Below are 57,303 nucleotides of genomic sequence, written 5' to 3'. Positions count from 1 at the left end.
CTCCGCCGAGGGTGCGGCCCTGTGCTACCGCACGATCTGCGCGGAAGGGGCTGCCCTGCTGGGGCCACACGCGCACCCCGAGGTCTCGATGCACACACCTTCGCTGGCGGAGTATGTGGATTGCCTGAACCGTGAGGACCTAGCCGGTGTGGGCGAGTTGATGCTGCACTCGGCGCGCAAGCTGGCCAGCGCGGGAGCGGACTTCCTGATCTGCCCTGACAACACCATCCACCAGGCTTTCGCTTATGTGCAGCCGCGCAGTCCCTTGCCTTGGCTGCACATCGCTGAAGTGGTGGCCGCCGAGGCGCAGGCGCGTCAGTTCCAGCGCGTGGGTCTGACCGGCACCGCCTGGCTGGTGCGCAGCGAGGTTTACCCGGAAAAATTGGCCGCCTTGGGCATTGACTGTGTGCGGCCCACCGACGCCGAGCGCGATACATTGGGCCGCATCATCATGGACGAGCTGGTGGCTGGCGTGGTCAAGCCCGGCAGCGTGGCGGTTTTCCAGCAGGTGATTGCAAACTTCAAGCAGCAGGGCTGCGAGGCGGTGGTCCTGGGCTGCACCGAAATCCCGCTGATCATCAACGACGTCAACTCGCCACTGCCCACGCTGGACTCCACCCGGCTGCTCGCGCAGGCGGCACTACGGGAAGCGGTTGCCTGACGTGCTTTGCGAGGCTGCTGCTACACGCGCGGCTCAACCCTACATCTTCCGCAGCACTGTTCGAAACAGATCCGACTGCGGCGGTTCAACATTGCCGCTGTGATGGCGAACGGGTGTGATGTGCTCCAGCCGCTCCAGCGCGCGTTCATGGAAAGTGCCGGTGTGCTCGTAGACGATAGGCGATGGTGAGCCATAGAAAAAGCCCCGCCAGTCTTTCGACGGCGGGGCTTTCTATTTGCTACTGAATCAATAGCGTCTCATGCATATTACACGAGGGCTGCGACTCGATTTGACAAATATGACTTACGCCAACAGCGCATTCACCCGCTTCACATAGGCCGCCGGATCGGCCGGCATGCCGCCTTCGGCCAGCAGCGCCTGGTCAAACAGGATGTGGGCCAGGTCGTGGAAGTGCACGCTGCCGTCCAGCTTCTTGACCAACGCGTGTTCGGCATTCACTTCCAGCACCGGCTTCACTTCGGGTGCGGCCTGGCCGGCTTGCTTGAGCATGCGGGCCAGTTGGGTGCTCATGCCGTCATCCTTGACGACCAAACATGCGGGGCTGTCCACCAGGCGGGTGGTCACGCGCACGTCTTCGGCCTTGTCCTTCAGCGCTTCCTTCAGCTTGGCCAGCAGGGGCTTGAAGGTCTCGGCGGCTTCCTCAGCGGCCTTCTTTTCGGCTTCGTCCTGCAGGCTGCCCAGATCGACCGCGCCCTTGGCCACGCTTTGCAGCGGGGTGCCATCGAACTCTTGCACAAAATTCAGCGCCCACTCGTCGACGCGGTCGGTCATGACCAGCACTTCGATGCCCTTCTTCTTGAACACTTCCAGTTGCGGACTGTTCTTGCCGGCGGCCAGGGTGTCGGCGGTGATGTAGTAGATGGCCTCTTGGCCTTCCTTCATGCGGGCCTTGTAGTCGGCAAAGCCCACGCTCATCGAATCGCTGGTGGTGGATGCGAAGCGCAGCAGCTTGCACAGGCGCTCCTTGTTGGCGAAGTCTTCGCCCAGGCCTTCCTTCAGCACCGCGCCAAATTCGCCGTAGAACTTGGTGTATTTGCCGATGTTGGCCTTGTCTTCCTCGCTGACCACGTCGGTCACGCCATCGGCCGAGCTTTCAGGCAACTTGTCATGGTTGGCCAGGTCTTCCAGCATGGACAGCACGCGCTTGGTGCAGCCCTCACGGATGGCCTTGACGTCGCGGCTCTCTTGCAGCAGTTCACGGCTGACGTTCAGCGGCAGGTCGGCGGAATCGACCACGCCCTTGACGAAGCGCAGGTAGGTGGGCAGCAGGGCTTCGGCGTCGTCCATGATGAACACGCGCTTGACGTAGAGCTTCAGGCCGCCCTTTTTCTCGCGGTTCCACAAATCCATCGGCGCCTTGCCGGGGATGTAGAGCAACTGCGTGTATTCGGTGCTGCCTTCCACGCGGTTGTGTGTGTGGGCCAGCGGGGCTTCGAAGTCGTGGCTGATCTGTTTGTAGAACTCGTCGTATTGCTCGGACGTGATGTCCTTCTTGGGGCGCGTCCAGATGGCGCTGGCCTTGTTGACGGTTTCCCATTCGCCAGTCTTGACCATGCCGCCGGGCTGGCGGCCACCGTTTTCGTCGCTGGGGTTGATCAGTTCGCCGTCTTTCCACTCTTCCTTTTCCATCTGGATGGGCAGGCTGATGTGGTCCGAATACTTGTTGATGATGTTCTTGACCTTCCAGGTCTGGGTGTAGTCCTGGGCATCGTCGCGCAGGTGCAGGATGACGCTGGTGCCGCGGGCTTCGCGGGTGATGGTCTCTACCTCGAACGCACCGCCGCCGCTGGCGCCACCGTCGCTGACCCAGCGCACGGCCTCGTCGGCCTTCAGGCCCGCGCGGCGGGATTCGACGGTGATCTTGTCGGCAACGATGAAGCCGGAGTAAAAGCCCACGCCGAACTGGCCGATGAGGTTGGAGTCCGCCTTCTGGTCGCCGGTCAGCTTGCTGACAAAGTCCTTGGTACCGCTTTTGGCAATCGTTCCCAGGTTGTCGATAGCCTCTTGCTGTGAAAGGCCGATACCGTTGTCGGTGATGGTGAGCGTCTTGGCGTCCTTGTCGAAGGTGACCTTGACCTTGAGCTCGGAGTCGTTCTCGTACAGGCCGCTGTTGTTGATGGCCTCAAAACGCAGCTTGTCGCAGGCGTCGGACGCGTTGGAGATCAGCTCGCGCAGGAAAATTTCCTTGTTGGAGTACAGCGAGTGGGTGACCAGGTGCAACAACTGGGCAACTTCGGCCTGGAAGGAAAGGGTTTGCTTGCTCATGGGGAATGGAACCTTCGGTAAAGCTAAATCAAAAACGGGTGCTGGCGGACGCCCACTGCGTGCCGCGCGAAACCCTCAATTATGGGCGATGGGGTGGGTTTTCAAGAGCCGGCCAGCCACAGTGTGACTTGGCGTGCCACCTCGGGGCTGTGCAGCAGCGCCATGTGGTTGGTGCGGTAGACGATGGTTTGGTTGGCTTTGGCGAAGGCCAGTTGGTGCCGCGGGTCGGCGTGCTGGCCCAGGGCGCTGGGCAGGGGGACCAGGCCGTCACCGATGATGCGCTCGGCCAGCGGGCTGCGCTTGCCCGCTGTAGTGGCGGCCACGGTGTAGCAGGCCACGCCATCCGGCAGGGGCAGGGGCTGGCGCGTATCGGGCGTGCGCTGGAAGCGGTCGCGGCCCATCCAGTCGGCGTCTTGCACATGGCCGTAGCGCAGGTCGGTGATGCCACTGCTGCGCAGCTGCCCCAGCTTGGCAAAGGGTTTGCTGAACGGCGTGGTGCCCAGCAGGATGTCGATCCAGTTGCCGGCGCGCTCCAACGGGGCGCCATGGTGGGGTGTGCCCAGGAAAATGATGTTTTTCAACTGCTGCGGCCAGCGCCGTGATTCCTGTTGTGCGGCGTGCACTGCACTGCGTATCACCAGGCCGCCCATACTGTGCACGACCACCGTTAACTCCTTCACCGGCGCCGGCCAATGCGCCAGCAGTTGCTCCAGCATAGTGGCCAGCTCACGCCCGTTTTGTGACGTGTGCCGGCCAGTGTTGTAGCGCAGGTAGATGGGGGTGTAGCCCAACTCGGCAGCCAGCGTGGCGGCGATATCGGCCACGGGTTTTGCATCGGCAGCAGCAGGTTCACCCGGCGTCCACTGCAAATCGTTCATGCACAGGCCGTGGATCAGCAACAGGACTTTGCCGGTGGCGTCTGGCATCGTGGGCAAGGCGTTCGGGTTTAGCGCCCGGCCCTGATAGCGCAGTGTCATTGGCGTGGCCAGCGGGTTGTGGTTTTGTTCCAGCTGGTCGCCCAGTACACCATTCAGCGCCGCCAGAACGGCTTCGCGCTCGGGTGTGTCGGGCGGCGCATCCACCAGCGTGGCCAGCAGCGGCTCTAGTTTGGTAAAGCTTGCCTGCAAAGCTTTGCCCACCAGTTCGGTCACGCCACGCACGGTGCGGTAGACAAAACCGGTGATGCCGCTGGTTTGCTGCCCCGCCTTGCCCCCGGCCAGGCCCATGGTGTCCAGCACCGCGTGGTGCACGCCCTCGGCCATGGACGCCGCGCCACTAGTCGCTTGGGTGACCAGTTGCGCCACGCCGCGCAGGTCGGAGGGGCGCAGGTGCTTCAGCGCTGAGGTTTTGGCCGGTTTTGCGGGTGATTTGGGCATGGGCGCTTCCGGCGTGGGTTGTGTTGTGGGGTTTAGAAGGATTCGTGCGGCGCCAGGTAACGCCACTGCCCCACCGGCAAGTTCCCCAGCATGACCTTGCCGACGCGCACGCGTTTCAGGCCCACCACCTTGAGCCCGACCAGCTCGCACATGCGGCGGATCTGGCGCTTCTTGCCTTCGGTGAGCACAAAGCGCAGTTGCTCGGGGTTTTGCCATTCCACTTTGGCGGGCTTCAGCGCCTGGTCATCCAGGCGCAGGCCGTGGCGCAGCAGGCGCAACTTTTCGATGGGGAACACGGACTGCACATCGGTGCTGACCGGGTCGTCATCGTCAATGCGGCTCAGTTGGGTGGGGGCAGCGGGTTGGGTTGCGGGTCGGGCCGCTGTAGCCCGGGCGTTGTAAGTGGCGGCGGGCGAGTTGGCCGCAGCCGGGTTGGCCACGCCGGTGTAGACCACGCGGACCAGGTATTCCTTCTCCATGCCCGAGTCCTCGCCGATCAGCTGGCGAGCCACGCGGCCGTCCTGCGTCAGCACCAAGAGGCCTGTGGAATCGATGTCCAGCCGGCCGGCCGGCACCAGGCTCTTGAGCTGGCTGCCATGGAAGAAGAAGCGGGCGTTGTCGTCTGCCCAGCGGTTTTGCGGCTGGATCAGCGTGATGGCGGGCTCGTGCCCGTCTTCGGCCTGGCCGCTGACGATGCCGATCGGCTTGTTCAGCAAAATCGTCACCTGGTTGGCTTGCGCCCCTTTGGCCTGCTGGGTCACCTCGATGCGTGCATCCGGCGCCACCTGCATACCCATCTCGGCCACCTTGCCATTGACCTTGACCCAGCCCTTGGCGATCCAGTCGTCGGCCTCGCGGCGCGAGGCCATGCCCAGCTCGGCCATGCGCTTGTTCAGCCGCACCGTGCCGTTGGCGCCATGGGCGGCGGTGTTGGTCTGTCCCGCGGGAATGGGCGCACGGTTGGCAGGGGCTTTGCCCGCCGGCGGCGCGGCGCGGCGGAAGGCGGGAGCGGGGGGCTTGGAATCTGTCATTTGCTATCTCTTTTGTAGCTAAATGTGCATATTTTACGAGGGCTAGGGGCTGGAATGCTATACGCGACTCGGCTGGGGAACGTATCCCTCGGTCTGTGGTGGTTCACAGGGTCGCCCGCACACCCTGCGCAGGGCGGAAAAAGTGAGGAGAATGATTGCTCGCTCAGTCAACTGCTCAACCAGAGACTACCACCGATGATGAAGGCGCCGCACCCGGTCTTCCTGTTGTCTTGCTGCTGGCGCAAGGCTGGCGTGCTGGTGTTGCTATGTGCAGGCTTGGGGGTGTTCACCGCACCGGCTGTTGCCGCAGAGCCCGAGTGGAGCCTGGGCGCCTACGCTGGCAAGTACTACGACTCTGAACCCGCCGGGCTGACGCAGGGCCGTGCCAATTTTCTGAACCAGCACATGCTGGCCCTGACCGGCACCAAGACGCTGTGGCGCTCACAGTCCTGGCCTCTGGCATTGGAAGTCGACGCCATGGTCGGCCAGCAGTTTGGCATCGAATCCCTGACAGAAATTGCTATCGCCCCGGTGTTGCGTTGGAGCAGTTTCCCCTGGAATGACACGCTGCAAACCGATCTGCGTTTGGGGCCTTTGGGCCTGTCCTACACGTCCAAGGTCAGTTCGCTCGAGCGGGGGCCGCAGGGCAATGGCAGCCAGACGCTCAACTTCTTGACGATCGAGCTGGCATTCTCACGGCCCCAGCAGAAGGCCAACGAATTCTTTGTGCGCCTGCACCACCGCTGCGCGGTGTACGACCTGCTGAACGACTATGGCGCCAACGGAGAGGATTTTTTGTCGTTTGGCTACCGGGTGCGGTTTTGATTGGAGTAACCGCAGCCAGGCTGTCGGTGCGAGCGGGCAGTTGCGGCCGAGTGTGCGCAATATTGCTTCCAAATAAATAGCAAACTATCTATATTTCACGAGGGCTATAGGCCTAAATTGTTTGACAGGCTTATAAATAAACCTAAATTGGGTATTTTAATCACCCTGCCTGAAACTCACCCGGCTCCTCAGGGCCTGCAAATCCACCACCCGTAGCCCCCCGTACTCCACCTTGATCGCCCCCTGCGCCGCCAGCGCCGTCAGCGCCTCGTTGACGCGCTGGCGTGACAGGCCGACCAGATACGCCAGCTCCTGCTGCGTGATGCGCAGCACCTCGCCCACGCCGGGGTAGAGCACGGGGTTGAAGAGGGATGCCAAGCTGCGTGCGACGCGGATGTCGGGGTTGGTCATGCGGTCGATTTCGCGGGCGGCGATGAACTGGCCCAGTCGTTCGTTCAACTGGTTCATCACAAAGCGGTTGAAGCCGATGGAGTGGTCCAGCAGCCAGTGAAAAGTGTCGACATGTAAACCCGCCACGCGGCTCTTGCGCAGGGGCTGGATGTTGTAGCGGTAGGTCTCGCGCTTCATGGCCGTGCCCTCGCCAAACCAGCCACCGGGCGGCACGCCGGTGAAGGTCATGGTCTGGCCTTCGGCGTTGTCGCTGCTCATCTTTAACAAGCCATCCACGACACCAAACCAGTAGGTCACCGGGCGGCCTATGCGGCAGATGTATTCGCCGGGGTCGGCGTCGGCAATCTTCAGGTCTTCGGTAGCGCGTTCGCGCTCCTGCGGCGACAGGATGTGGATCCACGGAATGGCCTCCAACTCGGCGGCGGTGAGTGCGCGGCGGCGCTGGAAAAGGGCGGAGTCGGTGGGCATGCAGGGCTTTGTAAGTTAGCGATAAGTGAAGGGAAAACACCTAGCCAGAAACATTTAAATTGTCGTCCAAACGACAACTCGGCGTCAAATGCACGACTAATATTCGCCCCATACGCAGACCTGTTGTTGCACGGCATCGGGTGTGAGCAAAGGTGACTGACAAGGATTTGGCAATGCAAACGACTTTTCCGCGGCTACTCCAAAAACACGCCAGTGAGCGCCCCAACGCGCCCGCCATGCGTGAGAAGGAATACGGCATCTGGCAGGCGCTGACTTGGCTGGATTTGTTGACCATGGTGCAGCAACTGGCTGCCGGCTTGCACCAGGCCGGACTGCGCCGGGGCGAGCACATGGTGGTGGTGGGTGCCAACCGGCCGCGCCTGTATGCCACCATGCTGGCCGTGCAATCGCTGGGCGCCATACCCGTGCCGCTGTACCAGGATGCCGCGGCTGCCGAGTGCGTGTTCCCCATCAACAACGCCGAGGTGCGCTTCGCCTTTGCCGAAGACCAGGAGCAGGTCGACAAGCTGCTGGAGATTCGCGAGAGCTGCCCGCGGCTGGAACGCATCTACTACGACGACCCCCGCGGCCTGCGCAACTACGCCGAGACCTGCCTGGCATCGTTGGACGAACTGCAAGCGGCGGGCAAGGTGTTCAATGACTTGCACCCCCAGTTCTATCCGGCCGAGGCCAACCAGGCCACCCCCAACGACGTGGGCGCGATGTTCTTCACCTCCGGCACCACCGGCAACCCCAAGGGCGTGGTGCATACCCACAACTCACTGCTGAACCGTGCCCATGTAGGTGCGCAGTTCGACAAGCTGACCGGTGACGAAGAGGTGCTGGCCTACCTGCCACCGGCCTGGATCGGGCAGAACATTTTTTCGTACGCGCAGTGGCTGGCCTGCGGCTATGTGGTCAATTGCCCGGAGTCATCCGCCACGGTGACCATTGACCTGAAAGAGATTGGTCCCACCTACTACTTCGCGCCGCCCCGCATTTTTGAAGGCCTGCTGACCAGCGTCATGATCCGCATGGAAGACGCCGGTGCCATCAAGCGCAACATGTTTCACTACTTCATGGGTGTGGCCAAACGCGTGGGTCCGCAGCTGATGGATGGCAAGACGGTAGGCCTGGCAGATCGCCTGCTGTATGCGCTGGGCAGCGTGCTGGTCTACGGCCCGCTGCGCAATACGCTGGGCCTCTCCCGCGTGCGGGTGGCCTACACGGCGGGTGAGGCCATCGGGCCAGATTTGTTTTCGTTCTTCCGCTCCATCGGCATCAACCTCAAGCAGTTGTATGGCTCCACCGAGACGGCCGTGTTTGTGTGCCTGCAGCCAGACAACCAGGCCCGTGCCGACACCGTGGGCGTGCCCTGCGACGGTGTGGAGATCAAGGTGCAGGAGAACGGCGAGATCCTCGTCAAATCCCCCGGCCTGTTCACCGAGTACTACAAGAACCCCGCCGCCACCGCCGAGGTGCGCACGGCCGATGGCTGGTACCACACCAGCGATGCCGGCTTCATCGACGCCAATGGTCACCTGAAGATCATCGACCGCGTCAAGGATGTGGGCCGGATCAAGGGCGGTGCCAACGACGGTGCCATGTTTGCGCCCAAGTATGTGGAGAACAAGCTCAAGTTCTTCCAGCACATCAAGGAAGCCGTGGCCTATGGCGATGGCCGTGAGAAGGTGTGCGTGATGATCAACATCGACTTTGACGCCGTGGGCAACTGGGCCGAGCGGCGCAACCTGCCCTATGCCGGCTACACCGACCTGGCGCAAAAGCCCGAGGTCTACGCGCTGATCAAGGAGTGCGTGGAAAAGGTCAACGCTGATTTGAGCGTGGACGCACTCTTGGCCGGCAGTCAGGTCAGCCGTTTCCTGATCCTGCACAAGGAGTTGGACGCCGACGACGGCGAGCTGACCCGCACCAACAAGGTCCGCCGCGGCTTTATCGCCGAGCGCTACGACGTGCTGATCGACGCACTGTATGGCGGCAAGGCCTCGCAATTCATAGAAACCCAGGTCAAGTTCGAAGACGGTCGCACCGGCAAGGTCAGCGCCACGCTGCGGATTGACGACACCAAGACCTTTGCACCCGTCAAGGCGGCAGCATGAAAATCGAGACACAAATCGCGACACCACAAATCGCAACACATACGGCAGTAGAACCGGTTGCTGCAAAGGCCAAAAAAATTGGCGACGTCATCCTGGATGTCAAGAACATCTCCTTGAGCTTTGGCGGCGTCAAGGCGTTGACCGACATTTCGTTCAATGTGCGCGAGCACGAGATACGCGCCATCATCGGCCCGAACGGTGCGGGCAAGAGCTCCATGCTGAACTGCATCAACGGCGTCTACACGCCGCAGCAGGGCACCATCACCTTCCGCGGCCAGTCTTTCAAGCATATGGACAGCCACCAGGTGGCGGTGATGGGCATTGGCCGCACCTTCCAGAACCTGGCGCTGTTCAAGGGCATGAGCGTGCTGGACAACATCATGTCCGGCCGCAATCTCAAGATCAAAAGCAATATCCTGCTGCAGGCACTGCGCTGGGGGCCGGCCGAGCGCGAGGAAATCATGCACCGCGAATACGTGGAGCACATCATCGATTTTCTGGAGATCCAGGCTTACCGCAAGACGCCCGTGGGCCAGCTGCCCTACGGTTTGCAAAAGCGGGTCGACCTGGGTCGTGCGCTGGCGATGGAGCCACAGGTGCTGCTGCTGGACGAACCCATGGCCGGCATGAACGTTGAAGAAAAGCAGGACATGTGCCGCTTTGTGCTGGATGTGAATGACGAGTTCGGCACCACCGTGGTCTTGATCGAGCACGACATGGGCGTGGTCATGGACATCAGCGATCGCGTCGTGGTGTTGGACTACGGCAAGAAGATTGGTGACGGCACGCCGGACGAGGTGCGCAACAACCCCGACGTCATCAGCGCCTACCTCGGCACCTCGCACTAAGGAACAAGAACATGGCTTTTTTCCTTGAAACCCTGCTCGGTGGCCTGATGGCCGGCATGCTGTATTCGCTGGTGGCGCTGGGCTTTGTGCTGATCTACAAGGCATCGGGCGTCTTCAACTTCGCCCAGGGCGCGATGGTGCTGTTCGCGGCGCTGGCCATGGCGCGTTTTGCGGAATGGATTCCCCAAGTCACCGGCCTGCAGGGCTTCTTCATCGTCAACCTGCTGGCCTTTGTGCTGGCCGGGGTGGTGATGTTTGCTGTGGCCTGGGTCATTGAGCGCCTGGTGCTGCGCCACCTGGTCAACCAAGAGGGCACGACGCTCTTGATGGCCACGCTGGGCATCACCTACCTGCTGGAGGGCATGGGGCAGACCCTCTTTGGCAACAGCATCTACAAGATCGACATCGGCATGCCCAAGGACCCGGTTCTGATCCTGGAAAGCGCCTTTGAAGGCGGCATCCTGATCAATAAGGAAGACCTGTACGCCGCACTGATTGCAGCGGTGCTGGTCGCTGCGCTGAGCGTGTTCTTCCAGAAGACCGCGACCGGCCGTGCCTTGCGTGCCGTGGCCGATGACCACCAGGCAGCCCAATCCATCGGCATTCCGCTGAACCGCATCTGGGTCATCGTGTGGTGCGTGGCCGGTGTCGTCGCTTTGGTGGCCGGCATGATCTGGGGCAGCAAGCTGGGTGTGCAGTTCTCACTGACAACCGTTGCGCTGCGGGCCCTGCCGGTCGTGATTCTGGGCGGGTTGACATCGGTACCCGGCGCCATTGTGGGCGGGCTGATCATTGGTGTGGGCGAAAAACTGTCCGAGGTTTACCTCGGGCCCTATGTAGGCGGCGGCATCGAAATCTGGTTTGCCTACGTGCTCGCGCTGGGCTTCCTGCTGATCCGTCCCCAGGGCTTGTTCGGCGAAAAAATCATTGACCGCGTCTGAGAGAAGCATATGTTCTATAGAGAAAACGGCCAATTCAAAACCAACTACCGGGCAGACCAGCAGATCTTCCCGATCGCGCAGGATCGCATCGCGCTGTACGCGCTGCTGGCGGTAGCGTTTGTCGCGCTGCCCTCAGTGGCCAGCGACTACTGGTTCACCAACATCCTGATCCCTTTCCTGATCTTCTCGCTGGCGGCCATCGGCGTGAATATCCTGGTCGGCTACTGTGGCCAGATATCCCTGGGTTCGGGCGCCTTCATGGCGGTGGGCGCCTATGCGGCCTACAACTTCTTCGTGCGCATCGAGGGCATGCCACTGGTGCTCGCCCTGGTGTTGGGTGGTGTCTGCGCCATGCTGTTCGGCATCCTGTTCGGTCTGCCCAGCCTGCGGGTCAAGGGCCTGTACCTGGCGGTGGCCACGCTGGCTGCGCAGTTCTTTGCGGACTGGATGTTTTTGCGCATCCAGTGGTTCACCAACTACTCACCCTCGGGCTCGGTGTCAGTCAACAACCTGCAGGTGTTCGGCCTGTCGCTGGCCAGCCCGGTGTCCAAATACCTGTTCTGCCTGACGCTGCTGTCGGTGATTGCGCTCTTGGCCAAGAACCTGGTGCGCGGCGCCGTGGGCCGAGAGTGGATGGCGATTCGCGACATGGACGTGGCCGCCGCTGTCATCGGCATCCGTCCCATGTTTGCCAAGCTCAGCGCCTTTGCCGTCAGCTCCTTCATCGTCGGCATGGCGGGTGCGCTGTGGGCCTTCATCTACCTCGGCGCCTGGGAGCCGGCGGCCTTCTCGGTGGACCAGTCGTTCAAGCTTTTGTTCATGGTCATCATCGGCGGCATGGGTTCCATCATGGGCAGTTTTTTCGGTGCCGGGTTTATCGTGCTGCTGCCGATCTTCCTGAACCAGTTCCTGCCGGCGCTGGCCGCGCTGTTCGGTGTGCAGATATCCACGGCCGGCGTCTCCCATGCCGAGCTGATGATCTTTGGCGGCCTGATCGTGTGGTTCCTGATCGTGGAGCCCCATGGCCTGGCCAAGCTGTGGTCCATCGCCAAACAGAAATTGCGCCTGTGGCCCTTCCCGCATTGATATTGTGGGTTTATAAAACGTGTTCCCCTGTGCTTCTTCAACAACCATCAATTACTACTAGGAGAGAGACAATGAAGCTTCGCAAACTCGCACTGGCCACCACCCTGCTGGCCGTGGCAGGCGGCACCTTTGTGGCGGGCAATGCCTTCGCCCAGGCCAAGGAACAATTCATTCCCGTGCTGTCCTACCGCACAGGGCCCTACGCACCCAACGGCGTGCCATGGGCCAATGGTTATGTGGACTACCTCAAGCTGGTCAATGCCCGCGGTGGCATCAACGGCGTCAAGCTGTCCTTTGAAGAATGCGAGACCGGCTATGACACGGCCCGCAGCGTGGAGTGCTATGAGCGCCTGAAGAGCAAGGGAGCCTCGTTTGTGCAACCCCTGTCCACCGGCGCCACCTTTGCCATCACCGAGAAGGCCCCGGCCGACAAGATATCGGTGGTGACTGTGGGCTATGGCCGCAGCGAGAGCGCGGATGGTTCCGTCTTCAAATGGAACTTCCCCATCGCGGGAACCTATTGGGTAGCTGCCGATGCCATCATGCAAGCCATCGCCAAGAAGGAAGGCGGCTTCGGTAGCCTGAAGGGTAAGAAGCTGGCCCTGGTCTACCACGACAGCCCGTTTGGCAAAGAGCCCATTCCGCTGTTGCAAGAGCGCGCAGCCATGCACGGCTTCACGCTGCAACTGCTGCCCGTGACCGCGCCCGGCGTGGAGCAAAAAGCCACCTGGCTGCAGGTGCGCCAGAACAAGCCTGACTACGTGGTGCTGTGGGGCTGGGGCGTGATGAACTCCACCGCCATCAAGGAAGCCCAGGCCACCGGCTACCCCCGCGAGAAGATGTATGGCGTGTGGTGGGCCGGTGCTGAGCCCGATGTGAAAGACGTGGCTGAGGGCGCCAAGGGCTACAACGCCGTGACCATGCAGCACGGCGCCGAACCGCAATCCAAGCTGGTCAAGGATGTGACCACCATGGTGCACGACAAGGGCCAGGGCACGGGTCCCAAGGAAGAGCTGGGCCAGGTGCTGTACATGCGCGGTGCCATGAGCGCGATGCTGGGCGTGGAAGGCATACGCGCCGCGCAAGAGCGCTACGGCAAGGGCAAGGTCATGACCGGCGAGCAAGTGCGCTGGGGTCTGGAAAACCTGAACCTGACCCAACCCAAGCTGGACGCACTGGGCTTTGCCGGCGTGATGCGCCCCATCAGCACCTCGTGTGTGGACCACATGGGCGCCTCCTGGGCCCGCATCCACACCTGGGATGGCAAGGCCTGGAAGTTCACGTCCGACTGGCTGCAGGGTGATGAGCAGATCATCAAGCCCCTGGTCAAGACCACGGCAGCCAAGTACGCCGCAGATAAAAAGCTGACACCCCGCACCCCTGCGGATTGTCAGTCCTGATGACAACGGTGGCCCCGCGGGGCCACCAAATCAAAGGCTCGCCCAGCGGGTCTTTCATTTGGTTTGAACGGAACTACCACCATGAGTGATGCAAAGAATATTGTTCTCAACGTCAACGGCATCGAGGTCATCTACAACCACGTCATCCTGGTCCTCAAGGGCGTGTCGCTGCAGGTGCCCGAGGGCGGCATCGTGGCCATCCTGGGCGGCAACGGCGCGGGCAAGACGACCACGCTGCGGGCGGTATCCAACCTGTTGGCCGGTGAACGCGGCGCGGTGACCAAGGGCAGCATCGAACTGCGCGGTGAGCGCATCGAGAACCTGAGCCCGGCCGACCTGGTGCAGCGTGGTGTGGTGCAGGTCATGGAAGGCCGCCACTGCTTTGCCCACTTGACGATTGAAGAGAATTTGTTGACCGGTGGCTACACCCGCAAGAGCAAGGCCGAGGTGGCGGCGAATCTGGAAAAGGTCTACACCTACTTCCCACGGCTCAAGACCCGGCGCACCAGCCAGGCGGCGTACACCTCGGGTGGCGAGCAGCAGATGTGCGCCATCGGCCGCGCCATCATGGCCAACCCCAGCATGGTGCTGCTGGACGAGCCCTCCATGGGCCTGGCGCCGCAGATCGTCGAAGAGGTGTTCGAGATCGTCAAAGACCTCAACGCCAAGGAAAAGGTCACCTTTTTGCTGGCCGAGCAGAACACCAATATGGCACTGAAGTACGCCGACTACGGCTACATCATGGAATCCGGCCGCGTGGTCATGGACGGCGCGGCCGACTACCTGCGCACCAACGAAGACGTCAAGGAGTTCTACCTGGGCATGGGCGGCGGCGAGCGCAAGAGCTTCAAGGATGTCAAGAGCTACAAGCGCCGCAAGCGCTGGTTGGCCTGATGGTGTTTTGGCAAATCGGGCTCTAGCCCTCGTGAAATCTGCATGTACTGCTACGTAATATATAGCGTCCTATCGAGCCAGGGGAGATACGCATGAGTTCAGTCTATGACGCTTTGGAAACCCGTCCTCCGGCGGAGCGCGAGGCTGCGCTGATGGCTGCGTTGCCGGGGCAACTGGCCCACGCCAAGCGCGCTTCGCTGGCGTTTGCCGATCTGCTGCAGGATGTGGATACCACGACGGTGGTCGACCGCGCCGCACTGGCCAAGCTGCCGGTGATCCGCAAGAGCGAATTGCAGGAGCGCCAACTGGCAGCCCGCGCACATGCCGCAGGCGCGGTGGCGCCCGGCGACGTGTTTGGCGGCTTCAGCACGCTGGGTTACGGCGCCAACATGACGCGGGTGTATGCCAGCCCTGGCCCCATGTACGAACCCGAGGGCACGGCGCGCGACTACTGGCGCATGGCACGGGCCATCTACGCGGCGGGCTTCCGGCCCGGCGAGCTAATCCATAACAGCTTTAGCTACCACTTCGTACCGGCCGGCTCCATGATGGAGACCGGCGCCCACGCCATGGGCTGCACCGTGTTCCCCGGTGGCACGGGCCAGACTGAGCAGCAGGTGCAGGCCATGCGCGACCTGCAACCGGCGGGCTATATCGGCACCCCCAGCTTTCTGAAAATCATTGTCGAAAAGGCCGCCGAGATGGGAGTGGCCCTGCCCAGCGTGAAGAAGGCCATGTTCGGTGGCGAGGCCTTCCCGCCCAGCCTGCGGGATTGGTTTCTGGCCCACAGCATTGACGGCTACCAATGCTATGCGACGGCCGATCTGGGCTTGATTGCCTATGAGACGGCAGCCCGTGAAGGCCTGGTGCTGGACGAAGGTGTGATCGTTGAGATCGTGCGCCCCGGCACCGGCGACCCGGTGCCGGACGGCGAGGTGGGCGAGGTGGTCGTCACCACGCTGAACCCCGGCTACCCCTTGATCCGTTTTGGCACCGGCGACCTGTCAGCGCTGCTGCCCGGAACCTGTCCGACCGGACGCACCAATGCGCGCATCAAGGGCTGGATGGGCCGCGCCGACCAGACCACCAAGGTGCGCGGCATGTTCGTGCACCCCAAGCAGGTCAACGATGTGGTCAAGCGCTTTGCCGAGATCGGCCGCGCCCGCCTGGTGGTCAGCGGCGAGATGGCCAACGACGCGATGACGCTGCAGGTCGAGGTGGCCGGCACGCCCGATGCGGGGCTGGCCACACGCATTGGCGATGCCATCCGCGAGGTGACCAAGCTGCGCGGCCAGGTGGACATGGTGGCCGTGGGCAGCCTGCCCAACGACGGCAAGATCATTGAGGATGCGCGCAGCTACAAATGAGTAGTGTGAACAACAGGCCCTAGTGTTTACACCGTGGCAATTTCTGCTGCCATGGCTAAGCTGGTTGGTACCTTGATCGGGATACCCACCCATGAAACAGAAGAAATTGCTGGCCCTTGCCACCGCTGTGCTGGCCGTATGCGCGCAGGCCCAAACCTACCCCAGCCGTCCCATCACCTTGATCGTTCCTTTTGCGGCAGGCGGCCCTACCGACAAGACGGCGCGTGACTTGGCCGAGGCCCTGCGCAAGCCCTTGGGTGGGGCTACGGTGGTGGTGGACAACGCGGCAGGCGCCGGCGGGTCCATCGGCGCCAACAAGGTGGCCAAGGCCGCGCCCGACGGCTACACGCTGCTGTTCCACCACATCAGCATGGCCACGATGCCCACGCTGGTGCGCAATATCCCGTTCAAGGTGGAGAGTGATTTTGAATACCTGGGCATGGTCAGCGATGTGCCCATGACGCTGTTGGGCCGCCCCAGCTTGCCCGCCAAAAACTTCAAGGAGTTGCTGGGCTGGATCAACCAGAACAAGGCCAAGATCAACCTGGGCAATGCGGGTGTGGGCTCGGCCTCGCACCTGTGCGGTCTGCTGTTCCAGAGCGCGGTGCAGGTAGACATGACCACGGTGCCCTACAAGGGCACGGCGCCGGCCATGACGGACCTGATAGGCGGGCAGATTGATCTGATGTGTGACCAAACCACCAATACCTCAGCCCAGATCGAGGCCAAGAAGGTCATTGGATACGCGGTCACCACGGCCAAGCCCCTGACGACACCGGCCTTGCGGGATTTGCCCACGCTGCAGGACATGGGTCTCAAGGGTTTTGACGTGTCGGTGTGGCAGGGGCTTTATGCGCCCAAGGGTACGCCGGCCGATGTGCTGGCCAAGATCAACGCAGCGTTGAAGGTGGCCTTGAAGGACCCGGACTTCGTCAAAAAACAGGAAACCCTGGGGGCGGTTGTCGTAGCCGACAAGCGGGTGGAGCCGGCCGAGCACAAGCGCTTCGTGCTGGCCGAGATCGCCAAGTGGAGCCCGGTGATCAAGGCCGCTGGGGTCTACGCGGACTGACGGCTGGAGTCTAGACTCCCCAAACGATCTCTTTGTCGGCCCGGTGGCAGCGCTTCAGCATATCGATGAAGGGCAGGGCGCGCTGGCGCAGCGACACGGTGTCGGCGCGGGGCAGCTTCTCACCGGCGGCCTGGGCCTCTTGCAACCGCTGCTTCTGGTCTGCCTCGTCTTTGGCAATGGCCTGTTCCAAAGCGGCGATGGCCCCGGGCATGTCGGCAGGCAGCAGAATGCCTTTGACCAGGGAGGCGCCATCGTCCTTGCCGATGAGTTGCAGAATCTGGCGCCCGTTGGGTTCCAGCATGATGAGGTCCCCGGTGACTTTGGATTTGAATTTGTATAGCATGGTCGTATAAAAGGGGGTTGATGGTCCGGTATGGGCCTCAGTATGGACCAACCCCGCACAATCACAACAAACCTATTTGAGGAGCACGTACTTGGCAAACCTTCATATTCGACGGGAGCACACCCTGAGCCTGGCGGCGGCCCGCAAGATCGCACGTTCCTGGGCGCAGCAGGTGGAAGACGATTTCGGCATGGAATGCAGCTACGAAGAGGGTGCCAAGGAAGACCGCGTCAGCTTCACACGGTCCGGCGTCAATGGCGTACTGGTAGTGACCGGCCAACACTTTGATCTGGACGCCAAGCTGGGCTTTTTGCTGGGCGCCTTCAAGGGCAAGATAGAGGCCGAGATCGTCAAGAACCTGGACGATTTGCTGGCCCCCAAGGCCGCTGCCAAGAAGACCAAGGCCAAGCCCTAGAGAGGTGAATGGGCGAGTACAAAAAACAAGAGCGCCGCAGGGCGCTCTTGTTTTTATAGCTAACTAGGTAGCCTGTACGAGGGCTGCCGCCGAATTTAGCTGAGGGACTCGATCAGCTCCACGTACTGCTGCATGGCGTCTTTGGAGCTGGTTCCTTTGAAGCCGTTCCATGCGTCCCACTTGGCGCGGCCCACCAGGTCAGTGAAGCCGGGTTTTTTTTCCGCGTTGTCGCCCACCGTAGCCTGCTTGTACAGGGCGTAGATTTTCAGCATGGTGTTGTTGTCAGGACGCTCGCTCAGGTTCTTGGAATTGGCGACAGCGGCTTCGAATTGCTTTTTGAGATCGGCCATGGGGTGCTCCGTTAGGGGTGGTTGGTTTCAACGTGGTGAGAGTAATAGTACAGCAGCGTGGGGAAGCATTGTGGAACAGCGGGGGGATGTTTCAGCGCCGGGCCGCCCCAAGCTGAAACGCGGCCCCCTCGGGGGGCAGGGAGTCACACGCAGTGGGCGACCGTGGGGGCTAGCTCGCAAGTTCAGTCTGTGCCATTTCCACATCCATATGCTGCGCCGCGTCCATGGCCCGCATGGCGGCGGCCTGCTCGTAGTATTGGGTGGCTTCGGCCATGCCTTTGTCACCCTCCAGAATGACCAGCGCGTTGGCGTATTCGATCTTGGCAATGGCTGAGTGCGGGTTCAGGCTCAGCGCCCGGGCGAACAGGTTGAGACTGGTTTCTCTTTTTGCGCCGTAAGTCATGTTGGCGATCAGTGTGCCCACCTTGTCGATGACCTCGGCATGGAAGGCCCCCAGTGCGATGTGGGCGTCGCCATGCAGAGGCTGTAGCCGTATCACCGACTCCAGCGCCGATTTGACCTTGCCGCCCACGCCCTGGGCCAGGGCTTTGGCCACGCTGATGCCCTGGCTGTAGCGCCCCAGCGCATAGGCCTGCCAGTAAAAGGCGTTGGCGTTGGCGGGTTCTGCGGCCGCCAGTTCGGCGGACCGTTCGGCCACCTGCAGAAACAGGCGTTGGCGATTCTTCTCGCGGGGTTCCAGGTAGTGGGCGTAGACGCTGGTGGCCTTGTTGGCCACATTAATGCCCGCGCCACCCGCCTGCAAACCCGCCTCTGCGGCCTTCTCGAATTCGCCGCTGTGGAAGAGTGCCCAAGCCTCCAGCACCGCGGCGTCCTCGGGTAAGGGTTCCAGGTCCCCGGCGTGCAATTGGCTCCATTGTTTTTTGACGCGGGCGGCGTCAAATGGGTAGTCACCGCTGTGGCTAAAGGCGGTCCATGGGGCCATGCTGTGTCTCCTGTCTGTGTCGGTGCTTTTTTCTTGCATCGGGTGCGCTGTAGACACGGTGTTGCTTTTGGTGTGTGCGGCTTATCTTATGCGGCCTGGGCGCTTGTGGATGTGGTGTAAGCCCCTACCAGCTTCAATAAATGGGTGCGCTGGCTGGCTTCCAGGTAGGGAATCAGCAGGTTCAGCACATGGTGCGCGCCACGCAGCAGTGCGGATTGGGCGCTCTCGGGTTCCAGCGCATTGCGCGGGTCTTTGACGTATTCAAAGCTCAGCCAATAGGTCAGCACCACCACCATGCTGGTGGCCGTGGGCTCTATCTCGCGGGAGTCGATGTGCATGGCACCGGAGCGGTTCATGCTGTCGAGCATGGCACGCACGGAACGGGTCTTGTTCTTCAGCACCCATTGGAAGTGGGTTTCCAGCCGGCGGTTCTTGCTCAGCAGGTCGTTGAGGTCGCGGTACAAAAAGCGGTATTGCCAGATCAGTTCGAACAGCGTGTGCATGAAGAACCAGGCGTCTTCCACATCGCGCACGCTGTCGCTGGCGTTGAGCAACTCGTTGAGCGCCTTTTCATAGCGATCGAACAACGAATTGATCAGCTCGTCCTTGGCCGGGTAGTGGTAGTACAGGTTACCCGGGCTGATGCCCAACTCGGCCGATATCAGCGTGGTCGAGACATTGGGCTCGCCAAAGCGGTTGAACAGCTCCAGCGTGACTTCCAAAATGCGTTCTGCGGTGCGGCGGGGAGCTTTTTTGACCATGATGGTGGTGCGGGCTCAGTGGGCGGCGCTGCGGCGGGTTGCCGTCGCTACGGTTTCGCTCAAATCATCCATGACCTCTTGCAGCGTGGCAATGGCCCGGCCGATGCGGGTGGGAGCCTTGGGCGGGGCGGAGAGGTGGCGCTTGGGGTCGTCCAATACTTCGTGGTTCAGGCTGATACCGTGGCGCGCCAGCTTGGCTGATAGCCCGGTCTTGCGCGAGCGCAGCATCTGACGGGTCTGCTGGTAGGCATGCTCGGCCAACTGGCGGCGTTGCGCGTAGCTGAAGGTGTTGGCCAAATAGAGCTCGGGGTCGCGGTGGTCGGGCTCGAAGAGGATGATGTCGGTGTTGGGGTAGGCGTGGGTGTAATGCTTCATGCCCAGTTCCATGCGCGAATGGATCATGGAGCGGAAGGTCTGGCTCAGCACGGCCGGCAGGCCACCATCGACGATGCGCGGGATTCTGCGTTTGTGCTCCGGCAAGCCGCGCTGCATGACCTTGGCCGTCCCAGGGGTGGTTGCATTGAACGGTACCAGTGGATTCAGGCAGATCAGCAGGTCCACATCGTCTTCCAGCGCCACCGACGCGTGCATGGTTTTCTTCAGGGCCCCATCCACGTAGTACTGGTCGTCGATTTCCACCGGAGGGAACAGGCCCGGCAGAGCGGAGCTGGCCTGCACGGCTTGCGAGATGGGCACATGGTCCCAACCCGGCCGGCCAAAGGGCGCGGCCTCCCCGCTGTCGAGGTTGGTGGCGACCAGAGTCAGCTTGGTCTTGAGCTGGCGAAAATCGTTGGTTCGGCCTTCGCGGCTGAACAGGCGGGCCAGTTCGCTGTCCACAGCCTGGTTGGAAAACACACCCGTAGGGAGGCCGGGGCTCAGGCGCTCCAATGCATTCAGCAAGGATTTGCGGCCCATCGTGAAGTGCCACAGCGCCGACAGCACCAAACCCGGCAACATGATGCTGCGGCGCAAAAACTCGCCATAGGCGGGCTTGAGCAACCAGGAGGGGTCAAAGGTTTCGGAGGGCGCGCTGTCGTTTTCGATGAAAGAGGCGCACAGGGAGCGCGGCGACATGCCATTGGCCAGAGCTGCCACGATGAAGCCGCCAGCCGATACACCCACGTAGTGGTCCAATTTGGTGAAGTCCAGGCCGTTCAGCGACTCTTCGAGCGCACACATGGCGCCCACTTCGTAGATCGCGCCCAGGGGGCCGCCACCGGACAGCGCTAACGCGATTTTGGGTGGCCTGTGTGTTGTGGCGTGCATAGGTGGAAAGTGTAGAGTGCGGGGGCTGAACTTTTTGCTGCGATGCAATAGTGCTTGCAGCGGGTGCCTGCTCTTCTCGATGCCTGGGTTTGGCCCAAAAAGAGCCGGATCGCCGCATAGACCCCGTGGCTAGCGGCGCGGGCTCTTCTCTGCAATCAGTCTCTTGCGGCGGCGGGTTTAGTCTTCTTGGCAGCAGCGCCGGTTTTGGCTTTGGCAGCCGTTTTGGTCGCCGCTTTTTTGGCGGGGGCCGCCGCATCGGGGGCTTTGGCGGACAGTTTCTGCACGGTCTTGTTCAGCTCGTCGATGCGTGCAATCAGCGCGTTGACGTCCTTGGCCGAAGGCACGCCCAGCTTGTTCAGGGCTTTTGCCACCCGCTCTTCAAAAATGTTTTCCAACTTGTCCCATTGGCCCGAGGCCTTGGAGGTGATATCGGTTGCCATATGCGACATCTTGCTGGTGGCTTCCGAGATTTTCTCTTCCGCGGCTGCCTGCGTCTTGCGCTGGATGCTGACGCCTTCCTTCACCAGGGACTCAAACGCCTTCGATCCTTCGGCCTGTGCGCGCGTAAAAGCGCCCAACCCAGCCTGCCAAATTTGCTGGGCAGAGTCTTTGACCGATCCACTGAACTGGGCTTGGGTGAGTTTGGAAATATCGACTTTTGGCAGTTTTTTGACCATGGGATGCTCCGATAGGGATGGGGTTGGGTACGGCCCGGCGTTGTCGGCTGAGTGGAAACTTAGCGGAAATAATAGGGCGAATGTACTGCCTGCAGGGCCAACGGTGTAGATGGCATATCCTAACCGGCAGCCACCGGTGTGCAGGGCGGCTACTGGTGCCCCGTTAAACTACGAACTGTGACAAGTCCGCAACGCTCCTACATCCCCACCCGCAACCGATCCCTGCTTTGGCAGTTTGCCAAACGCGATGTGCTGGGCCGCTACCGCGGCTCGCTGTTGGGGCTTACTTGGTCTTTTCTGACCCCTTTGCTGATGCTGGGAGTCTATTCCTTCGTGTTTGTTGGCGTGTTCAAGCAGAGTTGGCCCGGTGTGTCCCAAGGCGGCGGCGTAGAGTTTTCGCTGCAGGTTTTTGCTGGTCTGCTGGTATTCAATCTTTTTTCTGAAGTGGCCGGCAAGGCCCCCAATCTCATTGTGGACCAGCCGAATCTGGTCAAAAAGGTGATTTTCCCGATCGAGCTATTGACCTGGGTAGCTGTGTTGTCCGGCTTGTTTCATTTGCTGATCAGCGCAGGGACGATGTTGGTCGTGCTCGCCCTGTTTCGCGGCGGTTTGCCACTGTCAGCGCTTGCCTTTCCTTTGGTGCTGCTGGCGTTCTTGCCGGTGTTGCTGGGCTTGGGCTGGCTCTTGTCGGCCATCGGCGTGTTTGTCCGCGACATAGGGCAGGTGATGGCCATGGTTGTCAGCTTGACGATGTTCATGTCGCCTGTGTTCTATTCCGTGAAATCGTTGAACCCCGACTTGCAGTTCTGGATGAACCTCAATCCACTGACCTTGATCATCGAACAAGTAAGGGCTGTGCTGTTGTTGGGGCAATGGCCGGATTGGGCTGCGCTGGGGATCTATGCTGTGCTGTCTGCCATATTTGCAGCGGTGGCGGCCACCTTTTTTCAGTTGACACGCAAAGGCTTTGCCGATGTCCTCTAGCAGCCTTGCCATCCACGCCCAGGGCTTGGGCAAAGCATTCCAGCTCTACGAGCGCCCGATTGATCGCTTGAAGCAGATGCTGATGCGCGGCCGGCGTCGCTACTTCAAAGAGTTCGCGGCATTGCACGACGTTACATTTGAATTGAAGAAGGGTGAGGTCCTGGGTTTGGTTGGCCGCAACGGTGCTGGCAAATCCACGCTGTTGCAATTGATCTGTGGCACGCTGACGCCCAGTGCCGGACAGGTGTCCGTGCATGGCCGGGTGGCGGCCTTGCTGGAGTTGGGGGCCGGTTTCAACCCGGAGTTCACGGGCAAGGAAAACATCTACCTCAATGCCTCCATCCTGGGGCTGAGCAAGGAGGAGATCGACGCACGCTACGACGCGATTGTGGATTTTTCGGGCATCGCCGACTTCATCCACCAGCCCGTCAAGACCTATTCCAGCGGCATGTACGTGCGGCTGGCCTTCTCAATCGCCACCAGCGTGGATCCGGACATCCTCGTCATCGATGAGGCCTTGTCGGTTGGTGATGGCGCTTTTGCCCGCAAGTCCTTTGACCGCATCATGCGGCTGAAGGAAAAGGGCGCGACTATCTTGTTTTGCTCACACTCGATCTACCAGATTGAGGCGTTGTGTACGCGGGCGTTGTGGTTGGAGAAAGGTGGGGTGCAATTGCTGGGAGATCCGGCTACCGTTGTCGCCGGTTACCAGGCATTTCTGGACCGTGACGCTGCGGCGCCAGCTATCTCCGCAGCAGGGCAGCCGTCTGCGCATGCATCTCCCTCCGGGCATGCGCATATCCTGGGTGTTCAAACCAAAGTAGACCAGACGCTTGGAACAGTTTTGTATGTCCAAAGCGCCAAACAGACTTTGTCGGTCAGCATCGGCTTTGCCTCTGATCCGAATCTTCCGTCGCCTGTCGTTGCTCTAACGTTGCACTCTCCAGATGGGCGAACCATCGCTAGCAGCAGTACGCAAGCGGATAATGTGGAACTGGTCCGTGATTCGTCGGGCCGGGGAGCTGCCACCATAGAATTCCCACAAATTCCTTTGCTGAAAGGGGAATACTCTATTGATGTGTACTTACTCAGTGAGAACGGGATTCACCTGTACGACACTGCAGCAAACGTTGCAACATTGCATTTCACTCAGGATCATCTGGAGCAAGGCATAGTTTCACTCCCGCACAGTTGGCAGACTAGTGCATCGGCCCAGTCCGCAGCGGATCGGTTGGCGATGGACGCCTCTTAATCGTTCTTTTCCGGCCGATCGAGGGCTTATGCACAGCGATTGAAGGGGTTCCAGCTAAGCTGCCCGAGAATGCTCCATATGCTCGCTTTTCTGGTGGACTGAATTTCCCGGCGTTTTTTCCAGTAATGCGGTATGCCCAGCACAGCGTCGAGCTTGGCTCTAGCGATTACAGCACCGTTTCCCTTTGCTGAAAACCAGAGGATGGTTAGGATATTGAGTGCAATGTGCACGGGGAGAAACATCCAGAACAGGATGCCCGGCATGTTCTTCACATAGGCCCAAACCATGTTCCTATGGCCGTGGTAAGTCTGCGAATCGCTGCGCCGACCGACAACCGCGGAACCCAAATGTTGCACCGTGGCAGTCGGAACATACATGGCGCGGTAGCCGGCTAGTCGCAGGCGAAAGCCAAGATCGACATCTTCGACGTAGAGGAAAAAATCTTCGTCAAGCAAGCCGACTGTCTGCAGCGCTGCGGTTCGGTACAGAGCCGCAGCTGCACAGGGGGCAAATATTTCTTGCTTCGTGCCGTATCGCGCAGAGTCTGCGCAGCCATGCCCTCTTCTCCAAGGAAGTCCGCTGACGTGGTAGGCGTCTCCTATGCCGTCAAGGTATTTGTGCTCGGGGTCGCTAAACATCCGGGATCCAAAGGCTGCATGGGTGGGGTGAGCTTCACCCGTTGAGACGAGGTTAGCCAGCCAGTCTTCATGCGGAAATGCATCGGGGTTCAAGAGCGCCACCCATGGCCCAAGGTCAATATGCCGTAACGCATGGTTGACACCGCCGGCAAACCCCAGGTTGCGGCCGGGTGATAAGACAGTAACGGAGGGATGTAGTTGCTGAATCGATGACACTGAATTGTCAGTGCTATGGTTGTCCACCACGATGGTCACAAATTCTCGGAACCGTTGCTTTTCCATGGCGGTCAAACATCGGCTAATCATTTCTCCGCCATTGAAGTTCACGATGATGACGGTAACTGTTGAGGGTATTTGTCGGGACGGGCTTAGCATGGGTATCACTGTCGACCCCTCAATAAGCCCGAGAAGAACCGTAACGGCCAGGTGATCTTCCAGGACGTGGAGGAGCGCAGATCCTGCACGGTGCTTTCCAAAGCATGTGCGTGTGCACTCTGCGTGGCAACAGCGGCTTTGAGTTGATCCAATTGCGTGCGGAGCATGCCCAATTGCACTTCTAGTGCCTGCGTGTGCGTTTGCTCTGCCCTCAGTTGCGATGACGCTTTGTCTAAACTCTGCTGGGTATTGAGCAGGACAGATCGCAGTCGTTGGCTCTCTGCGAAATGGTGTAAGCCAGTGCGGACGCGTTGGCATACCGCGCTGACTTTGGGTGTGTACCGAAATACGGTGTGCGCTGCAATTTGCAGCCAGAATCCCTCGTAGTCGATTTGTCCGCGGATCTCATCCAACGCGCAGCCCTTTTCAACCAATGACCGGGCAAATAAGACGGCATTGGATGGAAGTAGGGTTTCGATCCGCACATGCGTGCTGTTCCATTGTTCGTCCAAGATGGCCATTGGCTGTCCTTGCTTGTCAACGAACCTAACCCCTGTGTAGGTGGCGAGCGCGTCGTGTTGTGCCAATGATTGAACAAGCTTTGCCAAGTGATCTGGCAGGAACAGATCTTCCGCCTCCAGAACAATCAAATACTCTCCGCGGGCACTCTTCAATCCGGCATTGGTCGACTCCGCGTGTCCTGTCGTGCCCGTGGTCTGAATGTGTCTCAAAGGGAACCGCCCGCATGCGACGGGTGCAACATTGGTCACAGCACTGTCTGTTTCTAGCAGTATCACCTCTATATTGGGATAGGTCTGCATAGCGACCGAGTCCAACGCGTTGTGAGCGGTCCCGGGACCAAGGTTTCTCACCACGACGCTGACCAGCGGGATGTCTTCCGGCATCATTGGTAGACCCACACTGTGCTGGCGCTGATGCTCCGACTCGTATAACTCCAACGAATTGCGTACCAACTCAGCGGGCTGAACCACCATGTAGGCTTCTGCAGCGCTGACCAGTGGCCCCAATGTGTAGCTCCTGAAGCGATTCAAAGCACTGATGTGCTCGTCATAAGCCTGCATCTTGAGTTGCGAGACAAAACACGCCATCGCAACCTGCTTGCGCTGCGCCCGGGGACCACTGATGTCCAATAGCACGTTTGGCCGTAGCATCGGAACCCCGACCTCATACATGACCAGCTTCAGTACCGATCCGTGGCGCCGCACAGCTTCCAATGCAGCCATTCCAAGCGCGCGATGGTCCGGGTGCATTTCATAAATCGATGTAGCGAAAACGCAATCCGGTGCAAACGCCTTAATCTGGTCTGCAATACGCTGCACCAATTGCTCACCGTATTCCAAACCACGGTCTTTCAATCCCCAAAATATGGGTTCCCCATATCCCAGGATTCGTGCCGCTTCCCGACTTTCGGCGCGTCGGGCTTGGGCGTATTGCTGCGTGTCGTCGCAGTTGGGGTGGTAGTCTCCGTCTGTCAGTACTATGACCTGAATTGCTCCTCCCTCTGCGACTTGTTGCAATATGGCTCCGCCACAACCAAATACTTCGTCATCTGAGTGCGGCGCAAGTACAAGCATACGACCCATGCCGAAACTGGTAGTTGCCGTGTAGGGAACAAGTCTATTTTCCATTCTTACATCATCCTTGCCTCTGAGGAGCAGTATTTGCCTTGTACTACAAGTGGCGATACTTCCATTGCCAACTGCACGTTGGGGCGCCTCCCATGAGTTTATGTTGGAGCAAGAGGCGTTTCATCGGTATTCAGGGAGAAATCTCCGCCAATCACTCAAGCAATGGGCTTTGCGGTTAGAGGGGATAGATACTCCACCTTTTGTTGCAATAGCTGCACGCTTGTTCCCACGGCGTGAACTTTTCTTGGTAGTTAGAGTCTATTAATGCTGGAATCAGCAGGCAAAAGTGTCTCCCGAGGCCTATGCTAGTATCTGCACTATTTTTCTTCACGGAAAGTCATTGAGTCGAGCATGCGTCTTGGAGAAATACTGATTGAGCGTGGAAAGCTCGACCTCGCCAACCTGGAGCGCGCTCTGCGGGTTCAGGAATCCGACAGCAAGGAACGCATTGGCGCCATTCTGATCCGCACTGGATTTGCCGCCGAGCGCGACGTGATTGATGCGTTGTCGGTGCAACTCCAATTGCCCGTGGTCCCGTTGGCCAGTTATCCGGAGTTGCCCATATTGGAGGAACGCGTCGCGGTGCGTTTCATCAAAGAAGCCAAAGCCTTGCCCTTGCAGGAAGACGAGGCTCAACTCGTGCTGGCGATGGTGGATCCCCGCGACGAGTATGTGTTGAATGCCTTTCGCATGGTGACCGGGCGCATAGTGGTCCCCCAACTGGCGGTGCCTTCCGAGTTGGACGCAGCCTTCGAGCGTCTATATGGCACGGGCAAAACTTCCATGGATCAAATCGTGGGCGAGGCACAGACCCGCGACGAAGACGGCGGCAACGAAGACCTGCAGCAACTCAAAGAGTTGGCCTCCGAGGCGCCGATTATTCGGTTGGTCAGCCTCATCATCAGCCATGCGCTGCAGGCACGCGCCTCTGACATCCATATTGAGCCGTTCGAGAACCGCCTGATCGTGCGCTATCGTGTCGATGGTGTCATGCATGAGGTGGAATCTCCTCCTCGGCGGTTTTCTGCGGCCGTCATTTCGCGCATCAAGATCATGGCCAGTCTGGACATTGCGGAGCGCCGCCTGCCGCAAGATGGGCGCATTAAACTGCGACTGCAGGGCAAGGAGATCGACTTGCGCGTTTCCACGGTACCGACCATGCACGGGGAGAGCGTGGTGATGCGTATCCTGGACAAGAGCGGTACCACATTGGATTTTGTGAGCCTTGGATTTGATCCCGTTGCCTTGGAGCGTTTTCTTCAGGTCTTGACGCAGCCCCATGGGATCGTGCTGGTGACAGGCCCTACAGGATCGGGTAAGACCACGACGCTGTACACGGCCCTAGACAAACTCAACAAACCCGATGTCAAGATATTGACGGTGGAAGATCCTGTCGAGTACCAGATGGAGGGCATCAACCAGATTCAGGTTAAACCCCAAATTGGCTTGACCTTTGCCAATGCCCTGCGCTCCATCGTACGCCAGGATCCCGATGTCATCATGATCGGCGAAATTCGTGACCTCGAAACGGCACAAATCGCGGTTCAGTCGGCACTGACTGGACACATGGTGTTATCGACTTTGCACACGAATGACGCGGCCAGCACCATCAATCGGCTGCTGGATATGGGTATGGATGACTACTTGCTGACCTCAACAGTCAACGGCATTTTGGCTCAGCGCCTGGTGCGCACTCTGTGTAGCCACTGCTGTCAAGCGCACCCAGCGCTACCGGAGGTGGTAGAGGAGATGCAGCTTCAGCGCTATACAGAAGTTCGCCCAATCATGTTGTACCGTCCTGTAGGTTGTGAGGTGTGTGGCGGAACGGGCTATACGGGCCGAGTCAGCATCGTCGAATTGCTGGTTATGACAGACACTATTCGCGGCATGATCATGCGCCATGTAACTGCCGGTGAGGTTCGGCAGCAAGCTATCGCTGACGGCATGCAGACCATGTATGAGAACGGTCTTGCCAAAGCTGTAGCGGGTATCACCACGGTGGAAGAAGTCTTGCGCGTTACGCGCGAGGAGTAGCCGCAGTGCCGTTGTTTCGCTACAAGGCAGTCACGCCCTCCGGTGAGAGCCAGGAGGGTGATATGGAGGGGCTCTCCCAGTCCGTCGTGGTGGACCGTCTGCAGAGCATAGGGCTTATTCCTATTCGGATAGAGGAGATGGCAGCCGGCAATGCTGCGTCCAGCAATACCGCGGGGCTTTTTCGCAAAAGTCGGGTGACCCAAGATGACGTTGCTGTGTTCACCCAGGAGATAGCAACCTTGCTGAAGGCGGGGCTGCCACTGGATCGGTGCCTGGAAATACTAATCAGTCTGTCTGCCAACGACGCGGTTCGAGAACTGATGGGCCAATTGCGGGAAGATGTGCGCGGGGGCGCCTCGCTGTCCAAGGCCATGGACGCACGTAAAGGTGTTTTTACGCGGTTCTACTTGAACATGATTCGTGCGGGAGAAGCCGGCGGCGCTCTGGATGTCGTGTTGCAACGTTTGACCGAGTTCATGGAGCGCTCCAGGGAACTGCGGGATACGGTTAAGTCGGCACTCATTTATCCAGCTATTTTGATAGGTGTGTCAGTGCTGTCGGTGGCTATTCTGCTGATGTGGGTGGTACCCCAGTTCTCTCAGATGTTCGCGGAATCCGGCAAGGCTCTTCCTTTGCCGACCCAAATGGTGATTGCGGCGGGGGATGCAGTGCGCAATTACTGGTGGCTTATGGTGTTGGGTGTGGTGGCTGTATACGCATGGTTCTCCAAGCAGATGCGAGAGCCAGCAAGTCGCTACCGTTGGGACAAACGTTTGCTGGGTCTCCCGTTGGTGGGGGATCTCATTGGCAAACTGGAGGTCGCGCGGTTTTCCCGCACACTGGGTACCTTGATTGGCAATGGTGTGACCCTGCTGGCGGCACTGTCTATCGTGAAAGAGACGCTGAACAATACGGTCATGGCACAAGGCCTGGGAGATGTCGCCGCCCAACTCAAGGAGGGCAAGGGCTTGGGCAAGCCTTTGATGGAAACGGGGTTGTTTCCCAAGCTGGCAGTACACTTGGTGATGGTCGGCGAGGAGACGGGCAAGCTGCAGGAAATGCTGATCCGTGTCGCCGACATCTACGACCGCGAAGTGAGCAGTTCGGTCAAACGCCTACTTTCCTTGATGGAACCCGTGCTGATTCTGGGCTTGGGGCTGGTCATTGGCGGCATCATTATGTCCATATTGGTAGCCATCCTGAGTGTGAACGATCTGGCGATGTAGAGCGTTGCCAGCAATTGAATTTTGGAGTGAGAGCAAATGAAGAGCAAACAAATGAGCCGACAGCATAAAGGCTTTACGCTGATCGAATTGTTGGTGGTTTTGGTGATTTTGGGTTTGCTGGCGGGTTTGGCGGGGCCCAAGGTGATTAGCTACCTTCAAGGAGCCAAGGAAAAAACCGCTAGGTTGCAGATCGAAGAATTTACGGGCAGCCTGGACTTGTTCAAGTTGGAGACTGGGCGTTACCCTACAACGCAAGAGGGTTTGCAGGCCTTGGTTAAGCAACCCGCGGGCGTAGCTGGTTGGAATGGACCCTATCTGCGAAAGCCCAACGTGCCCAAAGATCCTTGGGACAACGAATACCACTATGTCGCCCCGGGTCAGCACGGCGTCTATGACATCAGTTCCTGGGGGGCTGATAACCGCGAGGGTGGCGAGGGAGACAACAAGGACATCAACGGTTGGGAAAAATAAGCCAAGCCCCGCAAGCCGGATTCTCGTTGATCGAATTGCTGGTTGTTATGGTCATCATGGCGATGGCCTACACCTTGGCAGGGCCGTTGGTTTCCACGGGAGTCTCTGGCGCAGAATTGAAAGCTTCCGCGCGCCAGTTGGCGGCAGGTTTGCGCAAAGCGCGCAGTGATGCCGTGGCGCGGCGGCGGGAGGCTACGTTGACCGTTGATGTCGAAGGGCATCAGTTCCAGCTCAGTGGCGACCAGCGTGTCTACCAGATCCCCAAAACGGTGGCAGTGAAGTTGTTCACTGCGGAATCTGAATTGGTCAGTGGGACAACCGGAGCCATCCGCTTCTTTCCAGATGGTGGCTCCACGGGCGGCCGCATCACGCTGAGCGCGCACGAGCGCAATTACGATGTAGACATCAATTGGTTGACGGGTCAAGTCGTCATCATCGATTGACCATGCGCAACCATAACCGAGGCATGACCTTGCTGGAAATCTTGGTCGCCTTCGTCATTCTGTCCTTGACAATGGCGGTTATCTTGCACATTTTTTCGGGCGGCATGCGCAACTCCAGGATGGCGGAGAGTTACAGCCGTGCGGTGTTTTTAGCGCAATCCCGATTGGCGGCTGTTGGTATTGAGCGGACGCTGGCACCCGGCGAAGACAGCGGCCAGGCGGGCATCAATTTGCATTGGCGCGTCAGCGTCGTTGCGGTCGACGATGGCGGGGAGGCGGATCGTTTGCGGCTGCCCATGCGCCAGTATCTGGTTCGATCCATGGTTGCGTGGCAAGAGGATGGCCGTGACAAGCATATCGAACTCTCATCCATCCGCCTCGGGCCCCGTCAATGATAGTGGTTAGCCGCCATTCTTTCCCATCTCAACGGGGCTTCACATTGTTGGAGTTGCTAATCTCCTTGACACTGTTGAGCTTCATTCTGGTGCTGTTGTTTGGCGGACTGAGGCTGGGCGTACGGAGTTGGGATGCCGTGCAAAAGCAGGTGGATAGTTTGAATTCGGTGCGATCCGTCGAGAACTTCCTGCGCCGCGAAATGGAACGCATCTACCCCTACCGTTGGAAGCCGGCGACCGCGCAGCGTTATGCATTCCTGGGTGAGCGCCACAAACTGAATTTTGTGGCGCCTTTGCCGTCACGTCTTGGCGTCGGTGGTTTGTATGCGGTTGCATTGGAGCTTGAACAATCAAGCCAGAGTCGCCGTTTGACCTGGCGACACGCTCCGGTTGTTCCCACGATGGCAGACTTCTCGCCACTGGAGCAGACAAAAGAGATGGTGTTGGTTGCTGCCGAGCTCAACGAGGTCGACGACATTTGGCTGAGTTACTTTGGTAAGGAGAGTGACGGTGCCGCGCCTCGCTGGTTGGATCGCTGGGACAACCCAAACACCATGCCGCAACTCATCAGGATTCAGGTGCGCTTTGTTGATGGTACGGAATGGCCGGATTTCGTTGTTGCGCCTTTGATCAGTGCGGAGGTGCCGCGATGAGGCGGGAGCGAGGCGTAGCCTTGGTGTTGGTGCTTTGGGTTATCACTTTGCTATCCGTGATAGCAGGGAATTTTGCCTTCAGCATGCGCGGAGAGGCCCATATCGCACGTAACCTGTTGTCGGTGGCGCAAGCACAGGCACAGGCTGATGCTGGCGTGCAACGTGCCTGGTATGAGCTGATGAAGCCGCCAACGGAAATACAGCGCTGGACCGCGGATGGCATGCCGCATGAGTTGGCCTTTGAGGGCGGGGTCTCGCGCGTTTTGATCGAGGATGAGTCTGGTAAAATTGATCTCAACACCGCGCCAGAAGCTCTGCTGATAGGGCTTTTTCGTTCTGTAGGAATGAGCAACGAGGCCGCTATCGCAATGGCCGATTGTGTTCAAGATTGGCGTGACGGCGACAAATTGCGAAGACTCCATGGTGCGGAGGAAGAGGAGTACGTCGCTGCCGGGAAAAGCTACGCCCCACCTAATGCGCCATTCGAAACCGTGGATGAATTGCAGCGGGTCTTGGGTATGACGCCGGAGTTGTTTCGCATCCTGGAGCCGGCGTTGACGGTGCACACCAAACTGGCAGGTCTGAATACGGCCGTTGCGCCGCGAGAAGCACTGTTGGCCATTCCGGGCGTCACTCCCGCGCTGGTGGACGAGTATTTGGAGTTGCGTCGCAGTGTGATCTTATCTGGTCAAAAAGCACCTGCGTTTGCGGCTGCAGGGGCTTTTTCCTTTGTGCCGGGCGGGTTGCCTGTTTATACGGTCCGTAGTGAGGCGAAAATGGTTGACGGAACGGTGTTTGTGCGCCAAGCAGTTGCCCGCGTTGTCCCAGATCCCAAGCGTCCTGTCGTCTTGCTGGCCTGGGGTGAGGGGCAGGGCGAATAATTTTCGGGAAAGAAATGACGGCTCTATCGAATAGTCTGGGCGGCACCTTGCTTGGTATAAAGAAGCAAGTTCAGGGTAGCCAATTTCTGCAGTGGTGGTTGAGTGAGCTATCCGATATGGCGCCGGCGTGGATGCGGTCGGCCGACCTGACGCTGGATCACTATGCTCTGGTGCCATTGGGTGAAATCAGCCCCACTATGCGGAAGCCCGAAATCGCCAGCTCCCGCATTGCGGCCATCACCTTGGCCTCGAATCAGGTTCTGCGCAAAACCATCCTATTGCCGCTGGCGGCCGAAGAAAACTTGCGGCAGGTTCTGGAGTTTCAAGCGGAACAACTCACTCCCTTTTCCGCCGGCAAAATCTATTTCAACTACATAGTGCTGGCACGTGATTTCAATGCGGGGCAGATGACGGTGGAGTTTGTTGCAACGCCGCGTGATGCGGTTGACCGTGGGATTGCGACATTGCTCGGATTGGGTATTGAGGTGCGGGCGCTTTTTGTGCAGGATTTGGTTGCGCAGGCGAGCTTGCTCAATCTGATGCCGTCCGCCCAGGCTAATGCCCCTTCACCCTGGCGCCACGGTGCTAACCCTTGGCTCGCCGCCTTGGTGATTCTCCTGGCGCTCTCGGCGCTGGCCGTGCCTTTGGTGGTCAAGCGTGAAGCGGTTGTGCAATTGCTTCCTTGGGTCGACAAAGGAAAAAGGGCGGCAGAGGTGGTCAATGCGGCGCGCGCGGAATTGGACAAGCGCGTCGAGCAGCACAACTTTCTGCTGGAGAAACGGCAAACTTCTCCGGCAGTGATTCAAATCTTGCAAGAGTTGACACGTATTCTTCCCGATGACACGTGGGTTCAAGTCGTTGACCTGAAGGGCAAGGAGCTGCAAGTACAAGGGGAGACTGCTTCATCGTCTCGCCTTATCGGCTTGTTTGAACAATCCACTATGTTTCGTGATGCGCGTTTCAGTTCGGCCCTCTTTAAGGGGCAAGTGGCTGGAACTGAGCGATATCAGTTAACTGTCCAGTTGCGTCAGCCTGCAAAAGCGACGTCATTGCCTGCGCTGCCTGCATCGGCTGCCTCATCTTCGGCAGGGAGGGCGCCATGAAGCCATTGAATCCTCAGCAAAAAAAGGGTGCTGCATTAGCCATTCTTGTGCTGGCCGTCCTGCTCCTGTTGGCAGCAGTAGCCGTGCCCGTGTGGCTATTGAATCGGCACTACGACTCGGCTTTAGATGAGTCGGTCAATCGACTTGACCGGCTTTCCAAAATTGTGGGCATGCGCGACGGCTTGCAAAAGCAGGCTTTGGAAGTGAGGGCATTGGAGGCGAAGCGACATTTTCTAAAAAGTGCTAGCCCCGCACTCGTTGCTGCTGAGTTACAGCAACAGGCGCAGGCGATATTTGAGGCCAATGGCGCCAAGGTAAACAGCATACAACCACTTCCAAACAAGGACGAAGGTGACTATCGGCAAGTTACGGTCCAGGTGCAACTGCTTGCTCCCTTGACATCCGTTAAAGGGATGTTGTACGCATTGGAGTCGGCCAAACCCTATCTTTTTCTCGACAACTTTTCGATTCGCGCGCCCAATTTGGTGGTGTCGCGTGGTGAGCCGCTCAACGAACCAGAATTGGTTGTTCAGTTTGATTTGTCGGGCTACGCCCTGAAGGCCGCCCCATGAAGACTGTGATGACTCGTGAAAAGGCCATTGCCATCGCTCTGATAGCTGCGGCACTGTTGCTCGTAGGCGCTTTGTTCTGGGAGTGGAGTAACGGCCTTCGGCTTGAGCGCGATTTGCTGAAAATGCGAAACATTCCCGTCAGCTCCGTGAGGCCGCTGGCGGTGTTGCCGGAATTTGAGATGCCTACAGAAGACGACGGGTTTTCTGAAGTCATATCTCGGTCGCTATTTGCCGTCAGCCGACGGTCGTCAGCTGTCGCCCGTAAGGGGGGCGCCTCCGCCATGAAAAAGGGGCAGTTTGTGCTGGTGGGGGTGCTGGTCACACCCAAGCAGCGCTCGGCGCTGTTGCGCGATGTGCAGACGAACAAGGTTGAAACCGTTGCGGTAAATGGTGTGGTGCGTGGAATTACCTTGGGGGAAGTCGAGGCTTCTCGCGTGCTCTTGCGTCAAGGCGTAGAGAGTGAGGAACTCATTCTCAATGTCCAGACTGGCCCCAAGAGCACGCCACCCGCAGGGTTGCCGCCGCCTCCTGCAACGGCTGCGGCCCCTCCTCTGCCCCCAGTACCGCCTGTGTCCGCCGCATCGGCTCCCGTGAGACCTGCAAGCGGGGCAGTTCCGGCTGCGTCGCAACCGCCTTTGAAGCCCGCGGATTCCGCGTCTGCGCCTTTGCCCCCTCCGCCTAGCCCGCCCCGTTTGGATGGCAAAAAGTAAGCACGCAGTTCTGTGTACTCAGAAATGCCTGTGTGACTAACAGTTTAAGGAATGCATATGAAAAGAAGCTCTCACAAACATTCGGCGCTGGCGATTGCTTTGCTGTGTTGCGCACCTGTCGTGTTCGTAGGTTGTGCAAGCCAGGGTGGCCCACAGCGCGCGCCCATAACGCCCCTGACACCTACGTCACCCAGAACGTCAAGTGCCGTTGATGTCAAGCCGGAGTCTTTGGCAGTGGCGCAATCTGGTGAGACCAAAAAGACCGAGGCCGACAACGGCATTAAGCTCGTTCCTGGGAGTGGTGTATTTGTCAAGCCAGCCAATATTTCAGTCCAACCTGCTGGAGCGCAAGACATTGTGCTCAATTTCGAAGGTGCCGATTTGCGAGAGGTGGTTCGTGTCGTCATGGGTGACATGCTCAATGAGAACTACACCATCGATCCCAAGGTGAATGGCACTGTCACCATCCACACAAGCCAGCCGATCAATCGTGCAGCAGTAACCCCCATCTTGGAGACGGTCTTGCGCATGAATGGCGCGGCCATGGTCAAGGAAAACGGCACATACAAAATAGGGCCATTGAACAATGCGCTGCGCGGCTCGACCACTCCGCAATTGGGCTCGCCGCAAGCTGGACACAGCGTTCAGATAGTGCAATTGCAGTACATCGCAGCGCGTGAGATGTCCAAGATTCTGGAGCCCTTGCTACCAGAGGGGAGTATTTTGCGTGTGGATGAAAACCGCAATCTGCTCATGCTGGCGGGCGGCGAGAGCGAGATGCGCCATGCATTGGAAACGGTCAGCGTGTTTGATCTCGACTGGCTGTCGGGTATGTCTGTGGGGCTATTTACGCTCAAAAGTGTGGACGTGAAAAGCATCCTACCTGAGCTGGAAATGCTATTTGGAGACAAATCCAAAAGCCCGTTTGCGGGCCTGCTGCGCATCATCCCGATTGAGCGCATGAATGCTGTTTTCGTGGTCAGCCCCCGTCCGCAATACCTGGATCAGGCGCGCGTTTGGGTGGAGCGTTTGGATCGTAACGGCGGAAAGAGCGGCACACGCTTGCATGTCTATCCGGTACAAAACGGCAATGCGGAAAAAATTGCAGCGCTGCTTAGTCAAGTCATGGGGGGGAAGTCAACCACCAGTACGCCGGCCGCAACTGTCGCGCCAGGACTGACGGGCACAACGATGCAGTCTTCTGGTGGCAGTAGCTCAGGCGGATTGTCTGGGTCGCCAACAACAGGTGTTTCCACGTCGGTGGGTGGCGCGCTTCCTGGGGCAACCGTGAACACGGCCGCCAGTGTGGTGGCAACGGGTACTGGCGAGGCCCTGGGGTTAGGTGCCGGGAGCACACTCAAGATCATTGCGGATCGTGACAACAATGCCTTGTTGATTTTGGCTAATGGCGCCGAGTACGAAAAAATAGAAGAAGCCATCAAGAAGCTTGATGTCGTGCCGCGTCAAGTACTGGTAGAGGTCACGATTGCCGAAGTGACTTTGACAGGCAACCTTCGGTATGGCTTGGAATGGTTTTTCAATAGCAATAACAACCTGTCTGGAAGCTTGACGAATACCAATGGAGGATTGGGTTCGACGCTGTCTTCGGATTCCGCAAGCGCAGTCACTCCAAGGTTGCCCTTCACCGCGGTTTGGCGTACGACTGGCGGAAATATATCGGCGGTGTTGAGCGCATTGGCTAGCAATAGCAAGCTCAATGTTTTGTCGTCGCCGCATGTCATGGTGACTGACAACCAGGTTGCAAAAATCAATGTTGGTGCAAGCGTACCTGTGGCCGGATCCAGCACAGTAACGGGGACCAATGTGATTACGTCGGTAAATTATGTGGATACAGGGGTGGTGCTCTCTGTGCGGCCCCACATTAACGCGGGTGGATTGGTCACTTTGGAGGTCAATCAGGAAGTCAGTGATGTTCAGGATGGACTTACTACAACCGGTCTTGCATCTCCTACTATCAACAAGCGCTCAGCGCAAACCATTGTGGCGGTGCAGTCGGGTGACACCATGGTACTGGCCGGCCTGATCAAGGACGACAAGAATGGTGGATCCTCTGGCATCCCGCTGCTGTCTGAGATACCGGTCGTGGGCGCGCTCTTCGGCGCGAAGAGTGATACGAGCACCCGCCGTGAACTCATCATTACGATCACCCCGCGTGTCGTGAATGACAATCAGCAAGCGCGTGAGGTGACTGCTGAATTCCGTAAGAAGCTCACGGGCATGAACAAACTGAACCTGGATGCGGCCACTGCGACAAAAAGTAGTGAAAATGCGGCAGCACAAGCGGAAGGTGCAAAAGGCAACTAAATTTGTTGTTTCTGTGTTGCATTAAAGGCACAGAGACACAAAAAGCCACACAAATCGCTTGGAATGTCTTTGACCTTGCTAATGTTCTTTTGTACATTGGCACCATGCGTCAGGGAACTGGCCATCCGGCAGAGCAACTACAAGTTTTTTTGACCGGTTTAGTCAATCCATGTACAATGGATTTCGTTAGTGCAAATGGTAGTACACTGGCGTTGGTGAGAAATTGCCATGCTAGGTGTATGAATTATTTTATTTTGGCCAAAATAGGAAACGTAAACATGAAAAAAACTTTTCAAAAGACTCTGATCGCTGCTGCCGCTGGCGTGGCTCTGATGTCTGCTGTCGGTACTGCTAGCGCGAACTCGCTGCTGTTCCCATACTTCACTACAGCTACTGGCGCTCAGAGCGTTTTGAGCTTGTCCAACACTGGTACAGCACCCGCTACTGAAGTTATCCACTATGTGTACAACTACGGCACATCTTGCACCCACTTCGATGCAAACGGTTCTTTGACAGCTAACGACATCTTGTCGCACTCCATCGCTGCTACTACCGTTGGTGGTTTCGGTAAGGTTGTGTCTACCGATACATCCACACCCGTGTACTTCCCATTGTCCGGCCAAGAAGGTTTCTTGGTTGTTTCGACCCGTACATCTGCAACGACCGATGGTCTGCGCGGTAGCATGGCCATCGTTGACCCAGCTTCTGGCTTGGTTGTTTCCTACGCCGGTATTGACAATGCCTTGGATTCATCTGGTGCTGGTGAAGGTAACTTCTCTGCTATCGTTGACCTGAGCTTCCCATTGACTTCCCTGCCCTCCGCTGTGGTGACTACATCTTGGTATGGTGTGGTGGTCGGTAACATGAATGCTGATATCGTTGCTGGCCGTAACTGGAATCCAGGCGTTAAATTCACGAACGTTGGATCTGGCGTTTGGAACAACGACGAAAGCCTGATCTCTGGTACAACTAGCAAGACCATTACTTGCGCTGGCCCCATCTCCGCGACTGACCTGATGACTTCTGCTCAAGCAGCTGCTGTTGGTGGTAATGGTAGTTTGGTCAAGGCAACTGGTGTTGCAGTGGCTCCTACAGCTCCTTCGACAGGTACCGCTACTGGCGCTATCATGATGAAGATGCAAACCGTGTTGCCAGCAGTTGGCGCACCTTTCGCTGGCAAGAAGTTCCTGCACCGCGAACAAGCTGGTCTGTAATCAACCAGCAGCTTCTTTTTCTGACGGGCTTGCCCTTGGTGGCGAGCTCTTTAGAGAAGAGGATAAAAAGGCCCCGCTTGCGGGGCCTTTTTTTGTTCCGGCTAGGGATGGATCGTGCGTGGTTTGTATCGAGAGCAGCGTCCCGGCTCCGTATGGTTTTTGATTGCGATGCTACACTGCGTCGCCCATTCAATCGTTGAGAAAATTCTGTATGAAACGTCCTTTACTCCTCATCGTGTCGCTATCTTCCATCAGTTTGTTAACGGCGTGTGCTGCGAGCTTTTCTGATATGGCTATGCCGGTGCTTGCACAAGTGGATGACGTCGCCACTGGCGTTTACCAGACTCGCCCTGCACTGATCGAAGTAGATGGAAAGGTTGCAGTGCTGCATTCCACAAAACAAGATCGAGTAGTCTTGCAGATCGGTGGCCAAACACAATCTCTGGATGAGACGGCGCGTGTCAAACAAGGTGGCAGCTACTTTCAGCTCAACAAGGTGGAGCAAAAACTGGCAGCCACGTGGTGGTCGCACCAAGATGGCAAAAACATCTATTTCACTTCGTCGGCCGATGGTGGTAAGAAGTTCTCACCAGTCAGCATGGTTAACGCGGAGCATGGCGTGCTGACGCCGTACAGCTTGGTGTCAGGGCCTAGGGGAGAGCTTGGCATGATTTACCACGACGAGCGCTTGCCTAACTACCAGACCTATTTCAATCGCTCCACAGACTTTGGGCTCAACTGGAGCACGCAAGACCAGCGCTTGGACAGGCCGCCGTCAGATGGCAGGTCTAGTTATGCACGCGAGCCACAAATAGTCCAGTCAGGGGCAGCTTGGCTTGGTGCCTGGACAGAACTGGTGAACGTTGATGGAAAGGCATCTTACCAAGTCGTAAGCCGTTTCAGCGAAGATGCGGGTCAAACTTGGTCGCAGCCAGCAGTGCTGTATACAGCCGATCACGATATTTCGTCCTTGATCGCCAAGGCGAGTGGGAAAAATGTCGTGCTGGCTGCCGATGAGCTCCAGCGTGGAGTGTTTGCCCTTTCTTCCCAAGATGGAGGGAAGACTTGGCAATCTTTGGGTCATGTAGCGGGGACTGATGGCGTAAGCAACAGCGGTATTGATATGGCAGTTGCAGGAGGTCGCGCACATTTGACATGGATGCAAGACCGTTCAGGGGAGAAAACGCATGTGCTTCAAGCTACCGCAGATTTGATGCAGAACAAATGGATGACTCCTGCTCAGCGGCTGGATGTAAAAGCCGTCGAAAACACCCGCTCTATTTCGCCGGTTATTCTGGCAACACAGCGGGGTTCGTTGGTCGCGGCATGGGTTGACTTTCGCGATATCCGCCCCAATGTCTACTTGTCGGCATCCTATGACCAGGGATTGAAGTGGTCCGCTCCCAAACCGTTGAACACACCGGGCGAACTCTGGCTTGGGTGGCCACAGCTGATCAACTTTGCAGATCAAGCAGCGATAGGGTACGAGGTCTACCCTGCCGACAAACCTACGGCAGGTAAATTCGTTGTGAAGCAACTGCTGGTTGGGGATGCCAACAATAGCTTGCCAGGGCAGCGGGAGTTTCCTGCAATGACCGATGTGGAGCGCAGAGCGAAGCTAGAGCGTCGCGTAAAAGAACTATGGGATGCTCGGATAGCTGGGGATTACGACAAAGCCTACGATATGTTTGACTTTGTCTATAAGGCGCAAATGCCAAAGAAGCTCTACCTCGACCAGGCGGGAGTGATCACCTATCTGCAATCCGCAGTTGACAAAATTGAGATCAAAGGCAACGAGGCCTTCGTCAATATGAAGCTCAGATATGAAATGAAGCCAACGATGACTCCATTTTCTGTGAAACCCATTGTGGTTTCCCCTGTGGACGTCGAAAGCCCCAACACCTGGGTCTGGGTTCAAAATGATTGGTTCTTGGTTTACGCACCAAGTTTTGAACCGCAACCGCTGAAGTACTAGCAGGCGTCCTCGCGGATTTGTTTTGGAAATAAATCTGCGAGGCTGGCAGTTGTGCGTATCAGTGCGAGGCGCCGGCCTTCTGCACCCAAAATTGGTACATCCTTGCAAAAGTGTCTGGATTTGCAGTTTCAAAAGCATGCCAGTTATCCAGATTGGTGCGCGATTTGTCCTGCGGGAACATAGTCTCGTACTGTCGTCTAATGGCTGGCTCAATGCTAAAGCTGATAAACGCAAGGCCTAGCATTTTGAGCGTCTCTTGGATTTGCGGTACCGTGAATCGATGTTCCTGAACGTGGAAGAGCAAATCCCTGCACTCGCTCATTCCAAAGAAGTCGGCGAACGACAAAACGCCGGGGAACTGCTGGCCTCGCTCGGCCGACATCAAGTCCTGACGGCACCGGCGAATGTCTGCAGGATTTGGTCTATAGCCCTGCTGCGCAATAAAGGTGCGCGCGGCGACCACATCTCGCCGCGCCAATTCGCTGTAAAAGCCAAGCCGCATAAATCCACCTGGTCGCAACAGGCCCAGCAATACACGCCATCCCGCCACAGGATCCGCAAGGTGATGCAGGACTCCAACCGACTCAATAACGTCAAATCGCTGAACGATTGACCCTAACTCCATGATGTCAGCCTGCGCGTATTCGATATTTTCAACCCCGCCCAGCTCAGCCGTTTTGCGCTTGGCATAGGACAGACTCGACAAACTGAGGTCAACGGCTAAAATTTTGGAATTGGGGAATAGCAGTGCGGTATCGATGGCCTGCTGGCCCGTGCCGGATCCTGCTATCAATATGTCCTGACCGTCACCTTTTGGTGATGCCTGAATCGGTGCTTCGGGAAATTGTTGACGCAGATATCGGACCACCGATTTCGCGCCCCCGGCGTTTGAAGTGCTCATCCACCGGGGGTAGGGGTTTTCCTCATACTGCTGCTGCACCCGCAAAGACACTTCGTCGGTAAGTGAGGTTAACCGAGGAATGTGCGGGCGGTAAGCTTGCTCCTGTGAGGGCTCCTCGATCTGCTGCTTCAACAGTGCCTGAACTGGACTAGACCATGCCTCACTCAGCAAGACATGGGCATTCGCCACAGTGGTTAGTGGAAGGAAGGCGGCGATTGCGGCGAGACTTGAGTCGAGTATCGGCCTATGGGCCTTCAAATCCTCCTCCACTAGGCTGCGCAAGGTCTGAACTTGTTCTAGTTCCTCGTCAGTAGCCGAGAAGACATACTCGTTGATAAAGCATTGGCGGGCAATTCCACACAGCAGTGCCGTCTCCTCATTGTCAATAACGCTTCCGTCCAGGCAGCGCGCCAATAAGATGCGCCGGGTCATTGTCAAAAACCGCTCCATTTCGACGCTGCAAACTGGCATGCACTCCAAGATGGATCGCATTAGCGGATCGTTGGCGAGGGGGGGGACACCTGGCGTTCCAAAAAGCTCGCCGAGTGATAGGCGTTGAGGCCATGCCGCGTTGGCGCGATCAATGCTGGCTGAGATTGATGGATCCAATTTGACGATGCTGACCGCAGGCGCAAATAGCTGTGCCGGCCGCGCCCATGCTTCAGAAATAGCCTGGATGACTAGCGCACGGAAGGCCGGGCTGGCGTCGGTGAATTGCATGCGACACAGGCAGCGCGCGAAACCACGTTTGGCCTCAGTGCTCGCATTAGCGCTCAGTGCCGCGATATAGTTGGACATGGCGTCTTCGAACCTGCCCTGCTCCAAGAGAACTGCTGCAAGGCCACAATGCGCCTCCTGAGAACCGGGCATTAGGACGAGAGCCTGTCGGTAGTTGAGCATGGCCTCATCACCTTGGCCTTGAACTCGATGCGCCAGCCCACGGGCGCGGTAAAAATCGGCATTACCCGGCTGCAAAGCAATAGCGGTGTTGAAGCTAGTGATTGCACCTTCTATTTGTCCAAGCTCAAGCAATGCGGTGCCTCGGTTGTAGTAGGCGTCCGCATATTTCGGATTTGATGAGATCGCACGTTCGTAGCTTTCTACGGCTTGCTCATGCTGAAGAAGCTCAGCAAGCGCGACTCCTCGGTTGGCATGAGCGTCGGCGTAGTCAGGCTTCATGCGAATGGCTCTGTCATAACTTACGATAGCTGCTGAGATGTGCCCAAGCTTAAGTTGTGCATTGCCCAAATTGCAATGGAAGGCGGCTTGGCCCATATCGAGCCTTATAGCTCGCCCGATCAAATCCACCGCAAGTTGATAGTTACCCATCTGGAATGCGATTACCCCTTGCAGATGCAACGCATGGAAGTGTTTTGGCTGGGCCTTGATAATCTGCTCGTACAACAACTGCGCTTGCACCAGCTGACCGTGTTGATGGAGCTGCACAGCTTGCTGAAAACTCGCCGCGATCATTTTGTCTATTGCTTGCTGGCCGCCAGTATTTCGGGGGGGGTAGTGAATTTGCATGGTGTCCATCAATCATTTGCTGATGCTCTTAGCCAGTCAGCGCATATAGAGATACCTGAGGGATACACCTGTATTGTGACCTAGCTTGCGATAGCGAAAAATACGCGAACGCCGCTACCCAATAAGCACCGAGCTTTGCGTGTCTGCCCGCTGTCAGTGGCAGACCGCGGGGCTTGAACAAAGTGCTTCAACCCAAGTGTGAATCAAATAGGCTGTGTCCGGTGCGAAGGCAGAATGAAACGGCCAATCGAGCAAGGACTGCAAGAAATTCGAAGAAGGTTCGCCTCGTCCGGGAGCAACTCCGGCAGATCGGGACGGGAGTGCACTACGAGCTTAAGGTTGGTACCGCCCGAGGTCATCGCAACAAAGAAAAGTCCGCCGTCGCAGTGTCGAGCAAAGGATGGTAGGCAGGGTCGCGAAGCAACCAGTGGGCATACTGAGGGCCGTAGCGGTTCATGAAAATCTGCCGCTGCAAGACAGATTGCGCATTGGCCTCGGCCAGGGTGGAGGATTGGGACGAACTGGTCCAGGTGGAACTGGGACACCAAACTAAGCGGAAGCCAACATTACGCAGCCGCAAGCACCATGCCACGGCTCCTATAGGACTAATTCCCAGGGCGGTATCAAACTCCCCATGGTCGGTGAATACTTGCTTGCGGAGTACCAAACAGTCCGCGGCGAGTGCCGACAGCTCTTGCGCCAAGAACGCGCGCCCCATGTAGCCGTGATTTCCATTGGACAACCCCTTGTGCAAAACCGATGCAATGCTGGTTTGGTCTAGGATCAAACCGCCTGAGATCAGCCGGCCGTTCGAATCGCGCACTGTGCCGGCTGCGGCACCGGTCTTCTCCTCCATCACATAGCCGACTAGTTCTGCCAGCGCGTCTGGGTTTGAAGGGCAAACGTCCGAGCGCACCAGTGCCACCATCCTGCCTTGTGCGGAGCGGATGGCCGCATTGATAGTGGCCGGATTGTTCGGACACTTCAAAACTTCGGTGATGTTGAAGTCGGCTTCAGATGACCAAGAAGGTATATCGCCCAACTCAGTGCTGTCACTTTCATACACCAATACCACTGTGAGTGTGTCCTTCGGGGTCGCGGCTTCGCGGACGCAGCGGTAGTTCAAACTAGGCATCCGCTCAACTTTGGCCGTGCTACCAATACGCACTAAGTGATCCTGCAATGCACATTGGGCGGCGTCCAATGCATATGGCTTGGATTCAATATTCAATGCCGTGCTGCTTTCGATTGCGCGCCAATGGTAGAGTACGCGCGGAATGTGAAGAATTTGAGAGGCATCAATTCTCTCAATGCAACGCAAAGCCAGATCGTAGTCTTGGGATCCCTCCAATCCGACTCTGAAGCCACCTACATCGCGCACCAATTGGGTACGGTAGACGCCAAGGTGGCTGATCATATTGTGGCCAAGGAAGAGGGTGTAATTCCAGTCCGACTTGAAGTAGGCGTCAAAGCGCTCACCTTGCCCATTCAATTTATCTTCATCGGAATAGACGATTTGTACGTCGGGCGCGCGTACTGCCGTCTCAGCGACCCAGTACAGGGCGTCGCGCGGTAAAACGTCGTCGTTGTCCATCAACGCAATGAATTCCCCCGTTGCCAACTCCAAGGCGCTATTGGACGCACGCGAGATATGCCCATTGACATCGCGACGGACGATCTTGATGCGCTTATCCAGTAAGGACAAGCGTTGCAACAACAACCAAACTTCTGGATTGGTCGATGCATCATCGGCGATACAAAGCTCCCAATGGGGATAAATCTGGCGCTTGATGGACGCGATGGCGGCATCGAGCAAATCCAAAGGAGGGTTGTAGACCGGCATCACGATGGAGATTAGAGGGCGGCGATCCCACGTGGATGTCGCTGCTCCCAACTTCTCCAATTCCGTGTCTGAGAGGGCATCGCGGGTGCGCGCCCATTCGCGGTAGGAGTATCCATGCGAAGGTGTAGTTGCTTGCAATGGCCATAATCGACGTAAAACTCCGGGTGGCCCTTCCTTGAACAAGATCAACGGGAATCGCCCCGCCCGGCCCCAAAAGCTGTTGAATGCAATGGCTTTTGCCTGGGTGGCAAGCCAGCGTAATGGGCCCGTCATGCGCCAGAACCGGCTGTTCAGAACGGCCAAACGCACGCCCTCGCTCTGTGCCAGATCGGCGCTGGTCTTGATCAGGCGTTGAGATAGCGATTCACTGATGCGCTGCAGTTGTTCGATGTTGGACGACTGCTCTGTAATACACGAGGCTTGGTCGGCAATGAATGCATTCTGCTCCGAGATGGTGGACTGCTGATCGACCACCGCCAGCTCAACCTGCGCCAACTTTTGGTGGGTCTCGTTCAGGCGCGTTTCCATGTCGGGATGGGTCCAAACGCGTTGCATGATCTGTGCAATCTGCTGCTGCGTCCAATAGGGCTCCCATTTCTCGTAAATCCGCCCCGTTGCATTGCCTTCGGGGCCCGCATCGGTGTGCACTCCGGAACTCTCGTGGATGCGGTAGACGGCGCTCACGCCGGGCAGGTGCACCATGGGCCCCAGCTTGGCGATTTGCAGCCAGAAGTCCCAGTCTTCCAGTCGGTCCAACTCCTCGTCAAACCGGCATCCCTTGGCGAGTACCTCGGCGCGGAAGAGAACGGCGTGGATAGGCGTCAGATTGCCAGCGATCTGGCGAATGGGGTCGAATGGCAAGTCAAAGGTCTGTCCTTTGGGGTTGCCATCCGCATCGACCAGTCCTATGCCGGTATAGACCGCGTGTGTCTGCGGCATTTTTTCGAGCACTTCGGCCAAGCGGGCGATGTGGCCAGGCATCATCCAGTCGTCATCGTCCAGGAAAATGAAAAAATTTCCTTGTGCCGCCGCCATGGCCCGGTTCGCCGCCGCGCTGCGCAAGACAGCTTGGTCGGTCGAAATCAAGCGCAGCGGGAACTTGCCGCAGCGGCCATCAAGCGTTCTATGGTTGGGGCGCACGGCGAGCACCACCACCTCAATGTTTTCATACGTTTGCAAGGCGACCGAATCCAGAGCCTGCGCCAATAATGCGCGGTCCATGCTGCGGATGAGAATGGAAACCAGGGGTGCCGTCTTCGCAGTTGCAGGCGGTGCGGCCCCCTCGATAATGGCTAGGGGGGAGGGGAGATCGGATTCCACGGGATTCTGGTAAAAGAAGTGAACAAAGACGCCCACCGTTCCTGGGTGGAGGCTGCTGGCGTCAATCATACCGAATGCGTCCGCTCGAGGAAAGAAAACGATTTGCTATCAATGTGGTAGCTATTAATTCAATGGCGACGAGGGCTGGAAGAAATATTGTCGAGCTACCTTGCTAAATAAACCTATTATGGGTATTTTCATGGTGAATGTTGACGCAGGTGATGGGTTTTGGTCCGGCAAGCGCGTGCTGGTAACAGGGCATACCGGCTTCAAAGGCAGTTGGCTAAGCTACTGGCTGCATCTGTTGGGTGCCCAAGTCTGCGGTTATGCGCAGGCCCCGGCGACCGTTCCCAGCTTGTTTGGTCTGCTGGATCTTGCGGAGCTAGTCCGCTCGCACCTAGGAGAGATAGCCGATGCCAAAGCCCTTGGCGACCTGGTAGCCGATTTCCAGCCTGAGATCGTGTTCCATCTGGCTGCACAGGCCCAGGTCGGCCCCTCATATGCACAACCACTGCCCACGTTTTCAACGAACGTCATGGGCGCGGTGGCACTGCTGGAAGCGGTGCGCCACAACCCTTCGGTTCGTGTATGCCAAATCGTGACCAGTGACAAGTGTTATGCCCAGCCTGGGGCAGGCATGCCTTTTGTGGAAAGCGATGCGCTGGGTGGCCATGACCCCTATAGCGCGAGCAAAGCTGCAGTCGAAATTGTTGTGGCCTCTTATCGGGACTCGTTCTTCACGTCGAACGAAGCATGCAGCCTAGCGACGGTGCGGGCGGGCAATGCCCTGGGAGGAGGAGACTGGTCGGGGCATAGACTGATGCCCAATAGCGTGCGCGCTTTGATGGCGGGGCGGCCGATTCCCTTGACGCAACCGGAGGCTCTCAGGCCATGGCAGTACGTTTTGGAGCCGCTGTCGGGTTACTTGACGTTGGCGCAGCACCAGTACCACCATCCTCGGGTGTTCTCAGAAGCATGGAATTTCGGGCCATCAAGCCATTCGGTGGTCTCCGTGCAGGAGCTCGCACGGCGTGTCATAGACGCCTGGGGTGGCGGTAGCCTAGAGTGGACGGCCCCGCATGCATCGCAGCCACAGGAGCCTTGTCTGAGAATTTCTGCCGAGAAGGCGCAACACCGCTTGGGCTGGCTGGCAACGTTCGATCTGGATCGCACGGTCCTTGCCACCATCCATAGCTACCGTGCGCTATACCGCGCCATGGAGGAGCAGGAGTCTGCGCAACGTATACGGGCCCTGTGTGCGCAAGACATTGCTGCCTATTCGCAAGCCGCGCGCGACAAGGGGCTTGCCTGGGCCGGTGGCTGTGCGCCTCTGCCTACAGGCGGGGCAAATGGCTAAAGACGCGCTGCAACAAGGGGTACCAGCGCGCAAAGCGCTGAGGGTTGCTCATGCATGCAAAGGCCAATGCCCGCTTCAGGGCGGTACGCCCCGGCGGCAACTGGGACAAGGCATTGAAGCGCCGCATCAGAGCCAGCGATTTGATGCACTGTTCCCAACGCTGGTGCGGCATGTGTCGCAGGTACTCGGCTTTGGCGCTGGCATAAAAACGGGGTGCGATGATGTCCCGCACGTAATAGCGCACCAAGTGGGGATCATCGGGGTAGTCGGCCAATAGCTTCTGCGCGAAGATTTCCCGGCTGATCCACATGCGTTCCGAAAATGAGCTGCTGGTGGCATGCCGACGGTAGCGCAGCAAGGATTCGGGTAAGAACACGTTGAGCCAACCTGCGCGGAACAGCCGCAGAAAAAGATCATCGTCTTCGTAACCCGAAAGGCGCTCATCAAAACCGCCTATGGCTTCAAAGGCTTCGCGACGTACCACGGCTGCCGAGGGAAAAATGAACATGTCGGACGACAGCATGTTTACCAGATTGGTCTTGGGATGCTCAACGTGGGGATTGAAGCTGCGCAAATTGCGTTGGCATACCTGGCGGCCAGTGGAATCGATTTCGTCAAGATCGCTGTATGTCCAGCCCACCCAGGCATCGACTTCCATGGGGGCTACCAGCTTTTCCAGGTGAGTGGGAAACCAAATATCGTCATGGTCCAGAAACGCCAGATACTTGCCCGTGGCATGGATGGCCGCGAGGTTGCGCGCCGCGGACTGGCGCTTGTTGTTCTGCGTCAAGACGACCTTGGGGAATGGGGTCGCCACACTTTGCAAGTATTCCAAGGACCCATCGGTGGACCCGTCGTCGACCAGCAGCAATTCCATAGGCCGCAAGGTCTGTGACAGAACGCTGCCGATGGATTCCTTCAGGTACTCCATGCCGTTGTAAACAGGCAGAATGACTGAGACAGTGGCCCCAGTCATGTTGCACGCCTATGAACAATACCGCAGCAGCCCATGATGCCCACAAACACAAAGTCAGGGTTTTGCATTAAATGGCTCACACCCTGGAATACGCCGTATACCGAGGGCTCGGTGCGATTCCGCTCGTCGTTGAAATCATGGAACACGGCATACCCTCCTGGCGCCAATAGCGTTGTCAACGCCTCACATGCCTGCAGAGTGGCTTCATAGCTGTGGTCATGGTCGATGAACACCAGCCCGAATTGTCGCTGCTGGGTGACAAGCCGCGGGAGATGCTCGGCGGCCGAGCCTGCGAGTCCGTGGTAATAAGAAGCCAGTTGCGCGGTCTGGATCGTGTTGTAGGTCTCTCGCTGAAAGTTGGAATCTATTTCTATGGCGGCAACACATGCGCGGCGACCGGAGTTGCGAATGGCGTGACCGAGGATGCTGGTGGATAGGCCCCAGGCTGAGCCCAACTCCAAAATATCGCCTTCGGCAAAATAAGCCAATTCATAGAGCAGCAGGGCATCTGCAGCGCGCAGAAACCCAGGGATCCCTGCGCATATCAGTGCGCCTTCAACAGGCAATTGGGCGATAGCGGTGTGGTGTTCATCGACCCATTTGCCGGAGCGTTCAAAGAAAGGGGAGTAGGGCGGGTGTTGCGATCCGAGTGTTTCTGGCGAAGGGAGGGCCTCTTGCGTGTGTCGTGCGAGTCCGGGTAGGCGCCGCGTGAAGCGCGGTTCTGGCCGAAGCCACGCAACAGCCCTTGCAATGCCATTCAGGGCTGTTCGCCAGAGCTTGTTTTGAAAAAATAGGTTGCCTATCACTGCTGCTCAGGGGAAGCGCGCGCTCACATATGAGAGGTTCGTGGGCTTCTATCCTTTAAACTTGCGCCTTTTGCTGGCGAAATGGTGATGCTTTGGAGTGAATCCCTCGTTATGCCCCACAGCGGTCTGACCCTCAACGGGGTGTTGACTGAAGCCTTGCCGGAGCCGCCCGCAAACTTGCTATTGCTGGGCGATTCTACAGAGGCATTGTGTGGCGAGCTGAAGGAGCGCGCTTACGCCGTCAGCACGGCCTCTCTTTCCACTCCGCCAGTGTTGGCGCAGTTCCCATCTGACACACGCCAGGCGGTCTACCAAGTAGACCTCGACTTGCCACAAGCCCAAGCGGTGCCGTTTGACGCCGTATTGGTCTTGGGGCTCTCCCCGCATATTCACCCCATGGCGTTGTTTGATCAATTGTCCAGCTGTGTGGCGCAGGACGGGCTGGTCCTTCTGATCGGGTGCGAGGTCGAGAACGTTCCTCCGCGCGTGACCCGATGGCTGGAGTATGTGGTTGCTATTGGCGGGCGGTGTGGTTTTAAGGTCGTGGACTTGGAAGCCCAATCGTCCCTCGCTGGCAGCGGCAGCTTTGTATGCGCTTTGCGCAAAACGACAACACCCCGCTGGCAGTTGCGGCACGTGCGCCCCGGCGACTTTGCAGAGGTGGGGGTGCTGTTTCAGGAGGTGTTTGGGCATCCGCTGACCCCAGAGTTGTGGGCCTGGAAATATGCTGAAGGCCGCGGCAATGCCGTTTCGGCCAGGCGCGAGGACGGTATGCTGGTTGCCCACTATGGAGGCATGTACCGGGAAATTCTTCTCTGCGGCAAGCCTGAGTGGGCCTATGGTGGCTGCGATGTCATGGTGCACCCCCAAGAGCGTGGTGTCATGACTCGGCAAGGGCCCTTTTTGTTGACAGCTGCCACAACGGCAGAAATTTATGGCCCGGTTGCCTACGGCTTCCCCAACGAGCGTGCCATGCTGGTTGCCGAAAAAATGGGCCTCTATACCAAGGCGGGTCGGATGGCTGCCGTCCGTTGGACGCCTGCTGCGTTGCGGCCGCGCTTGCACACACGGGTCCGGTCCTTGGCGAAAGGTCAGGACCAAGACCGGGTGCTGGTTGAGTCACTATGGAAGGCCATGGCGGGTGATCTGCGTGAAGGCGTCGTGGGTGTTAGGGACTGGAAATACATTGAGCACCGCTACTTCAATCATCCGCACAACGACTACGAGGTGTTGGCGGTTGTCTCGCGCTGGACCGGCAAACCTTTGGGGTTGATGGTACTTCGCCGCCTGGAGGACTCCTGCGAGCTGCTTGACGTAGTTGCACCACTTGCCAACCTGCCACTGGTTGTTGACCAGGCGCGCCGCATGACTGCGCGGTGGGCCTTGCCGCATCTGTACTGCTGGATCACAACCAACTACGCGCAGCACTTTGTAGCGTGTGATGGGAAGGACGAATTGCTCAACATCTATATTCCCACCAGTTGCTGGACCGATGATCCGCGTGTTGACATGTTGAAGGACAAGTGGTGGTTGACGTCAGGCGATGCCGATTTTCGGTAGGCCTAGCTGCCGTTCGAAAAATCTATGTCCCTGAAACGCAATGCCTTATGGAATCTGGCGGGCAGCGCTGTGCCATTGTTGGCAGGAGTAGCGCTGATACCCTACACGCTGAATCGCTTGGGGGGTGAAGCGTTTGGCGTCTTGACATTGATCTGGGGGTTGATTGGGTATTTCAGCTTGTTTGATTTGGGGGTCGGTCGGGCGCTAACGGTCAAACTCAGTCAGCACACGGCAGAAGATCGCTCCGCGGAGGTCGGCCCCACACTGAGAGCCGGCATAGTGCTGACAAGTGCCGCAGGCTTGTTGGGCGTGGTGGTGGTATGGCTGCTGGCGCCAAGCTTGGCTGAACACTGGCTCAAGATCAGCCCCGCGTTACAGGATGACGCGCGACAAGCATTTTTGACTGCCGCCGTGGGCGTACTGCCAACCACGTTGGCCAGCGGATTGCGCGGTGCGCTGGAGGGTTTGAACCGATTTGCGGCCTCCAATGTCAGCAGAATCGTGTTGGGGGTATGGATGTTTGCGCTGCCGGCATGGTCCGTGTTCGTCCATGGGCCACACCTGGGGACGATCACCATTTACTTGGTACTGGGGCGCTGCCTCGTGCTGGTTGCCATGGCTGTGCAATTGCGACACCAGCTCGTCATGGACGGCGTAGGCTTTGCACGGCGCCATCTGAAAGCACTATGGAGCTACGGTGTTTGGGTGACGGTGACGGGCATAGTCGGTCCTCTGATGGTGACCGGTGATCGCTTCTTCGTTAGTGCCGCGGTTGGTGCGGACCAATTGGCGCTGTATTCCATTCCGCAGGAGGGACTGCTGCGTTTGCTGTTGATACCTGCAGCATTGACGGCGGCCTTGCTCCCCCATCTCGCTGCGATGGGAGATACCGCATCCCTTTTGGCATACCGGCGGACCTATCGTAGGGTCAATCTGTCTATGCTGGTGGTGTCTGCCGCTGCGGCCTTGCTGGCCTACCCGGTCTTGTCGCTTTGGATATCGGCAGCGTTTGCCCATGATGCGCTTCCGATCGTCTGTATTCTGTGTGTGGGAGTCTGGGTCAATTCCATGGCTACGGTGCCTTTCACTTTGCTGCATGCAAAGGGAAATCCCCGCTTGACCGCCATCTTCCATATGGCAGAGTTGTTGTTGTACCTGTTTGCGTTGTGGATTCTGTCGGCCCATTTTGGGCTGATCGGTGCCGCATTGGCTTGGGTGGCCCGTGTCGTATTGGACTGGGCTTTGCTGCACTGCGCAGTACGGAGGCTGTATGGTGTTTGAATCGCCCTGGCCTATGGACGCTTTGGAGCCGGTGTCCAACTGCCCGTACTGTGGAGATTCGAAATGCAGTTTGGCGTACGAGGGCGTGCAGGATTGGGCGTTTGCTTGTTCGCCTGGGCGCTGGAGCTATTGGGATTGCAGCCGTTGCCGCGCACTCTATGTAAATCCACGCCCCAGTCCAGCTTCTATTGGTGCTGCGTATAAGCGGTACTACACCCATGCAGGGGATACGCCAAACACTCGCCTGGCATTACTCAAACAACGGCTGCGCAACGAACACTGGTCCCAAGCATTGCGGGTCACCATCACACCGCGCTTGAATCTTCCCCGCTGGGCAGCTTGGACGGTAACCTGGTTGAGGCCATGGGTCGCTGAGCCTTTTGGCTTGCGTCAGTGGGCGCAAGGGTCCAAAGGCTTGCTGATAGACGTGGGATGCGGCAACGGCGACAAACTGAAACTGGCAGCCCAATTGGGTTGGCAAACACGAGGGATTGAGTTGGATGCCTCGGCAGTTCAGACTGCGCAAGCGCAGGGTCTGCAGGTGGAGCAGGGGGGCTACGAATTGCTCGGCAACTACCTGGGGCAAGCCGACTGCGTGGTGTGTTCGCATGTGCTGGAACATGTACACGACCCTCTGCACCTGCTGCGCCTGTTGTGGGAGTCGCTGCGGCCCGGTGGTGTGCTGCTGCTCAGCGCTCCCAACGCGGCCAGCTTCCTGCGTCGCCACTATGGGGAGAATTGGCGTGGACTGGAAGCACCCAGGCACTTGGCCATACCAGACGGCACGTGGTTGATCCAGCATCTACGGGCTCAAGGTTTCGACTGCGCGCAAGTTCCGTCATTTCCCCTGGAGACTGCCGTCGAATCCGAACGCATCCGGCGGCGCGCCTTGGATACGCTTCCCATCGATATCCAGGCCGCCAAAGCGCTTTTGCATGCCAGGGCGCCTGCAAGCTTGGCAGAGCAAGATGTTGTGCAACTGGTGTGCACCAGGGCCGCCGCATGACATCTTTGCCCATGGCTCCATCAGCCAATAGCCCCACGCAGACCACAGTACGCGTCGCAATCGTCGTATTGAATTGGAACGGTTGGAAAGATACCCTGGCCTGCGTGGCCAGTCTGCAGGCATTGGACTATGGGGCTTTCCGCATTGTGCTGGTCGACAACGGCTCGACGGATGGGTCTGAAGATCAGCTCAGGAGGTCATTGCCTTCGGTGGATTTTTTGCAAACGGGCGCCAACCTGGGCTTTGGTGGCGGTTGCAATGCCGGCATTCAGCACGCATTGGCGGGTGGTGCGGAGTACATCTGGCTGGTCAATAGCGATGCAACAGTGGCCCCCGACGCGTTGTCGGCCTTGGTCCGGGTCGCTGAGCTGCGCAAAGATGTGGGCGCAGTGGGGTCTGTGCTGTATGACGCGGATGTACGGAGCCAAGTCCAGCTTTGGGGCGGCGGGCGCGTTAACCTGTGGCTCGGCCGTTCTAACCATCGCCTGACGCCCGGCCCTATCGACTTTGTCTCTGGTGCGTCGGTGCTGCTGCGCCGGGAGGTATTGGAGCAAGTCGGCTTGTTCGATACGGCGCGCTTCTTCATGTACTGGGAGGACACAGACCTGGGCTTTCGCATGCGCCGAGCGGGTTGGCAGTTGGCGGTTGCCGAAGGCTCCACCGTTTGGCACAAGCAATCCGCAAGCCTGGGCATGGGCAACCCATTGCTTGACGAATATGCAACGCGGTCTTGCACGCGCTTTCTCAGGCGCCATGCTCCGCTGCCTTTTGTGTCGACGCGCTTGATGCTGATTCGCATGGTGATTAAGCGCATCCTCGTGCGGCGCCCCGACCGTTTGCGAGCGGTGCTTCGCGGGTACCGCTCGGCATGACCGACTCCCCTCTACCGCAAGCTATGGCACTGGTTTCAGTGGTGATACCGTGCTACCGCTGCACTGCAACTGTAGAGCGCGCCGTGCAGTCGGTCGCGCAGCAGACTGTGCGCCCAATGGAATTGATCCTGGTGGACGATGCCAGTGGCGACGGTACGTGGGAATTGGTACAAGCCCTTCAAGTGCGCCATGGCCCTTGGGTCAAGACGATTGCGCTGCGTGCCAATGCCGGGGCGGCCTCCGCACGCAATGCGGGTTGGGATGCGGCCACACAGCCTTACATTGCTTTTTTGGATGCGGACGATGCATGGCACCCCCAGAAAATAGCCATTCAGTATGCCTACATGGCGCAGCATCCAGAGGTGGCGCTGTGTGGTCACCTGTACCGCGCATTGCCTGCGGATGCGGCTAGTTTGCCTGATTGGCCTGTAACGCTGCTGGGTGAACTGATTATCACTTGGCGGTCGCTACTGCTGCGGCACCAGTTCGTGACCCCATCTGTGATGCTGAAGCGTGAAATCAGCATGCGATTTTCTGCGGGCACGCGCTACATGGAGGACCACAGACTGTGGTTGGAAATTGTGGGTGCCCCCTTGCTCGCAGTGAAGCTGCAAATAGAGTTGGCTGCCGTATACAAGCCTGTATATGGCGCATCAGGTTTGAGCGCCAATATGTGGGGCATGGAACGGGCCGAATTGGCAAACTATCACTACTTTCATCGCAGAGGCAAGCTCAATTTACCGCAGTTATGGATTTTGCAATGCTATTCGTTGGTTAAATATATACGGCGATTACTCATCGTCCACTTTCTGAAACGAATGTGAACTGCATGCCACTCCCTCCAATATGCAAGCCTTCCGTGGCGGTTTGTCTGGCCGCCTACAACGGAATGCGGTATCTGCAACAGCAAACAGACTCCATTCTCACGCAAGCCGATGTTGCGGTGACACTGTTTGTCAGTGTTGATGTTTCGAGTGATGGTACGCAGGAATGGTTTGAGCAGTTGCAGGCAAAAGATTCGCGCGTTGTACTGCTGCCGTATGGGCAGAAATTCGGGGGTGCGGCCCGCAATTTCTTTCGATTATTGCGGGACATCGATTTTTCAGGGTTTGACTATATTGCCTTCGCCGATCAGGATGATTTGTGGCGTACAGAAAAATTAAATCGGGCGATTGCGTGCCTGCACGAGCGCGGTGCAGACGGGTACTCCAGCGATGTACTGGCTTTTTGGGAATCGGGACGATCGCGCTACATCAAAAAATCCTACCCCCAACAACAGTGGGACTACCTGTTTGAATCGGCCGGTCCTGGCTGCACCTTTGTTGTGACCCGTCCGTTGGTGCAGGCGTTACAAGACTTGTTGCGCAGGCAGACTGCACGCACTTGGGACGTGGGTTTGCACGATTGGTTTACCTATGCCTACGCGCGGACGAATGGATTCAAGTGGTTCATAGACAATTACGCCAGTCTTGAGTACCGGCAGCATGAGGGTAACCAGGTCGGTGCCAATGCCGGCGTGGCGGCCGTGCTGTGGCGGGCCAAACAAGTCCTCAATGGCTGGGGTTTGAATCAAGCGCGATTGATTGCCCAATTGGTGGGAGCAGATCGGCAGAGTTTTGTCCGTGCTTGGTGCCGGGGTGGGCGCTGGGCCATGCTGCTCCTTTGCCTGCAATCGGCCCGCTGCAGACGCAAGCCGGGGGACAGGGTTTGGTTTGCGCTATCGTGCCTGGCATTGGCTATTGTGGGTTGGAAGTAGATATGAGCGGTATTGTTGCGGTCACCGGGGCCAATGGTTTTGTCGGGCGTGCCCTGTGCATAGAGGCAGTCCAGCGTGGTCTTCGGGTTCGTGGCCTCACACGCTCTCCATGCATTCTGCCGCCGGGTGTTGAAAGTGTTGCGGTTGGCAATGTCGATGGCAAGACAGAATGGGAAGCAGCGCTGGCCGGTTGTGATGCCGTTGTCCATTTGGCTGCACGCGTGCACATCATGAACGACAAGTCCAAGGACCCTTTGGCCGAATTTCGACGCGTCAACACACTGGGTACCGAAAGGCTCGCGCAGGCTGCCATTGCGGCCGGTGTCCGGCGGCTCATCAATGTGAGTTCCATTGGTGTAAACGGTCCAAGCACCGAGGGAGAACTCAAATTCACGGACCAAGACACACCAGATCCTCATAACCCCTATTCCGTTTCCAAATGGGAGGCTGAGCAAATACTGCGCGGTATCCATCGGGAGGGGAGGCTTGAAGTTGTGACGGTGCGTCCGCCGCTGATTTACGGCCCGGGTGTCGGCGGCAATTTCTTGCGCTTACTGGGTGCCGTTCACCGCGGTATTCCCTTGCCGTTGGGCCTGACCCGCAATTTTCGGGATTTGCTATTTGTCGGCAATTTGGCGGACTTCCTCATCGTTTGTGCTTTTCATCCAGCGGCCAGCGGCCATACCTATTTGATCAGCGATGGAACACCGGTTTCTACGCATGCGTTGCTGCGCGGTTTGGCGCGGGCGCTGGGTGTGCAATCGCGCCTGTTCCCGGTGCCGCCGTTTCTGTTGCAAACGCTGGGTAATATGACGGGCTACACAGCCGAATTTGAGCGTCTGCTGAGCTCCTTGCGGGTAGACAGCACCAAGGTTTGCACTGAACTGGACTGGTTTCCCCCTTTTACCTTGCGCCAGGGACTACAAGCCACGGCTGATTGGTACAAGGCGGAACGGGGTAAATAGTATGAATATGTTAAATATATGAAGCGTTGCTTTGATCTAATGCTCGCCGCCATGGTGGCGGTCATATTGTTCCTGCCATGCACCATAGTAGCCGTGCTGGTCAAATTGAGCTCCCGGGGCCCTGTTTTATATTGGTCTGACAGGGTGGGGCGACACAATCGCATTTTTCAAATGCCAAAGTTTCGCAGCATGCGCGTGGGCACGCCTGCGGTTGCCACCCATTTGCTGGCCCGCCCTGAGGACCATCTGACACCCATTGGTGGTTTTTTGCGGAAATCCAGCTTGGATGAATTGCCCCAGCTATGGAGCATTATCAAAGGAGACATGAGCTTTGTCGGGCCGCGGCCGGCCCTATTCAATCAATACGATTTGATTGCACAGCGTACGGAATGCGGGGTGCACGCAATCATGCCCGGCTTAACAGGTTGGGCGCAAATCAATGGACGTGACGAATTACCCATACCGCAGAAAGTAGCCTTGGATAAGGAGTATCTGCAGCGCCAATCGTTGGCCTTCGATATCCAGATACTTTTTCGGACGGCGCTGAAGGTTATCATGCGCAGCGATGTAAGCCACTGACAATTGAATAGGAGTCGATTATGGGTAATTTGCTGGATATTCAAATGCAGATTGAGAAACTGCAAAAGCAAGCCGCCGAGATAAAGGATCGGGAGTTTGACAAAACGGTTCTGGAC

51 protein-coding genes (2 of these 51 only partly in view) are annotated in these 57,303 nt (G+C 58.1%); 35 read left to right on the top strand and 16 right to left on the bottom strand.

Annotation, left to right across the window (positions count from 1 at the left end):
- Positions 1-661, top strand: partial view of an aspartate/glutamate racemase family protein gene (locus AC07OO_RS14485; RefSeq protein ID WP_495082799.1) — the 3' portion only. It extends 32 nt beyond the left edge of the window; 661 of the gene's 693 nt are visible here — the last part of the coding sequence; the start codon falls outside the window, past its left edge; it ends in the stop codon at positions 659-661.
- Between the two features lie 303 nt (positions 662-964).
- Here the strand turns inward: AC07OO_RS14485 and htpG are convergent, their stop codons facing one another.
- From htpG to AC07OO_RS14470, 3 genes are all read right to left on the bottom strand, one after another.
- Entirely contained in the window at positions 965-2,947 is a 1,983-nt protein-coding gene (gene htpG, locus AC07OO_RS14480; protein WP_495082798.1) for a molecular chaperone HtpG, read from the bottom strand.
- 101 nt (positions 2,948-3,048) lie between these two features.
- Complete coding sequence (locus tag AC07OO_RS14475; RefSeq protein WP_495082797.1) at positions 3,049-4,323, bottom strand: esterase/lipase family protein; 1,275 nt, start codon at positions 4,321-4,323, stop codon at positions 3,049-3,051.
- Positions 4,324-4,355: 32 nt separating this feature from the next.
- Positions 4,356-5,354, bottom strand: coding sequence for a pseudouridine synthase (locus AC07OO_RS14470; RefSeq protein WP_495082796.1), 999 nt, complete (start codon positions 5,352-5,354; stop codon positions 4,356-4,358).
- 195 nt (positions 5,355-5,549) lie between these two features.
- On the opposite strand from AC07OO_RS14470, the gene AC07OO_RS14465 reads away from it, so the two are divergent.
- Positions 5,550-6,179 carry a hypothetical protein gene (locus AC07OO_RS14465; RefSeq protein WP_495082795.1) on the top strand — a complete coding sequence of 210 codons (630 nt, stop codon included), beginning with the start codon at positions 5,550-5,552 and terminating at the stop codon, positions 6,177-6,179.
- A 156-nt stretch (positions 6,180-6,335) separates the two neighbouring features.
- Here the strand turns inward: AC07OO_RS14465 and AC07OO_RS14460 are convergent, their stop codons facing one another.
- Positions 6,336-7,058 (bottom strand): Crp/Fnr family transcriptional regulator, encoded by a 723-nt coding sequence (locus AC07OO_RS14460; RefSeq protein WP_495082794.1) that lies wholly within the window; start codon positions 7,056-7,058, stop codon positions 6,336-6,338.
- A gap of 173 nt (positions 7,059-7,231) precedes the next feature.
- On the opposite strand from AC07OO_RS14460, the gene AC07OO_RS14455 reads away from it, so the two are divergent.
- The 8 genes from AC07OO_RS14455 to AC07OO_RS14420 all read left to right on the top strand — a co-directional run bounded on the left by AC07OO_RS14455 (position 7,232) and on the right by AC07OO_RS14420 (position 16,783).
- Entirely contained in the window at positions 7,232-9,178 is a 1,947-nt protein-coding gene (locus AC07OO_RS14455; RefSeq protein WP_495082793.1) for an AMP-dependent synthetase/ligase, read from the top strand.
- The gene (locus AC07OO_RS14450; RefSeq protein WP_495082792.1) at positions 9,175-10,026 is read left to right on the top strand and encodes an ABC transporter ATP-binding protein; all 852 of its coding nucleotides are present in this window, start codon (positions 9,175-9,177) and stop codon (positions 10,024-10,026) included. Before AC07OO_RS14455 ends, AC07OO_RS14450 begins: the two co-directional genes overlap by 4 nt.
- An 11-nt stretch (positions 10,027-10,037) precedes the next feature.
- On the top strand, positions 10,038-10,967 hold the full coding sequence (locus AC07OO_RS14445; RefSeq protein WP_495082791.1) for a branched-chain amino acid ABC transporter permease: 930 nt from the start codon (positions 10,038-10,040) through the stop codon (positions 10,965-10,967).
- Between the two features lie 9 nt (positions 10,968-10,976).
- Entirely contained in the window at positions 10,977-12,053 is a 1,077-nt protein-coding gene (locus AC07OO_RS14440) for a branched-chain amino acid ABC transporter permease (RefSeq protein WP_495082790.1), read from the top strand.
- 71 nt (positions 12,054-12,124) lie between these two features.
- Positions 12,125-13,453, top strand: coding sequence for an ABC transporter substrate-binding protein (locus AC07OO_RS14435; RefSeq protein WP_495082789.1), 1,329 nt, complete (start codon positions 12,125-12,127; stop codon positions 13,451-13,453).
- Positions 13,454-13,534: 81 nt separating this feature from the next.
- Entirely contained in the window at positions 13,535-14,347 is an 813-nt protein-coding gene (locus AC07OO_RS14430; protein WP_495082788.1) for an ABC transporter ATP-binding protein, read from the top strand.
- Between the two features lie 92 nt (positions 14,348-14,439).
- A complete protein-coding gene (locus AC07OO_RS14425) occupies positions 14,440-15,714 on the top strand; it encodes a phenylacetate--CoA ligase family protein (protein WP_495082787.1) in 1,275 nt (424 codons plus the stop codon).
- 91 nt (positions 15,715-15,805) lie between these two features.
- The gene (locus AC07OO_RS14420) at positions 15,806-16,783 is read left to right on the top strand and encodes a tripartite tricarboxylate transporter substrate-binding protein (protein ID WP_495082786.1); all 978 of its coding nucleotides are present in this window, start codon (positions 15,806-15,808) and stop codon (positions 16,781-16,783) included.
- A gap of 10 nt (positions 16,784-16,793) precedes the next feature.
- On the opposite strand, the gene AC07OO_RS14415 is transcribed toward AC07OO_RS14420, so the two are convergent.
- Positions 16,794-17,126: a DUF1840 domain-containing protein gene (locus tag AC07OO_RS14415; protein ID WP_495082785.1), complete on the bottom strand. Its 333-nt coding sequence runs from the start codon at positions 17,124-17,126 to the stop codon at positions 16,794-16,796.
- Positions 17,127-17,217: 91 nt separating this feature from the next.
- On the opposite strand from AC07OO_RS14415, the gene AC07OO_RS14410 reads away from it, so the two are divergent.
- Complete coding sequence (locus AC07OO_RS14410) at positions 17,218-17,541, top strand: polyhydroxyalkanoic acid system family protein (RefSeq protein WP_495082784.1); 324 nt, start codon at positions 17,218-17,220, stop codon at positions 17,539-17,541.
- Between the two features lie 95 nt (positions 17,542-17,636).
- On the opposite strand, the gene AC07OO_RS14405 is transcribed toward AC07OO_RS14410, so the two are convergent.
- The 5 genes from AC07OO_RS14405 to AC07OO_RS14385 all read right to left on the bottom strand — a co-directional run bounded on the left by AC07OO_RS14405 (position 17,637) and on the right by AC07OO_RS14385 (position 21,538).
- Positions 17,637-17,891, bottom strand: coding sequence for an acyl-CoA-binding protein (locus tag AC07OO_RS14405; RefSeq protein WP_495082783.1), 255 nt, complete (start codon positions 17,889-17,891; stop codon positions 17,637-17,639).
- Positions 17,892-18,060: 169 nt separating this feature from the next.
- A complete protein-coding gene (locus tag AC07OO_RS14400; protein WP_495082782.1) occupies positions 18,061-18,834 on the bottom strand; it encodes a hypothetical protein in 774 nt (257 codons plus the stop codon).
- An 86-nt stretch (positions 18,835-18,920) separates the two neighbouring features.
- Positions 18,921-19,595 (bottom strand): TetR/AcrR family transcriptional regulator, encoded by a 675-nt coding sequence (locus AC07OO_RS14395; protein WP_495082781.1) that lies wholly within the window; start codon positions 19,593-19,595, stop codon positions 18,921-18,923.
- A gap of 15 nt (positions 19,596-19,610) precedes the next feature.
- Positions 19,611-20,861 carry a patatin-like phospholipase family protein gene (locus tag AC07OO_RS14390; RefSeq protein WP_495082780.1) on the bottom strand — a complete coding sequence of 417 codons (1,251 nt, stop codon included), beginning with the start codon at positions 20,859-20,861 and terminating at the stop codon, positions 19,611-19,613.
- A 155-nt stretch (positions 20,862-21,016) separates the two neighbouring features.
- Entirely contained in the window at positions 21,017-21,538 is a 522-nt protein-coding gene (locus AC07OO_RS14385; RefSeq protein WP_495082779.1) for a phasin family protein, read from the bottom strand.
- A 138-nt stretch (positions 21,539-21,676) separates the two neighbouring features.
- On the opposite strand from AC07OO_RS14385, the gene AC07OO_RS14380 reads away from it, so the two are divergent.
- Positions 21,677-22,522: an ABC transporter permease gene (locus tag AC07OO_RS14380; RefSeq protein WP_495082778.1), complete on the top strand. Its 846-nt coding sequence runs from the start codon at positions 21,677-21,679 to the stop codon at positions 22,520-22,522.
- Positions 22,512-23,774 (top strand): ABC transporter ATP-binding protein, encoded by a 1,263-nt coding sequence (locus AC07OO_RS14375; RefSeq protein WP_495082777.1) that lies wholly within the window; start codon positions 22,512-22,514, stop codon positions 23,772-23,774. The genes AC07OO_RS14380 and AC07OO_RS14375 overlap by 11 nt, the downstream gene beginning before the upstream one ends.
- Positions 23,775-23,800: 26 nt before the next feature.
- Here the strand turns inward: AC07OO_RS14375 and AC07OO_RS14370 are convergent, their stop codons facing one another.
- Together AC07OO_RS14370 and AC07OO_RS14365 are read right to left on the bottom strand one after the other, a co-directional pair.
- Complete coding sequence (locus tag AC07OO_RS14370; protein WP_495082776.1) at positions 23,801-24,787, bottom strand: glycosyltransferase family 2 protein; 987 nt, start codon at positions 24,785-24,787, stop codon at positions 23,801-23,803.
- 5 nt (positions 24,788-24,792) lie between these two features.
- The gene (locus AC07OO_RS14365; protein ID WP_495082775.1) at positions 24,793-26,436 is read right to left on the bottom strand and encodes a PIG-L family deacetylase; all 1,644 of its coding nucleotides are present in this window, start codon (positions 26,434-26,436) and stop codon (positions 24,793-24,795) included.
- Positions 26,437-26,787: 351 nt separating this feature from the next.
- Here AC07OO_RS14365 and gspE point away from each other — a divergent pair, with 351 nt between their 5' ends.
- The 12 genes from gspE to AC07OO_RS14305 all read left to right on the top strand — a co-directional run bounded on the left by gspE (position 26,788) and on the right by AC07OO_RS14305 (position 40,438).
- Positions 26,788-28,470, top strand: coding sequence for a type II secretion system ATPase GspE (gspE, locus tag AC07OO_RS14360; RefSeq protein WP_495082774.1), 1,683 nt, complete (start codon positions 26,788-26,790; stop codon positions 28,468-28,470).
- 5 nt (positions 28,471-28,475) lie between these two features.
- The gene (locus AC07OO_RS14355) at positions 28,476-29,696 is read left to right on the top strand and encodes a type II secretion system F family protein (RefSeq protein ID WP_495082773.1); all 1,221 of its coding nucleotides are present in this window, start codon (positions 28,476-28,478) and stop codon (positions 29,694-29,696) included.
- Between the two features lie 36 nt (positions 29,697-29,732).
- Positions 29,733-30,167 (top strand): type II secretion system major pseudopilin GspG, encoded by a 435-nt coding sequence (gene gspG / locus AC07OO_RS14350; protein ID WP_495082772.1) that lies wholly within the window; start codon positions 29,733-29,735, stop codon positions 30,165-30,167.
- Positions 30,155-30,610, top strand: a complete 456-nt coding sequence (locus AC07OO_RS14345) for a GspH/FimT family pseudopilin (protein WP_495082771.1) — start codon at positions 30,155-30,157, stop codon at positions 30,608-30,610. Before gspG ends, AC07OO_RS14345 begins: the two co-directional genes overlap by 13 nt.
- Before the next feature lie 2 nt (positions 30,611-30,612).
- Complete coding sequence (locus AC07OO_RS14340; protein WP_495082770.1) at positions 30,613-31,005, top strand: type IV pilus modification PilV family protein; 393 nt, start codon at positions 30,613-30,615, stop codon at positions 31,003-31,005.
- Positions 31,002-31,658, top strand: coding sequence for a type II secretion system protein GspJ (locus AC07OO_RS14335; RefSeq protein WP_495082769.1), 657 nt, complete (start codon positions 31,002-31,004; stop codon positions 31,656-31,658). Before AC07OO_RS14340 ends, AC07OO_RS14335 begins: the two co-directional genes overlap by 4 nt.
- Before the next feature lie 23 nt (positions 31,659-31,681).
- A complete protein-coding gene (locus AC07OO_RS14330; protein WP_495083353.1) occupies positions 31,682-32,539 on the top strand; it encodes a type II secretion system minor pseudopilin in 858 nt (285 codons plus the stop codon).
- 14 nt (positions 32,540-32,553) lie between these two features.
- The gene (locus AC07OO_RS14325) at positions 32,554-33,642 is read left to right on the top strand and encodes a PilN domain-containing protein (RefSeq protein ID WP_495082768.1); all 1,089 of its coding nucleotides are present in this window, start codon (positions 32,554-32,556) and stop codon (positions 33,640-33,642) included.
- Positions 33,639-34,214 (top strand): type II secretion system protein GspM, encoded by a 576-nt coding sequence (gene gspM, locus AC07OO_RS14320; RefSeq protein ID WP_495082767.1) that lies wholly within the window; start codon positions 33,639-33,641, stop codon positions 34,212-34,214. The genes AC07OO_RS14325 and gspM overlap by 4 nt, the downstream gene beginning before the upstream one ends.
- Positions 34,215-34,981: 767 nt before the next feature.
- On the top strand, positions 34,982-37,249 hold the full coding sequence (gene gspD, locus AC07OO_RS14315; protein WP_495082766.1) for a type II secretion system secretin GspD: 2,268 nt from the start codon (positions 34,982-34,984) through the stop codon (positions 37,247-37,249).
- Between the two features lie 2 nt (positions 37,250-37,251).
- Positions 37,252-38,463, top strand: coding sequence for a hypothetical protein (locus tag AC07OO_RS14310; protein WP_495082765.1), 1,212 nt, complete (start codon positions 37,252-37,254; stop codon positions 38,461-38,463).
- A 211-nt stretch (positions 38,464-38,674) separates the two neighbouring features.
- Positions 38,675-40,438 (top strand): sialidase family protein, encoded by a 1,764-nt coding sequence (locus AC07OO_RS14305; RefSeq protein WP_495082764.1) that lies wholly within the window; start codon positions 38,675-38,677, stop codon positions 40,436-40,438.
- A gap of 58 nt (positions 40,439-40,496) precedes the next feature.
- Here AC07OO_RS14305 and AC07OO_RS14300 read toward each other — a convergent pair whose 3' ends face one another.
- The gene (locus AC07OO_RS14300) at positions 40,497-42,875 is read right to left on the bottom strand and encodes a tetratricopeptide repeat protein (RefSeq protein ID WP_495082763.1); all 2,379 of its coding nucleotides are present in this window, start codon (positions 42,873-42,875) and stop codon (positions 40,497-40,499) included.
- A 346-nt stretch (positions 42,876-43,221) separates the two neighbouring features.
- On the bottom strand, positions 43,222-46,098 hold the full coding sequence (locus AC07OO_RS14295) for a glycosyltransferase (RefSeq protein ID WP_495082762.1): 2,877 nt from the start codon (positions 46,096-46,098) through the stop codon (positions 43,222-43,224).
- Positions 46,099-46,228: 130 nt separating this feature from the next.
- Between AC07OO_RS14295 and rfbG the strand changes: the two genes are divergently transcribed.
- Positions 46,229-47,386, top strand: a complete 1,158-nt coding sequence (gene rfbG / locus AC07OO_RS14290; protein WP_495082761.1) for a CDP-glucose 4,6-dehydratase — start codon at positions 46,229-46,231, stop codon at positions 47,384-47,386.
- Here the strand turns inward: rfbG and AC07OO_RS14285 are convergent.
- Positions 47,364-48,362, bottom strand: coding sequence for a glycosyltransferase family 2 protein (locus tag AC07OO_RS14285; protein WP_495082760.1), 999 nt, complete (start codon positions 48,360-48,362; stop codon positions 47,364-47,366). The two genes, rfbG and AC07OO_RS14285, sit on opposite strands and share 23 nt — an antisense overlap.
- The gene (locus AC07OO_RS14280) at positions 48,359-49,168 is read right to left on the bottom strand and encodes an O-methyltransferase (RefSeq protein WP_495082759.1); all 810 of its coding nucleotides are present in this window, start codon (positions 49,166-49,168) and stop codon (positions 48,359-48,361) included. Before AC07OO_RS14280 ends, AC07OO_RS14285 begins: the two co-directional genes overlap by 4 nt.
- A 111-nt stretch (positions 49,169-49,279) precedes the next feature.
- On the opposite strand from AC07OO_RS14280, the gene AC07OO_RS14275 reads away from it, so the two are divergent.
- The 9 genes in view from AC07OO_RS14275 to AC07OO_RS14235 are tightly spaced (at most 35 nt apart) and all read left to right on the top strand, a layout consistent with a single transcriptional unit that may run on beyond the window.
- Positions 49,280-50,728, top strand: a complete 1,449-nt coding sequence (locus AC07OO_RS14275) for a GNAT family N-acetyltransferase (protein ID WP_495082758.1) — start codon at positions 49,280-49,282, stop codon at positions 50,726-50,728.
- Positions 50,729-50,752: 24 nt separating this feature from the next.
- Positions 50,753-52,009, top strand: a complete 1,257-nt coding sequence (locus AC07OO_RS14270; RefSeq protein WP_495082757.1) for an oligosaccharide flippase family protein — start codon at positions 50,753-50,755, stop codon at positions 52,007-52,009.
- Positions 51,999-53,015, top strand: coding sequence for a class I SAM-dependent methyltransferase (locus tag AC07OO_RS14265; protein WP_495082756.1), 1,017 nt, complete (start codon positions 51,999-52,001; stop codon positions 53,013-53,015). Before AC07OO_RS14270 ends, AC07OO_RS14265 begins: the two co-directional genes overlap by 11 nt.
- Positions 53,012-53,887, top strand: a complete 876-nt coding sequence (locus AC07OO_RS14260; protein WP_495082755.1) for a glycosyltransferase family 2 protein — start codon at positions 53,012-53,014, stop codon at positions 53,885-53,887. Before AC07OO_RS14265 ends, AC07OO_RS14260 begins: the two co-directional genes overlap by 4 nt.
- The gene (locus AC07OO_RS14255) at positions 53,884-54,711 is read left to right on the top strand and encodes a glycosyltransferase family 2 protein (protein ID WP_495082754.1); all 828 of its coding nucleotides are present in this window, start codon (positions 53,884-53,886) and stop codon (positions 54,709-54,711) included. Before AC07OO_RS14260 ends, AC07OO_RS14255 begins: the two co-directional genes overlap by 4 nt.
- A gap of 35 nt (positions 54,712-54,746) precedes the next feature.
- Positions 54,747-55,643 (top strand): glycosyltransferase, encoded by an 897-nt coding sequence (locus tag AC07OO_RS14250; RefSeq protein WP_495082753.1) that lies wholly within the window; start codon positions 54,747-54,749, stop codon positions 55,641-55,643.
- A 2-nt stretch (positions 55,644-55,645) separates the two neighbouring features.
- Entirely contained in the window at positions 55,646-56,608 is a 963-nt protein-coding gene (locus tag AC07OO_RS14245) for an NAD-dependent epimerase/dehydratase family protein (protein WP_495082752.1), read from the top strand.
- A gap of 18 nt (positions 56,609-56,626) precedes the next feature.
- Positions 56,627-57,187, top strand: a complete 561-nt coding sequence (locus AC07OO_RS14240) for a sugar transferase (RefSeq protein WP_495082751.1) — start codon at positions 56,627-56,629, stop codon at positions 57,185-57,187.
- A gap of 20 nt (positions 57,188-57,207) precedes the next feature.
- Positions 57,208-57,303 carry the 5' end (the start) of an H-NS histone family protein gene (locus AC07OO_RS14235; RefSeq protein WP_495082750.1) on the top strand. It continues 267 nt past the right edge of the window, so only the first 96 of its 363 coding nucleotides appear in the window; it begins with the start codon at positions 57,208-57,210; the stop codon falls past the right edge of the window.

The sequence above is a fragment of the Rhodoferax sp. GW821-FHT07G04 genome, from assembly GCF_059418585.1.
This window is presented reverse-complemented; position numbering and strand designations above follow the sequence as displayed.

What these genes read in the sequence shown, in the direction of transcription:
- AC07OO_RS14445 (WP_495082791.1), top strand. Translation starts at nt 10,038, where the DNA reads ATGGCTTTTTTCCTTGAAACCCTGCTCGGTGGCCTGATGGCCGGCATG.
- gspE (WP_495082774.1), top strand. Translation starts at nt 26,788, where the DNA reads ATGCGTCTTGGAGAAATACTGATTGAGCGTGGAAAGCTCGACCTCGCC.
- AC07OO_RS14435 (WP_495082789.1), top strand. Translation starts at nt 12,125, where the DNA reads ATGAAGCTTCGCAAACTCGCACTGGCCACCACCCTGCTGGCCGTGGCA.
- AC07OO_RS14285 (WP_495082760.1), bottom strand. Translation starts at nt 48,362, where the DNA reads ATGACTGGGGCCACTGTCTCAGTCATTCTGCCTGTTTACAACGGCATG.
- AC07OO_RS14450 (WP_495082792.1), top strand. Translation starts at nt 9,175, where the DNA reads ATGAAAATCGAGACACAAATCGCGACACCACAAATCGCAACACATACG.
- AC07OO_RS14465 (WP_495082795.1), top strand. Translation starts at nt 5,550, where the DNA reads ATGATGAAGGCGCCGCACCCGGTCTTCCTGTTGTCTTGCTGCTGGCGC.
- AC07OO_RS14385 (WP_495082779.1), bottom strand. Translation starts at nt 21,538, where the DNA reads ATGGTCAAAAAACTGCCAAAAGTCGATATTTCCAAACTCACCCAAGCC.
- AC07OO_RS14295 (WP_495082762.1), bottom strand. Translation starts at nt 46,098, where the DNA reads ATGATTGACGCCAGCAGCCTCCACCCAGGAACGGTGGGCGTCTTTGTT.
- AC07OO_RS14245 (WP_495082752.1), top strand. Translation starts at nt 55,646, where the DNA reads ATGAGCGGTATTGTTGCGGTCACCGGGGCCAATGGTTTTGTCGGGCGT.
- AC07OO_RS14395 (WP_495082781.1), bottom strand. Translation starts at nt 19,595, where the DNA reads ATGGTCAAAAAAGCTCCCCGCCGCACCGCAGAACGCATTTTGGAAGTC.
- gspG (WP_495082772.1), top strand. Translation starts at nt 29,733, where the DNA reads ATGAAGAGCAAACAAATGAGCCGACAGCATAAAGGCTTTACGCTGATC.
- AC07OO_RS14460 (WP_495082794.1), bottom strand. Translation starts at nt 7,058, where the DNA reads ATGCCCACCGACTCCGCCCTTTTCCAGCGCCGCCGCGCACTCACCGCC.
- rfbG (WP_495082761.1), top strand. Translation starts at nt 46,229, where the DNA reads ATGGTGAATGTTGACGCAGGTGATGGGTTTTGGTCCGGCAAGCGCGTG.
- gspM (WP_495082767.1), top strand. Translation starts at nt 33,639, where the DNA reads ATGAAGCCATTGAATCCTCAGCAAAAAAAGGGTGCTGCATTAGCCATT.
- AC07OO_RS14240 (WP_495082751.1), top strand. Translation starts at nt 56,627, where the DNA reads ATGAAGCGTTGCTTTGATCTAATGCTCGCCGCCATGGTGGCGGTCATA.
- AC07OO_RS14415 (WP_495082785.1), bottom strand. Translation starts at nt 17,126, where the DNA reads ATGCTATACAAATTCAAATCCAAAGTCACCGGGGACCTCATCATGCTG.
- AC07OO_RS14260 (WP_495082755.1), top strand. Translation starts at nt 53,012, where the DNA reads ATGACATCTTTGCCCATGGCTCCATCAGCCAATAGCCCCACGCAGACC.
- AC07OO_RS14340 (WP_495082770.1), top strand. Translation starts at nt 30,613, where the DNA reads ATGCGCAACCATAACCGAGGCATGACCTTGCTGGAAATCTTGGTCGCC.
- AC07OO_RS14300 (WP_495082763.1), bottom strand. Translation starts at nt 42,875, where the DNA reads ATGGACACCATGCAAATTCACTACCCCCCCCGAAATACTGGCGGCCAG.
- AC07OO_RS14430 (WP_495082788.1), top strand. Translation starts at nt 13,535, where the DNA reads ATGAGTGATGCAAAGAATATTGTTCTCAACGTCAACGGCATCGAGGTC.
- AC07OO_RS14275 (WP_495082758.1), top strand. Translation starts at nt 49,280, where the DNA reads ATGCCCCACAGCGGTCTGACCCTCAACGGGGTGTTGACTGAAGCCTTG.
- AC07OO_RS14375 (WP_495082777.1), top strand. Translation starts at nt 22,512, where the DNA reads ATGTCCTCTAGCAGCCTTGCCATCCACGCCCAGGGCTTGGGCAAAGCA.
- AC07OO_RS14265 (WP_495082756.1), top strand. Translation starts at nt 51,999, where the DNA reads ATGGTGTTTGAATCGCCCTGGCCTATGGACGCTTTGGAGCCGGTGTCC.
- AC07OO_RS14400 (WP_495082782.1), bottom strand. Translation starts at nt 18,834, where the DNA reads ATGGCCCCATGGACCGCCTTTAGCCACAGCGGTGACTACCCATTTGAC.
- AC07OO_RS14305 (WP_495082764.1), top strand. Translation starts at nt 38,675, where the DNA reads ATGAAACGTCCTTTACTCCTCATCGTGTCGCTATCTTCCATCAGTTTG.
- AC07OO_RS14475 (WP_495082797.1), bottom strand. Translation starts at nt 4,323, where the DNA reads ATGCCCAAATCACCCGCAAAACCGGCCAAAACCTCAGCGCTGAAGCAC.
- AC07OO_RS14455 (WP_495082793.1), top strand. Translation starts at nt 7,232, where the DNA reads ATGCAAACGACTTTTCCGCGGCTACTCCAAAAACACGCCAGTGAGCGC.
- AC07OO_RS14270 (WP_495082757.1), top strand. Translation starts at nt 50,753, where the DNA reads ATGTCCCTGAAACGCAATGCCTTATGGAATCTGGCGGGCAGCGCTGTG.
- gspD (WP_495082766.1), top strand. Translation starts at nt 34,982, where the DNA reads ATGAAAAGAAGCTCTCACAAACATTCGGCGCTGGCGATTGCTTTGCTG.
- AC07OO_RS14335 (WP_495082769.1), top strand. Translation starts at nt 31,002, where the DNA reads ATGATAGTGGTTAGCCGCCATTCTTTCCCATCTCAACGGGGCTTCACA.
- AC07OO_RS14255 (WP_495082754.1), top strand. Translation starts at nt 53,884, where the DNA reads ATGACCGACTCCCCTCTACCGCAAGCTATGGCACTGGTTTCAGTGGTG.
- AC07OO_RS14370 (WP_495082776.1), bottom strand. Translation starts at nt 24,787, where the DNA reads ATGCTAAGCCCGTCCCGACAAATACCCTCAACAGTTACCGTCATCATC.
- AC07OO_RS14390 (WP_495082780.1), bottom strand. Translation starts at nt 20,861, where the DNA reads ATGCACGCCACAACACACAGGCCACCCAAAATCGCGTTAGCGCTGTCC.
- AC07OO_RS14405 (WP_495082783.1), bottom strand. Translation starts at nt 17,891, where the DNA reads ATGGCCGATCTCAAAAAGCAATTCGAAGCCGCTGTCGCCAATTCCAAG.
- AC07OO_RS14420 (WP_495082786.1), top strand. Translation starts at nt 15,806, where the DNA reads ATGAAACAGAAGAAATTGCTGGCCCTTGCCACCGCTGTGCTGGCCGTA.
- AC07OO_RS14365 (WP_495082775.1), bottom strand. Translation starts at nt 26,436, where the DNA reads ATGGAAAATAGACTTGTTCCCTACACGGCAACTACCAGTTTCGGCATG.
- AC07OO_RS14440 (WP_495082790.1), top strand. Translation starts at nt 10,977, where the DNA reads ATGTTCTATAGAGAAAACGGCCAATTCAAAACCAACTACCGGGCAGAC.
- AC07OO_RS14425 (WP_495082787.1), top strand. Translation starts at nt 14,440, where the DNA reads ATGAGTTCAGTCTATGACGCTTTGGAAACCCGTCCTCCGGCGGAGCGC.
- AC07OO_RS14470 (WP_495082796.1), bottom strand. Translation starts at nt 5,354, where the DNA reads ATGACAGATTCCAAGCCCCCCGCTCCCGCCTTCCGCCGCGCCGCGCCG.
- AC07OO_RS14325 (WP_495082768.1), top strand. Translation starts at nt 32,554, where the DNA reads ATGACGGCTCTATCGAATAGTCTGGGCGGCACCTTGCTTGGTATAAAG.
- htpG (WP_495082798.1), bottom strand. Translation starts at nt 2,947, where the DNA reads ATGAGCAAGCAAACCCTTTCCTTCCAGGCCGAAGTTGCCCAGTTGTTG.